The sequence below is a fragment of the Corynebacterium stationis genome (genome assembly GCF_001941345.1).
GTDB classification, from domain to species: Bacteria; Actinomycetota; Actinomycetes; order Mycobacteriales; family Mycobacteriaceae; genus Corynebacterium; species Corynebacterium stationis.
Map to the genome: position 1 here is coordinate 1 of NZ_CP009251.1, position 57671 is coordinate 57671.

The following is a 57671-nucleotide window of genomic DNA, read 5'->3' on the forward strand; positions in this document are numbered from 1 at the left end:
GTGTCTGACCAACAATCGTCCCTGAATTCCACGTGGCGTGCCATCGTCGAAGATCTGATTCGGCGCTCGGAACAACCCAACTCGGAAGTTCCGACTTTTACTGCGCAGCAGCGAATTTACCTGCAGCTTTTAAAGCCCATCATGATCAATGATGGCTATGCACTATTGGCGACCCCGGATCAAAATGGCCGAGACATCGTCGAAGCAGAGCTTTCTACCCATATCGCCGCCGGACTATCCCGCCAGATGGGACGCCCTTGTTCTATTGCGGTTACTGTGGCACCCCCACAAGAAGTTGCGCAGTCTCAGACACAGCCTGCGCCACAAATGGGACAGTTTGATGTAGAAGAACAACGCCCGCGTTTAAACCAGGTCGATGTCACCAACCAGAACTTTCAGGAAGTTCAGCCTTCTGCATACGAGCCAGCCCCCGATCAAAACCTCAACCAGAATTACAGTCAGCAAGAGCACAACTTCCGCTCTCCAGATTCTGCGGCGTGGCCCACCTCAACTAATTTGGGGCAACAACCACCGCAAACGCAGCAGACTCAGCAAACCCATCACGATCAGCGGGAGCAGAATCCCCGCTTTAATGACCTTGCGAGCAACCGTCATGACATGACTGAGGATCCATCGTCTGGCTCTTTTGGATCGCAACAGTCTTGGCAGACTAGTCATTCCGCAGCAAACCTGGATGATCTAGCTGATATTTATCAAAGTCAGCAGTCGCACCAGACTTCTTTCCAGGCGCCATCCTCAGCGCGTATTCCCCGTGAGCGCCCGGCACATGATCCCAATCGCGAACAATCGTTGAATCCGAAGCACACCTTCGATAACTTCGTTATTGGATCCTCGAATCGTTTTGCTAACGGTGCCGCGGTAGCCGTAGCAGAAAACCCAGCCCGTGCTTATAACCCTCTGTTTATTTGGGGCGGCTCCGGCCTGGGCAAAACCCACTTGTTGCATGCAGCGGGTAATTACGCGCAGCTGTTGCACAAGGGTCTGCGCGTGAAATATGTATCTTCGGAAGAATTTACTAATGACTACATCAACTCTTTGCGTGATGATAGGCAGGAATCTTTCAAGCGCCGTTACCGCAACCTCGATATTTTGATGGTTGATGATATTCAGTTCTTAGAAGGTAAAGAATCAACCCAGGAAGAGTTCTTCCATACCTTCAATGCTCTGCACCAAGCCAATAAGCAGATTATTTTGTCCTCGGACCGCCCGCCGAAGCAGTTGACCACTCTGGAAGACCGGTTGCGAACCCGCTTTGAAGGCGGACTGATTACAGATATTCAGCCGCCAGATCTGGAAACTCGTATTGCCATTTTGATGAAGAAGGCGTCTGCCGATGGCACCACCGTTGATCGAGCGGTCTTGGAACTCATCGCCTCGCGCTTTGAAACTTCTATTCGTGAGCTTGAAGGCGCGCTGATCCGTGTCTCCGCTTATTCCTCTTTGGTCAATGAACCGATCAACATTCAAATGGCAGAAGTTGCGCTGCGCGACCTGGCACCAGATTCTGCGGCTGAACAAATCACGCCAAATACGATTATTGAAGTCACCGCAGAGTACTTCGATATCGATGTCTCAACTTTGACCGGATCTGGTAAAAAGCGCGATATTGCTCATGCCCGACAGCTGGCGATGTATCTCTGCCGTGAACTGACAGATCTTTCGCTACCGAAACTTGGTGAGCAATTCGGCGGCAAAGACCACACCACTGTTATGTACGCCGAGCGCAAGATCCGAAAAGAAATGACAGAAAAGCGTGAGACCTACGACGAGATCCAGGTCCTTACTCAACGCATTAAGGGACGCGCCCGAAGCTAACCCCGATCTTCTGCCCGCTTAGCCAAGATTATTTCTCTTGGTTAGGCGGGTTTGGTGGTTTTAGTGCTCTTAGCAGGCAAAAAGTTATCCACAAGGTTATTCACACTTGTGTAATTCCATTGTTGTAATTTAATGAGCTTGCTCACAAGATCGATTTTCACAAGCTCAAAAAAACCTCCGACCTGCTGTGATCACCGCTGTGCGATCTCAGTGGATAACTTTGGCCCTCCTGTGGATAACTTCCGTGTAATTCGAGTTATCCACAATTGCCCCGATCTATCCACAGCTTGATCACATGTGATCACACACGATCGATCTACCCGCCGACCTCCGTTTTCTTGTGCTTACCCACAGGATTCACAACGGTTATTACTACTACTAACTTTATTTCTAGATCAGCTAGAAGAAAGGGGGCCTGTGTGGAAGTTCGAGCACCCGCCGCCAGGAAGCGTCGATTTCGCGAATTACAAAAACTTCAAGCGAGTAGCGCCAAAGCGCCGCGACCGGTTAAGTTAGAAGCAGTTGCAAGAAAGCAATTTTTGTAAGTTGCTAGATCCCAAGAATTTTTGAAACCGGGAAGATTCAGGTATTTCGCTGCGCTGTTGGTAACTACAACTTGTTGTTCATCACCAGGTAACTAGCAGAAATGACCAGAAACGACCTAGTCGGCGTGCGTTGAATGACAACAGTGTGAACACTGGGCACGACGCATCGAAAGTGAGTCAAGGAGAGTAAAGACGCACATGGAAACCCTAACGACCAACGCCGTGTCTTTTCGTGTGGCTAAAGATGACCTCAGCCATGCAGTTGGATGGGTTGCCCGAAACCTACCGACGAAGGCCGCGCAGCCAGTACTGCGAGCAATGATTTTCACCGCAGATGACAATGGCTTAGAGATCGCCGGATTCGACTACGAAGTTTCGACTCGTGTTCGAATCGCCGCTGAGATCGAAGAACCAGGACGTGTTGCTGTAGCAGGCAAACTTATGTCTGACATCGTTGCGGCTATGCCGAATAAGCCGGTTGATATCCGTCAAGAAGACACCAAGGTTTTGATCCAGTGTGGTTCTTCGCGTTTTGAGCTGCCGACTATTTCTTTGGAAGATTACCCACAGTTGCCGGTCTTGCCTGAGGTTACAGGTAAAGTTCAACCACAGCTTTTCTCAGAAGCTGTCTCCCAGGTTGCGGCTGCCGCTGGTAAAGATGACACGCTGCCGATGCTTACGGGTATCAGCATGGCTATCGAAGGCAAAGAAGTAACTTTGACGGCAACGGACCGTTTCCGTCTGGCAGTGCGTACTTTGGAATGGGAACCAACTGCTGAAGAAGTAAAAACTCAGTTGTTGGTACCAGCGAAAACGCTGCAGGAAACTGCGCGTTCTTTGGATTCGCACATCACTGATCCCATTGAAATCGCTGTTGGTACTGGTGACAGCATTGCAGCTGATGGTCTATTCGGTTTGCACGCAGATAACCGCGAGACCACAACGCGTATGCTCGATGCCGATTTCCCAACCGTTTCTCACCTTCTGCCTAAGTCGCACACCGCGATGGCATCGGTTGAGATCGGACCACTGCAAGAGGCTATTCGCCGTGTCTCCTTGCTAACTGATCGTAACGCCCAGATCCGCATGCTCTTTAGCGAAGGCGAAGTACAGCTAGCTGCAGGTGCCACCGATACCGGTAATGCCGAGGAAACCATTCCTTGTGCTTTTACTGGTCGCGATGAATTACTCATTGCTTTCAACCCGGGCTTCCTCAAAGACGGCCTCGCTGTAATTCCAACGGATCGCGTCGTTTTCGGATTTACTGAGCCATCACGTCCAGCAATTATGATCCCTGAGCCAGAAGAACTGCCAGAAGCAGATGAAGATGGTAATTTCCCAACTCCGGATACCTTCTTCACTTACCTTTTGATGCCAGTACGTTTACCTGGTTAAACTACGCACTAGATGTATATTCGTGAGCTTGACCTGCGTGATTTTAGATCGTGGTCGGAGTTAAACCTCGATCTGAATCCCGGCATAGTGTTATTTGTTGGCCGTAACGGTTTTGGAAAAACCAATATCGTTGAGGCCTTAGGCTATGTTGCGCACTTAAGCTCGCACCGCGTTAGCCAAGACGCACCGCTGGTAAGACAAGGCACTTCTAGTGCTCGCGTATCAGCTACCGCGGTCAACCAAGGCCGCGAGCTCACAGCGCATTTATTGATCAAACCGCATGCCGCTAACCAGGCGCAGATCAATCGCACCCGGTGCAAAACTCCGCGCGAATTATTAGGTGTTGTAAAAACTGTTCTTTTCTCGCCGGAAGATTTAGCGCTGGTGCGCGGGGAACCAGCAGAACGTCGCCGCTATCTCGATGACATTGTTGCTACGCGTACTCCGCGTTTAGCTGGGGTGAAGGCTGATTATGACAAGGTTTTGCGCCAGCGCAATGCATTGTTGAAATCAGCATCGTCAGCCATGCGTCGGGGGTATGGAGACACCGAAGGTGCTTCGGCCTTATCGACTCTCGATGTGTGGGATACCCAGCTAGCAAGCCTGGGCGCGCAGGTCATTGCAGCCCGCCTAGAGCTCATTGACCAGCTAACTGAGCTGATCCCTGCAGCATATGAGGGGTTAGCGCCAGAATCGCGGCCAGCGCACATTGCGTATAAATCCACCGTCGATTTCACTGATCGAGAAGTCTTAGAAGCAGTCATGCTCGCAGAGCTGGGAGCTAAACGTCACCGCGAGATCGAGCGCGGTATCTCTTTGGTCGGCCCGCATCGCGATGATGTGGAATTACACCTAGGCACGGCGCCGGCGAAAGGTTTTGCGAGCCACGGTGAGACCTGGTCCTATGCCATTTCTTTGCGCTTTGCAGAGTTTCAACTGCTGCGTTCCGAAGATTCTGATCCAGTTTTGATCTTGGATGATGTTTTTGCGGAGCTCGATGCCAAGCGCCGTGAAAAATTAGTCAAGCTTGCTGCCGATGTCGAGCAAGTCTTTATTACCGCTGCAGTAGATGAGGATCTACCGGAGAACTTAATCCCGATGCAGCGCTTCGAGATCGGTGTAGAAGATACAGATAGCGGCCGCATCTCGATTTTGCGTACTCCCGACAAAAGCCCTACTGAGGAAGATACTGTTGCGCCTAGAATAGAAGAAAAGGAGCACGGCGAATCGGATAAGGCTGGTGACGAAGATGTCTAATACAGACCCCGTTCAACAAGCCTTTGAGCATATTCGCAAGCGTTCGCCGAATCCGCCGAAGCTGCATCACGTATCTAAGTCCAAAGTCGCAAAAATGCCGGTGGACAAACCTCAGGAAATCCCTGTCCCCCAGGTGCCAGGTTTTGATATAGCGGAATTATCAAAGACTCCGCGCCCCCGTTATCGCGGCAAAGGTCGGGAAACCGGAGCAGATGGACGTCGGCGCCGGCGTAGTGTTGATATTCCAAAGCTTGGTTCGCATATTGCCCGTGAAGTGACTTCGCGTGGCTGGGAACATGATTTGGCTCATGGGTGGATTACTGGCCATTGGCACAAGCTGGTTGGTGAGAAAATCGCGCAACATACGCATCCTGATCGGATTGAAAATGGCATTATCTATGTTGCCTGCGATAACTCCAATTGGGGTACGCAACTGCGTTATTTACAACGGCAGATCTTGCAGCGGATTTCTGAGCAAGTGGGCCCCGATGTCATTTATCAACTGAGAATTTCCGGCCCCAAACAACATAAGAACTATGAAGGGCCAATGTGGGTAAAACCGCAGGGCTCGAAGGATACATACGGTTAAATTATCAATCTCGATCTAAAACCCTGTTAACCTGCTTGTTCTCAGCGGCTTTTATTTCGCTGAGGGCGTTGGACGCTCAGCAAAGGTAAAAATTAACGCATATTTTAGCGTTTGGGCGAAGTGGAGTCTGCCTAGGTAGGGGGACACAGTGTAGAATGGATAAAGTCTTAGAACTACATAGACGCTAAGTTCAGCTGCCTTGTTTAGTTCACCCTTAGTTTTAAGGGTTTATCGCATTATTGATTTCTATGATGGCGCCTTTGCCACCGTATAAATTTGGAATAAAGGAGTACACGGTTTCGTGGCTACCCAACCGGAATATAACGCTGGGTCTATTACGATCCTGGAGGGCTTAGAGGCCGTCCGTAAGCGTCCAGGTATGTATATCGGCTCCACCGGTCCTCGTGGTTTGCACCACCTGATCTGGGAGGTCGTTGACAACTCGGTCGATGAGGCCATGGCGGGCCATGCCTCCAAAGTCATTGTTCGCCTCATGGCAGACGGCGGAGTGGAAGTTACAGATGATGGCCGTGGTATCCCCGTCGGCATGCACGCCTCAGGTGCGCCGACGGTCCAGGTTGTAATGACGCAGCTACACGCTGGCGGTAAGTTCGACTCGGACTCTTATGCTATCTCTGGTGGTCTGCACGGTGTTGGTATTTCTGTGGTGAACGCGCTGTCTACGCGCGTGGAAGCAGAAATCAAGACTGATGGTAAGCACTGGTACCAGGAGTTCAACAACGCTGTTCCGGAAGAACTCAAAGAAGGCGGCAATGCCCGCGGTACTGGTACCAAGATTCGGTTCTGGGCAGATCCAGAGATCTTTGAAACCACCGAGTATGACTATGACACCATCGCGCGTCGTCTGCAGGAGATGGCCTTCCTTAATAAGGGTCTGACCATCCAGCTTATTGATGAGCGGGTGACCAAAGAACAGCTAGATCTTGAAGCTATCGCGGATGCAGAATCCGGCGAAAAGCAGCTCGACAGCACTTCTTTTGATGATGAAGACGTTGATGACTTTGAAGAAGAAGGCGCGGATACCCCTGCGCCAGCAAAGACTGAAGATTCATCAAAGAAGCTGCAAAAGAAGGTCACTTACCACTATCCAGATGGCCTGGTTGATTACGTTAAGTACCTCAACAAGACCAAGTCCGCGATCCACCCAACCGTGGTTGCCTTCGATGTTAAGGGCAATGACCATGAGGTAGAGGTCGCCATGCAGTGGAACCAGGGCTACAAGGAATCTACTCACACCTTCGCGAATACCATCAACACTTATGAAGGTGGTACGCACGAAGAAGGTTTCCGTTCCGCGCTGACGTCTTTGATGAACCGTTACGCCAAAGAGCACAAGCTCATGCGCGAAAAAGATGGCAGCTTGACTGGTGATGACTGCCGTGAGGGTCTTGCAGCAGTTGTTTCGCTAAAGGTTACTGATCCGCAGTTCGAAGGCCAGACCAAGACCAAGCTGGGCAACTCGGAGATCAAGGGCTTTGTGCAGCGCGCGGTCAATGAGCACCTTAATGACTGGTTTGATGCGAACCCGGCGGAAGCCAAGGCCATCGTCAACAAGGCGGTAGCGTCCTCGCAGGCGCGTGTGGCAGCGCGTAAGGCGCGTGAATTGGTACGCCGCAAGTCCGCGACGGACTTGGGTGGTCTGCCAGGTAAGCTCGCCGATTGCCGTACTAAGGATCCAAAGATCTCTGAGCTGTACATCGTGGAGGGTGACTCCGCGGGTGGTTCGGCAAAGGGTGGCCGTGACTCAATGTTCCAGGCTATTTTGCCGCTGCGCGGCAAGATCTTGAACGTGGAGAAGGCTCGTATGGATAAGGTGTTGAAAAACGCCGAGGTCCAGGCCATTATCACCGCGCTGGGCACTGGCATCCATGAAGAGTTTGATATCTCCAAGCTGCGCTACAACAAAATCGTGCTGATGGCTGATGCCGATGTCGATGGCCAGCACATCGCTACCTTGTTGCTGACCTTGCTCTTCCGCTTCATGCCGCAGCTGGTCGAAGAGGGCCACGTGTACCTTGCTAACCCACCGCTGTACAAGCTCAAGTGGGGCAAGGGTAAGCCAGGCTACGCCTACTCGGACGCAGAGCGTGACAAGTTGCTGGAAGAAGGCCTGAACGCTGGCCGCAAGATCAACAAGGATGACGGTATCCAGCGCTACAAGGGTCTGGGTGAGATGAACGCATCCGAGCTGTGGGAGACCACGCTGGATCCGACAAACCGCATTTTGCGCCGCGTGGATCTGGAGGATGCACAGCGCGCCGACGAGCTCTTCTCCATCTTGATGGGTGATGATGTCGCGGCACGTCGTTCCTTTATTACCCGTCGTGCGAAGGATGTCCGTTTCTTGGATATCTAAAATAAGCAGTTGCTTATCGATACACCGTTGAAGCGAAAATACGCTTCAACGGTGTTTTCTCTATTCTGGGGCGCATGACCGTTGAGATCCTGACCACCCGGTTCATCGCGAAGCCAGAATACCTTGACCACGCCTATGCGCTGTATGAGAAACGTATTGCCCAGGCGGAAGCCAAGATCTTGGCATATTCACTGAAACCTCTCCCGAGTGATGATGAATTCGAACTGTGGTCTCTTCGGACCCAGGCTGTCTATGACCAGCTGGATTCACCACTGCAGTGGCACTTATACGAGCTCAATGCTTTGGTCGAATTTGATGAAGAGAAAGTCGATGATGATGAGCTGCGGGAGAAGTTCTTCTTCGAAGATATCCGTGAACCAACGGCGTTTCCAGGCACATTAATAGGTAGCTTTGCAATGAATTTACGGCGCAAGCCGCGAACGAAGTCTGAGATCGCAGCTGGTCAGGAGGATTTGAAGCCTTTGACTTATGTCACCGTAGCGTTCTTCGCTGCCCCGGAGAAAGCAGGAATTATTCCGGAGTTATTCTCCGATTTTGTTGAGGCAACTGATCCGATTGTTCACAGTGGAGCCCCGACTGAGGCAGATGTGGCAGAGAAACCGAACTATGCCGGACCATTGTGGATGCAGGCAGCGCAGTCCGAGCTAGATATGGCTGGCGACCGCATCCCGTATGGCTCTAAGCGGTTGTGGCTGGGCTGCATCCTCATTGACTATGACGCAGAAAAGCTCCGCGAGCACCTGCCAGAATCATTAGATCCAAACAATTTCGTACTTGCAGAGCTGTACCCAGAACCCTTTTAGGAAACCTAAGGGATGTGAGGGATGAATTAACGGGATCTATTCTCGCTTAATTCATGTGTTTATGCAGGATGCTGCCTAGATCGGCGACTTTTCCTTCAACGATGGAAGCGCCTTTATTGCGCAGGGATTTATATGCTCTAGCAACCGGTGCAATGGTGATGCGCTCAGCGTGCTGATCGGCGGTGGACATGAGAGCATCGGCAACAGCCGCGGAATCTTTGTCTAAGAACGCGCCGAAGTCCTGGGAATCGGAGGACTCGAAGTCTGACCAGTATGGTTCCAAATCACCCAGCATATCGGGCAAGATTTTGTTGAGGCCCCGGGAGATAAAATCAGGGCTGACCTTGGTGGCAGCAGATACCGCGCCTTTAATAGCCATGCCGGAGATACCGGATTGCTCTGCAACGGTTTTGTCTACGAACTGGGATAAATCTTTGAGAACTAAAGAGCGAGTTTCTGGTTCCAGTAGCTGGGAGAGATTCGACATGCTGACCATAGTAGCTGGATATTAAGCCATCTCTTGGGAATCTAAGTAGATTTTGGCGCAGATCGCGGCGAATTCCTTATTGTTCCCGCTTAATGCTTCCACTTTGGTCAATACATCATTCAAGCTGGCGGCTGCTTGGTAGATATTGTCGTGGATGGCGATGCCATCGATACGCGCATGCGCTGCAGCGGAGGCTGCTACCAACGCTGAATAATTAACAATCCGCACGCGGTGAGTTTCGCAAAAGCGTTGGGCGACAATGAGGAGTTGTTCTGTTCTCATCGCAAAGCCTGCCCACGAGAACGGCGGATATCGGCTTCTAATTCACGGTGTCCTTTGATGTGCTCACGCGCTAATTCATCCACGGTGGCATCTTGGACAGTTCGCGTAGCGGCCAGGGCAATAGCGCGGACAACGGCCTCATGTTTGGACGTGCCGTGCGCGGATGCGAGCAGGGTTAATGCGTGATCTTGTTCGGGAGTTAAACGTAGGGTCATCGCCATAGCCAAAATGGTATCACCGTGATACCACGATCGGGCATTAAATGGCCGGAAAGGCTAGAATAGGGCGTTATGAGCGATGATAACGGCGATCTTTTTGACAAGATCCACCCCATTGACATCAATGAGGAAATGGAAACCAGCTATATCGACTATGCAATGTCTGTCATTGTTGGTCGTGCGCTACCAGAAGTACGCGACGGTCTAAAGCCAGTACACCGTCGCATTTTGTATGCGATGTACGACTCGGGCTACCGTCCTGAGCGCGGCTATGTGAAGTCTGCGCGTCCAGTTGCAGATGCCATGGGTCATTTCCACCCACACGGTGACTCGGCTATTTATGACGCGCTGGTGCGTCTGGCGCAGCCATGGAATATGCGTTACCCAATGATTGATGGCCAGGGTAACTTCGGCTCCCCAGGTAATGACGGCCCGGCAGCAATGCGTTATACCGAGTGCCGTATGACGCCTTTGGCGATGGAAATGGTCCGCGATATTCGCGAAAACACCGTGGACTTCTCACCAAACTACGATGGTAAGACCCAAGAGCCAGATATTCTGCCATCGCGTATTCCTAACCTGTTGATGAATGGTTCCGGCGGTATTGCCGTTGGTATGGCCACCAACATCCCGCCGCACAACCTCAACGAATTGGCTGATGCCATTTTCTGGTTGCTAGAAAACGCAGAAGCTTCCGAAGAAGAATCTCTGGAAGCGTGCATGAAGTTTGTGAAAGGTCCAGACTTCCCAACTTACGGCTTGATCGTCGGCGATAGCGGCATTAAGGATGCTTACACCACCGGCCGTGGTTCTATCCGCATGCGCGGTGTGACTTCCATTGAAGAGCAGGGCTCACGCCAGACCATCGTTATTACGGAGCTGCCTTACCAGGTCAACCCAGATAACTTGGTCACCAATATCGCGGAGTCCGTGGCCAACGGCAAGATCGCTGGTATTTCCAAGATTGAAGATGAATCTTCTGACCGCGTGGGCATGCGCATTGTTATTACGCTCAAGCGTGATGCCGTAGCGCGCGTGGTGCTCAACAACCTGTACAAGCACTCCCAGCTGCAAACTTCCTTCGGCGCGAATATGCTCTCCATCGTTGATGGCGTGCCACGCACCCTGCGTATCGATCAGATGCTGCGCTACTACGTGGCTCACCAGATCGAGGTCATTGTTCGCCGTACCCAGTACCGCCTGGATGAGGCTGAAAAGCGCGCACACGTCCTGCGTGGTCTGGTTAAGGCACTGGATATGCTCGATGAGGTCATCGCGCTGATCCGCCGCAGCCCAACCGTGGATGAAGCCCGCGAAGGTTTGATGTCCCTGTTGGACGTTGACACCATCCAGGCCGATGCCATCTTGGCCATGCAGCTGCGTCGCTTGGCTGCTCTGGAGCGTCAAAAGATCGTTGATGAGTTGGCAGAGATCGAGCTTGAGATCGCTGACTACAAGGACATTCTGGCCAAGCCTGAGCGTCAGCGTGCGATCGTGCATGATGAACTGCAGGAAATCGTCGAAAAGTATGGCGATGAACGCCGCACCCAGATTGTTGCTGCAACCGGCGACGTAACCGACGAAGACCTAATTGCCCGCGAAAACGTAGTTGTCACCATCACCGCTACCGGCTACGCCAAGCGCACCAAGGTTGATTCCTACAAGGCGCAAAAGCGCGGTGGCAAGGGCGTGCGTGGCGCGGAGTTGAAGCAAGACGATATCGTCAAGAACTTCTTCATCTGCTCCACCCACGATTGGATCTTGTTCTTTACCAACTTCGGTCGCGTCTACCGCCTCAAGGCCTATGAGTTGCCAGAGGCATCGCGCACCGCGCGTGGCCAGCACGTGGCGAACCTGCTGGAATTCCAGCCGGAAGAAAAGATCGCCCAGGTCATTCAGATTCAGTCCTATGAGGATGCGCCTTACCTTGTTCTAGCAACCAAGCAGGGGCGCGTGAAGAAGTCCCGTCTGACTGATTATGAATCCGCACGTTCTGCTGGTCTGATTGCGATCAACCTCAATGAGGGTGACTCTTTGATCGGTGCGCAGCTGGTTTCTGATGGTGACGATATCTTGCTGACCTCTGAGCAAGGCCAAGCCATTCGCTTTACTGCCGATGATGAGCAGCTGCGCCCAATGGGCCGTGCAACTGCCGGCGTTAAGGGCATGCGTTTCCGCGGCGATGACCAGCTGCTGAGCCTGTCTGTCGTCCAGGAAGGCGGCTACCTGTTGGTGGCTACCTCCGGCGGCTACGGTAAGCGCACCGCTATCGAGGAATACGCTCCACAAGGCCGCGGTGGCTTGGGCGTGATGACCTTTAAGTACACGCCAAAGCGCGGCAAGCTGATCGGTGCGATTACCGTGATGGAAGATGATGAAATCTTCGCTATTACCTCTGCTGGCGGCGTTATCCGCACTGAGGTCAATGAGATTCGTCCATCCTCGCGCGCAACCATGGGCGTGCGTTTGGTGAACCTGAGCGATGATGTTGAGTTGCTTGTCATCGACCGCAACGTGGAAGATGATGGGGAAGAAGAAGCACTGGCTGTAGCTAAGGGCGAAAAGACTGTGGAGGATGCTCGACAGGAACTTGACCCTAGTAAGCCAGGTGACCAGGACAACGATTCCGACAACAAGGAGTAATTCCTATGGCACGACGAAATGTTTCGCTGAAGCGAATCACACCGCTATCGGCGTTTCGCGTCGGTTTGGCCATGTCACTAGTGGGTCTAGTGGCCTGGTTGATAGCAGTAGTGCTGCTGTACTTTGGCATGAGCCAGTTCGGGATTTGGGAGTCAATGAATTCTCTCATCTTCGATGTCGGTGGATCGCAGAAGATTACTTTCGGCATGGTCTTCGCCATCTGCGCGCTGATCGGCGTGGTGGTGGCCATTTTCAACACCATTTTGGCGCCGCTGTTGGCAGTTATCTACAACTCCATCGTCGATCTTTTCGGTGGGCTAGATCTTGGCCTGCAGGACGCTAACAAGTCCACGAAGTCCAAATAGTTAAACCTGTTTAGACCTTGAAGCTCGAAGGCCCCACATCAGCATTTATGTGCGATGTGGGGCCTTCGAGCTTGTCGATGTCTCCTTGCATCCAATCTTTGAGCAACCAGCGAAAACTGCAATCTTAAATCGAGGTTAAAAACCTTGTTTAAGCTGGCGATTTGTTCTTCTTCGAACCCGCTTGTATAGTTACTACTCGTTCCGCTTAAGGGCCTATAGCTCAGTCGGTTAGAGCGCATCGCTGATAACGATGAGGTCGCAAGTTCGATTCTTGCTAGGCCCACCAACGGAACGATGGGGCATTAGCTCAATTGGTAGAGCACCTGCTTTGCAAGCAGGAGGTCAGGAGTTCGATTCTCCTATGCTCCACAGTTTAAAGGCTTGGTAGATTTTCTACCAAGCCTTTCGTGGTTTCTGCGACCTTTTTAGGCTAACGCCAGTTTTTAACTGATCAGGGTCTTGAGGGAGATGCCCTCAGCTTTGTCTCCAGCTACGGGCTTAGACACACCACGAAATGATCTTTCGCAGGAACGAGCCGTTGATAGGCACCGCTATGAGCTTGTCGATGACAACACCATCCGCGTATTCTTTCCGCAGGTTCGAAGAGCTGTTTTGGAACTCGCGCGGTGGCGGAAGAAACCGATGAAGCCGTTGAAATCGCGGTTATTGAAGGAAGGTTCCATGGCGCACCGGATGTGTGCACGCTCATCGCAAGGCAAGCATCAATTTTGGTGGAGACCTCGCAACCGGTCGAGGTTCGTGAGGTTATTCCTCTTGCCGATCCGGAACTGAACTAAGAAGAAGACTGTAAAGTCATCTTCTTTAGTAGCGTCACAGTAATGCGAGATTTAACTGCCAGAGCTATAGCCGGGTGCCTAGTGGAAACTGACATTGATCCAAGCTTTGATCGACAGCTATGGGACGTTGAGTGGCTTCAGTCTTATTCGAAGTTGAGCTCGCCTTTAATCTGACGCTTGATTTCAAAGAATTTCGGAACACCCACGCCAGTACCGGTTCCAGCAAGAGCCTGGTGAGTGGATTCGGTTGAATACGCCAAGGCTGGGGAAGGAGGATAGATTCGCGCTTTCTTATGACTCCTACCGCAGCGCTGCTTATCTGGACGAGCCTAAGCTGGAATGTGTCCGAATCAGCATTTGGGCATGGAGATTGCAGTAATCGGTACCGCGGCCGCGAGGTCTTGGAGCAGGGCTTAGCGGGGGCAGGAGGCATCGGGTACCTGTCGATTACTACCGTGCCGAGGTCTTGTAAGAAGAAGACCTGGTCGAAGGAAAAGTGCGATTCTTGATTGCGCGCTCGGCACAGTGGATGGAATTCGCATTGAATCCAGCTGCGGTGGAAGAACGTGAGGATGAATCGGTTGCCGCTGCCGAGCCAGCCAATCGCACGACTGCGGGACCGTAACCCCTCCGCTTGCCGGAACTTACACGTTTGGTGCGAACCGCGCGCGGCGATAACCTCAATTTATGGCACGCACGTTGTGGGCAGTAAGCGATCTGCACGTTACCTTCGAGGAGAATCAGGCGGCTGTTGATAGGCTGGCTCCCCGCGATCCCGGTGATTGGTTGATCGTGGCTGGCGATGTCGCCGAACGCATCCCGCAGGTTGTGCAGGCGTTAAAACCGTTGACCAAGCGTTTCGCCAAGGTGATTTGGGTGCCGGGCAATCATGAGCTGTTTAACCGTTCGACAGAACGCATCCGCGGCAAGGCGCGCTACCGCGCCCTGGTGGGGGAGCTACGCGCGATTGGCGTGGTGACCCCGGAAGATCCGTACCCGGTATTCGGGAATGTAACCATCTGCCCGCTGTTTACGCTCTATGACTACAGTTTTCGCCCGCTGGGGCTGACAGCAAAGCAGGCAGTGGCGAGAGCAAAGATAAAGCTTGACGATGAGCTTGCGATCGCGCCTTACGTAGACATCGAAAAGTGGTGCGCCGAGCGGGTTGAATACTCCGAAGACCGACTGAATACAGTGCGCGGGCAAACCATTTTGATCAACCACTGGCCGCTGGTGGTGGAACCGACGCATCGGTTGCGGGAGCCGGATATTGCTTTGTGGTGCGGGACCACGGCGACTAGGGATTGGGCGGTGAAATACCATGCGCAGTTGGCCATCCACGGTCACCTACACATTCCGGCGGAAACGCGCGTGGATGGAATAAGCCACATCGATGTTTCACTGGGTTATCCCTTTGAAAAGCATCCGCCGCATGCTCGTCGCCGCTGGCCACTGGAGGTTATGCGGGTGTCGTAGAAATTCCAGAAGGAGCGTAACCTCAAAGCCATGATTGAGCCTCTGATTCATGTCAGCGCGGTTGTTTTTCGCGACGTAAATGACAAAGTTTTAACCGTGCGCAAGCGCGGGACGGAGAAATTCATGTTTCCAGGTGGCAAACCAGAGCTGGGGGAGAGCGCTTTGGACACAGCGATTCGCGAAGTTAAGGAAGAAATTGGTATCGGTTTAGAAGCTAAGCAGCTAACCCAGATAGGGGTCTTTGAGGCCCCCGCTGCCAATGAAGCAAAACACACAGTGGTTGCCACGGTGTTTACTTACGACGGCGATACAATTGAACCGCAAATGGCTGCTGAGATTGCGGAACTATCCTGGGTATCGCCGGATCAGCCTGATGTTGTGCTTGCGCCTTTGCTCGCTGATTTTGTCTTTCCCGCCATTAATTCCAAGGTGTCTTGACGGCACTCTTATCTCCGAACACGCGAAGCCTAGTGTCTCCACAAAGGGGTTGGAGAGCTAGTGGTAGTTTTTCTATCAAATAGTAGGTACGTGCGAGAGCGCGCAGTGACGCTCTACCATTTAAGCTCCTACTTTCCCATTAGCAAGACAGGTAGATTATGGCATCTTATGATCCCGGGCATTCACAGGTTAAAAATACAGGAGTAGAACTCGACTCTCACGTGGAGTCAGACCATCTCCAACGCGGTCTTAGCAACCGACATATCCAGTTGATTGCCATTGGCGGTGCTATCGGCACCGGACTATTTATGGGATCGGGCAAAACCATCTCCCTTGCTGGTCCTTCCGTAATCTTGGTGTATGGCATCATCGGTTTTATGCTCTTCTTCGTCATGCGGGCGATGGGTGAGCTTTTGCTCTCGAACCTCAACTACAAGTCATTGCGTGATGCCGTCTCGGACATCCTCGGGCCTACCGCTGGTTTCGTATGCGGCTGGACCTACTGGTTCTGCTGGATTGTCACAGGTATGGCTGATGTCGTGGCTATTACCGGCTACACCCAATACTGGTGGCCAGGTATCGCGCTGTGGATACCTGGAGCATTGACGATTTTATTACTGCTCGGGTTAAATCTCGTGGCAGTCCGCCTCTTTGGTGAGTTGGAATTTTGGTTCGCAATCATCAAGCTGGTGGCTATTACCGCGCTCATCCTCGTCGGCGCGGTGATGGTTATTTCGCGCTTCCAGTCCCCAGATGGGGATATCGCCGCGGTTTCAAATCTGATCGACCATGGCGGCTTCTTCCCGAACGGAATCACGGGCTTCCTCGCCGGATTCCAGATTGCTATCTTCGCCTTCGTCGGCGTGGAGCTCGCCGGTACCGCTGCCGCAGAAACCAAAGACCCAGAAAAGAATCTTCCTCGCGCGATTAACTCGATTCCTATTCGTATCGTCGTGTTCTACATCCTGGCTCTTGCGGTCATCATGATGGTTACCCCATGGGACAAGGTCCACAGTGACTCCAGCCCATTTGTGCAGATGTTTGCCCTGGCTGGATTGCCGGCGGCAGCAGCCATCATTAACTTCGTGGTGCTTACCTCTGCCGCATCGTCGGCGAACAGTGGTATTTTCTCCACCTCACGCATGCTCTTTGGTCTGGCGCGCGAAGGCCAAGCACCTAAGCGTTGGGGCATCTTGTCCCGTAACCAAGTTCCAGCCCGCGGCCTGCTGTTCTCAGTAGCGTGCCTGGTCCCGAGCCTGGCAATCTTGTACGCCGGCGCCAGCGTCATTGACGCCTTTACGCTGATTACCACCGTGTCTTCTGTGCTGTTCATGGTGGTGTGGAGCCTGATCCTCGCAGCGTACCTTGTCTTCCGCCGCAAGTTCCCAGAACGCCATGCAGCATCCAACTTCAAGGTCCCAGGTGGGGCGTTTATGTGCTGGGTTGTTCTCGCTTTCTTCGCGTTTATGGTCGTTGTACTGACCTTTGAAAATGACACTCGGTCCGCTTTGATGGTCACCCCAATCTGGTTCGTGATCCTCTTGGCCGGCTGGTTCATCTCCGGCGGAGTCAAGCGCGCTAGGAGGTGAGCGCAACAAAGCCCCGCCACAGAAAAACGCGAGGACTTCGTGCATTAAGACGAAATATATTAGATGTCCATGTTGTCTATCAGACGGGTGTCACCGACGGAGATAGCGCCCAGTGCTAGAGCAGGAGCGGTTGGAGGCCACGCAATCGGTTTGAGCGTCTTAGGGCTGACAACTTCGAGATAGTCCAGCTCCACGCCAGGGGAGTTGGAAAGCTCGGCGCGAGCTTGCTCGAGATCTATGCGGCGTTCGCGCAGTGCGGTGAGTGCTGTGGGTAAAGCCAAGGCATTTTGCCGATCAGCGGCGCTGAGGTGCTGGTTGCGGCTGGATTCGGCAAGGCCATCCGCGCCACGAATAATGGGCACCGCGCGGATATCAACGCGCAGGTCCAGATCGTTGACCATGCGCCTAATGACTGCCAGTTGCTGGGCGTCCTTTTGCCCGAAGTAGGCGCGGTGCGGCCGGACGAGGCTAAACAGCTTTGCCACCACGGTGGCGACCCCATCAAAGTGCCCGGGGCGGCTGGCGCCTTCCAGCTGTGCACCCATCTCGCCCGTGCGTACCCATATTTCCGGTGTGCCCTGTGTATACATCTCCTCTACATCGGGTGCGAAGATGATGTCCACGCCGGCAGATTCCAAAAGCTTCGCATCGGCCTCGAGTGTCCGAGGGTAGTTGCGGTAATCATCGCAGTCTCCAAGGTCGGCAAATTGCAGCGGATTTACAAAAATACTCGCCACAACCACGTCATCATCCGATGTATTTTTCGAGTCCCTATTGGCTAGGTCGGTGCGTGCAGCACTGACCAGGCTTAGGTGGCCTTCGTGCAGTGCGCCCATCGTGGGCACCAAAGCGATGTTTTCGTGGACTGAAGAGAGGGCATCGATAAGCTCTGCTTTGGTCTTAATCAGTCTCATTCGTAGGATTCCTCCGCTGCGGGGAAGCTGCGGGCGGAAACGTCGTCGGCGTAGGTGCGGGCGGCATCGAGAAGTGATGTGCCTAAATCGGCATACTTGCGTACGAAACGGGCCGTCTTGCCGCGGTTAAGGCCGAAAGCATCCTGCCAGACCAGAATCTGGCCATCGGTGTCGGGACCTGCGCCAATTCCGATCGTGGCGATGGAAATTTCGCGGGTACCTCCGCTGCGATCTGGGCTGGTACCATCTCCAGCACGACGGCGAAAGCACCAGCGGCCTCCACGGCGCGGGCATCGCGGGTGAGCTTATCCGCACCCGAACCGCGGCCTTGAATAACCGGGCCGCCCAGAGCGTGCTCGGATTGTGGGGTGAACCCGATGTGGCCGCAGACGGGAACGCCGGCATCGACAATCGCGCGAATGGTGTCAGCGCGCTCCACGCCTCCTTCGATCTTGACCGCGTGCGCACCGGTTTCTTTCATGATCTGCACCGACGTTGCCACAGCCTGCTGCGGGGAAGCCTCGTAGCTGCCAAAGGGCAGGTCAACGACCACTAGAGCGCGCCGGGCTGCAAGGGTAACCGCCTTGGCCAGGACAATCATTTCATCCACGGTGATGGACAAAGTGGTGTCACGACCTAAGACCACGTTGGCGGCGGAGTCGCCGACGAGCAGCATATCGATGCCTGCCTCATCAAAAATGCTTGCTGACAAAGCATCGTAGCTGGTCAGCGCAGAGATCGGGGTGCTGGCGGCTTTTGCTTTAAAAAAGTGGCGGGTGCGTACCCGCTTTGCAGAAATTCCTGACATGGCCAAAGTATAACTGCGCTAGAAGGGGTTAGTTTCCAATATAGGGGGAGGAATTTGGGGGTATATCGCGCCAAGTTGGCGAAGTAGCAGCATGGGCGATGTGTCGGCTAGCGCAACTGCACTCCCAGCAGATTTATAGGCCTAAGTCCGCGGCGTTCGATTGCTGCAAAGTGTGTGAAATGTTCTTCGCAATCCCTGCTATCTTTTTGGCCAAAGTGTAGATACTGTGACGCAATCTCTAATACACTGTGATTTTGGTTAAACTCCCATGACTGACGAGAATGGAGTCTCACTGTGGACCTTTACGAGTACCAAGCTCGTGACTTGTTTGAAAAGCATGACGTACCTGTACTTCGTGGCATCACCGCTACCTCGCCTACGCAGGCAGAAGAGGCAGCACAGAAGCTGGGCGCAGGCGTCGTGGTCGTAAAAGCCCAAGTGAAAGTAGGTGGACGGGGTAAGGCCGGTGGCGTGAAATTAGCCAAGAGTCCGTCCGAAGCAGCAGAAGCTGCTGATGCGATCCTGGGCTTGAAGATCAAGGGTCACACAGTTCGTCGCGTGATGGTTGCCGAGGGTGCAGACATCGCGGAAGAGTACTATTTTTCCATTCTCTTAGACCGCACCAAGCGCCGCTACCTGGTGATGTTGTCCAAGGAAGGCGGCGTGGAAATTGAAACCCTCGCCGTGGAACGTCCAGAAGCACTGGTGCGCCGCAGCTTCTCCCCGCTGGATGGCATGACTACCACCTTGGCGCGTGACATTGCGACCGAAGCAGGTTTTAGCGAAGCAGAAACCGTCAGTCTGATTCCCGTCTTCAAGAAGCTTTATGACACCTACGTGGAAGAAGACGCAACCTTGGTAGAGGTCAATCCGTTGGTCAAGACCAGTTCAGGGGACATGGTCGCGCTTGACGGCAAGGTGTCTTTGGATGAAAACGCTGCCTTCCGCCACCCAGACCATGCCGAACTGCAAGACCACAGTGCGCAGGACCCTCTAGAGCTGAAGGCTCAGAAGATGGGTCTAAACTACGTCAAGCTTGACGGCTCCGTCGGTGTTATCGGCAATGGTGCAGGTCTTGTGATGTCCACGCTGGATGTTGTTGCTTATGCCGGTGAGGGTCTTGCGAGTCAGCCCAAGCCAGCAAACTTCCTCGACATCGGGGGCGGTGCAAATGCGGAAGTCATGGCCGATGGTCTTGAGGTGATCTTGGGCGACGCGCAGGTCAAGTCCGTCTTTGTCAACGTCTTCGGCGGCATCACCGCCTGCGATGAGGTTGCTAAGGGCATCGTTCAGGCATTCCGCATCCTGGAATCCGAAGGTATTGAGCCGAAGCCACTGGTTGTGCGCCTTGACGGCAACAATGCTGAACTGGGCCGTTCTATTTTGGAAGAGGCCAACCTGCCGAAGCTTCAGCAGGTTGGGACCATGGACGAAGCCGCCCGCACCGCAGCTGAACTTGCTGATTCCGCCATAACCGTCAACGCCTAAAGACTTAAAGGACGACAATTTCTCATGGCTATTTTTCTCGACTCTGATTCCAAGATTATCGTTCAGGGCATGACCGGTTCCGAGGGCATGAAGCACACCCAGCGCATGCTCGGTTCAGGTTCCAATATTGTTGGCGGCGTTAACCCCAAAAAGGCGGGGGAGACCATATCTTTTGAAACCCGTGAAAATATCCCGGTCTTCGGTACTGTGCGCGAAGCAATTCAGGCAACTGGCGCCAACGTCACCGTCATCTTTGTTCCTGCCAAGTTCACCAAGTCTGCTGTGGAAGAGGCTATCTACGCCCACATTCCACTTGCTGTTGTAATTACGGAAGGTGTTCCAGTGAAGGACACCGCCGAATTCTTTGCGCTGGCTAAGGAGTCCAACACCCGCATCATTGGCCCGAACTGCCCAGGGCTTATCACTCCAGGTCAGTCTAATGCGGGAATTATCCCGGCGGAGACTGCGCCAGAGCCAGGTTCCATCGGCCTGGTATCCAAATCCGGCACGTTGACCTATCAAATGATGTACGAGCTGTCTGACATCGGATTTTCCACCTGCGTTGGTATCGGCGGTGATCCAATCATTGGTACCACTCACATTGCTGCGATTGAACAATTCCAGCGGGATCCTGACACCAAGGCAATCATGATGATTGGCGAGATCGGCGGCGATGCTGAGGAGTACGCAGCCAACTACATCGCGGAGTATGTGACCAAGCCAGTCGTTGCGTACATCGCCGGATTTACCGCGCCAGAAGGAAAGACCATGGGCCATGCTGGCGCTATCGTCTCCGGCTCCTCCGGAACCGCGGAAGGTAAGAAGCGTGCACTCGAGGCCGCTGGCGTGCGTGTTGGGAAAACTCCATCGCAAGCTGCGCAATTGATGCGTGAGGCACTTGCGGCGGCAGAAGCAAAGCCGGCACGCGTATAGACGCACACGCTTTACGATGTCGAAGGGTGGATGCCGATCAAGAAAGACCGGTACCCACCCTTTGTTCTTTTATTCTTAGTAGACCTCGATAGAGCGAATGTGGTTGCCCAATCCCACGCGGTTAAAGACGGTGCGCGCGGTGGTGGGGTCATTAGCTGCACCCATGGTTAATAGCAGTGGTACGAAGTGGTCTGCAGTCGGGTGCGCGATACGCGCGCCCGGGCCCTTGTTAAGGTAATCGCGCAGTGAGTCGACATCGCCACGCGCGATAGTTTCACCTGCCCAGTCATCAAAGGCCTGCACGTGCGGTTGTAGCGAAGGATCGCGCATCACCGCGAAGCTGTGAGTCATATAGCCAGAGCCAATGACCAGGATGCCTTCTTCACGCAGGCTGCGCAGCTTATTGCCCAGCTCCTGTAGGTCGGATGGGTTCATTGAGGGCATGGATACTTGGATTACTGGCACGTCACCGGCAGGGTACATCGCCATCATTGGGATGAATGCGCCGTGGTCTAGGCCGCGGTCGGTGAATTGGTGAACAGGGGAGTAGCCCAACAGTCCGGCTACACGCTTGGCCAACTCGGTGGCATCGGGAGTTTCATATTTCAAGGTGTAGTAGCGCGGGTGGAAGCCACCAAAGTCGTAGTACAACGGGGTGCCGGCTTCCGATGCAGAAATTGCTACCGGAGCATTTTCCCAGTGTGCTGAAATGATGACGACAGCGTGGGGCTTTGGCAAAGACTGTGACCATTTGTAGAGGTATCCCAACCATTCGGCATCATCCAAGGTGGGTGGTGCGCCGTGGCTGACGAAAAGTGCCGGCAACGGTCCATCGCTGGGCTCCCAATGTCGATGCTCATGCGCACGAGGGATGGCAAAAGCGCGCAGGTCATCCAACGCACCAGCGGGACGGACTTGAGTACGAGGATCGGGAAGGACGGACATTATCTCTCCTAGCAATTACTTAAAGGTTTAACCAAAATTTAGCATGTATCGCTTTAGATGTAAAGCGATATTTAACAACTACCTGCAAATCTGGATTGTAAAGCGGCCTTTTTCTGCTAAACTCAGGTTCATGAATCGCATGGATGATCGAGCGGGGAAGGGTGCTGAACCGCAAACGCGTTGGCTAAATGATGAGCAAAAGGATGCTTTCTATACCCTCATGGCGTTGATCATTGAGGTAGATCGCTCGTTGGATCATCAACTGACTCAAAATGCTGGGCTGAGCCACTTTGGGTACACCGCGCTGGCACGTTTGTCAGAGGCGGAAAACCGCTCGCTGCGAATGAGTGATCTGGCGTCAACCGCGAACGGTTCACTTTCCCGGCTCTCGCAGGTTATTGCCAAGTTGGAGAAGAAAGGTTGGGTCACCCGCAGCGCAGATCCGGATGATGGGCGCTATACCGTCGCCACGCTTACCGATGCCGGCTACGGCAAAGTTGTCGCCACCGCCCCTGGCCATGTTGAGCAAGTCCAAAAAGTCCTTTTTGATCCGCTGACAAAGTCCCAAGTGCAACAAATTCATACTATTGGTCAGCGCATCTTAAAACGTATCAAGGAAGATGATTCCAAGTAATTTCTTCTACCTGCCACCTGCAGGTAAACGCCCGTTTGCGTCACTTGCGTGCGAAGAGTAACATACTTGGCTAGCGAAAGCTTGGGGCATTAGCTCAATTGGTAGAGCACCTGCTTTGCAAGCAGGAGGTCAGGAGTTCGATTCTCCTATGCTCCACAAGTAAAAGGCTTGGTAGAGAAAATCTACCAAGCCTTTCGCATTTCCTGCTGCTACGCTCTCGAAGCCCTGTGGTCGAGCCAGCTTTGGGCAATAGCCATGAGTGCAGTTGCGATAGCGATCATTCCGAAGATCCAGTTGAATACCGGGCTGCCGATGGCTACGACGGAAGCTGCAAATAGCGCTGCAAAGACCAGGGAAATTACAATGTAGGTTTTGACGCTGATATCAGGGTTGTACATAGACGAATCCTTTTTGAGATTTGAGGTACCCCGGCAGCTGCCAAGGCAGTGATTTTCCTTGGCCGCGAGCATACGGAAAAAAATATCAGTCTGTCCATGATTAAATGCGCACTTCATCGAGCGATCGTAGTTTCACGTGAAACCTATAAAAGTCTTTAGGCGTAATCACCTCGGACAAGTGTCAACCCAAGATTTCCCAAAACCCTTGTTAATCAAGGTGCTACCGGCCTAGGTTGGGAAGTGATCATCTACTGCCGTGGCGTGGCTAAAGAGCCTTTATGGTTAATGGCAATTTTGAACAAGTTTTTGAAACCGGCGGGAAGCTCGAAGAACTTGCCGAGTATTTTATCGGCCAAGCCTATAGAGCTCCGCTTGTCGATGGCACCGTCCCCGTCGCCAATATCACCTTCGAACCAGGCTGCCGCAATAATTGGCACATCCATCACGGTGAAAATGGCGCAGGCGATCAGGTTCTGCTATGTACCGCCGGCTCCGGGTGGTACCAAGCAGAAGGGGAGGAGCCCATCATTTTGGAGCCGGGCAGGGCCATCCGCATCCCGGCCGGCCTGAAACACTGGCATGGAGCGAAAGCAGATTCCTGGTTTAGTCACCTCGCATTCCTCACTCCAGGCGAAGGAGTGAGCAATGAATGGCTCGACCCAGTCACTGATGAAGAATATAGCCAGCTACCAAAACCCTAACCCTAAAGTTGAGTGAAATGTCTGAGAATCAAGATTTGAAGAAAACCCATCGTGCGCTTGGAAATGCGTCGGTTGCGGATGGTGAAGGAAAGTCGGTTCTGCTGCGCAGGAGCTATGAAGCATCGGTGACCGATGCATGGAAGGCGTGCACTGATAAGGAACAACTAGCGCAATGGTTTAGCGAAGTTGAGGGTGAATTCCACCAAGGCGGTAGTTTTCAAGTCAAAGACAATGTGGCCGGAGAGAAACTTCAGTTTGAAGCGCCAATTACGCTCAAGACGACGTGGGCATTAGGGCCAGGAATGACAACCGAACTGGAATTGCGACTTACCCCGGAGGATGAGCACACAACCATTGAATTGGAGCATTCCACTCCGGCGACGATTCTTGATGAGATGGTCGCGGCATACGGTCCAGGCGGCACCATTGGTGTGGCGGTGGGATGGGATCTCACCCTCCAAATGCTGGGGAAGTACCTCTCTGGCGAGGCGTTTGATCCAGTGGCTTGGGAAAGCACCGATGAAGCCAAGGAATACGCTAAGTGCGCATCCGAGGCTTGGGGTGAAGTTGTTCAGAAGGCGTGGGGTACGAGCGATGATGACATTGCTGCCGCGGTTGCCTTCGCTAACTCACATTTCGCACCCGAGGAAGAGTAGCTTCAAATTCCTTCGCCAGCCACCCAGCGCCCTAAGGCTTGGGTTTGGTGAACCTGCTTGATGTCGCTGGTGAAGATATCGCGGTCGAGAGCGATGAAGTCGGCAGACTTCCCAGGTTCGATGGTGCCTGTTACTGCAGCGATGCCCAGAGCTTTGGCGGATTCGCGGGTAAACGCAGCCATGGCTTGGGGCAGGGTGATGGCCTGATTGATGTTGACCGTGCGATGGCCGTAGTCAGCATCGGATTGGCTGGCAGCGGCCAGTCGGAACCGCCTGCGATGAGAGCGCCGGTGGAGAGAAGGTCTGTGAAAGGCCAGATATTCGCCATGGTTTCGTCGGCGACGAAATCGGAGATGCCATCGGTAAGCGGGCTAGGAAACCACATGAAGGGGCAGGCGTCAGCCGCGACGTTAAGCTCCGCGAAGCGTGGGAGATCCTGTTCAGAGATAAAAGACATGTGGGCAATCTGCATTGCGGGACCACCATCTGCGTCTTGGCGGACGATTTCGGCGGCATCAAGAGCCTGGCGCACCGACGCATCACCGGTGGCGTGCAGCTTGGCATCAAGACCCAGCTCCGCACAGCGTCGCAGCGCTGCGACGAGATCGTCCAAAGTCCAGTAGAGCTCACCGCGGAAGTTTGGATCGTGGCTGGAGTGATTACATTTGTACGGATTTAACAGCGCGGTTGTATGCGTGGTGGGAACGCCATCTAAAACGAACGTAACCGAGGCGTCGCCGGCGGGTGGAAAGCCGCAGATTTCCAGGCGTAGTACGAGGACCGGTTGATCCTCAGGACTTGGCACAACCGCTTGACCTGATAGAGGTCTCGGTGGTCATCAACGAATCGGAAGCGGCTCTACCTGGTCGTCTCTCCCGCGAAATATTTCGCGGCCTTGGCAGCAGGATATCGCGCTCGGTTGAGAGTTTCTGCGTCTCCGAGCGCAGGTGCTGGACTTCTTTGCGCAGGCGCAACAGCTCGTCGGTGGGGTCTTCGGCGGTGCGGCTGGGCTGGACGCCGCGGGCCTTGCGGGCGGCGTAGACCCAGTTCTTCAGCGTCGCCCGGCTGATCTCGAGGTCCACGGCGATCGAGGAGAACGAGGCGCCTGTGGTGTCCTCATAGAGTCGGACCGCGTCCGTCTTGAACTCATCGGTGTAGGTGTTCTTCGCCCATGGTGGTTTCTCGCATTCTCCGGCCCATTTTGGGCCGGGGTCAGCGTGTCCACCAAACAGGGGACGGACCCGTAGTCTTGCTGGTGGGACTGTTTGTTTGGTTTTTCTTCACACATTAATCGAAACAGGCAGTCCCCTTTTTTATGTCCCCGGGACACGCCCCAGAGCGGCGATCGGACTGCGAGCGCTAAACCCCTATGAATAAGCCTCAATCCCCACAGGGCGCTCATGATGTTTATCCGGTGGGCAGTCATGCCTCGTGTCTTGGCTTGGTGAGAATTAGCAGTTGTTCTCGTTGGCGTCTTGGCGTTGTTTGAATCGTTGTGCCAGGCGTTTGCCGTGGGTGAGTTCTCGAATGGTGTCTTCGCTATCGAAATTCGATCCGAGAGCACCCGCAACGGTGCCCATCGAGGCGCTGAGCCAGGCGATATCAACGTAGTTCCCGAGGGAGGCTTCCGCACCGATTTTCGATGACATGAATCCGGATTCGATGACACATATTCCCCCGATGAAGATCCCGATAAATAGTACCAGGTAGAGCAAGATGACCGACAGCAGGAGAGTGGCCACGGTGGAGGCGTTATACATGGCGGCTTCGGTCAGGTCGCCTAGTTTTCGTGAATGTTCCCACAACCTGTTGGCACCGATCAGCCAGAGCACCATGGTCACAATGACCATCGCGGTAATCAGACCCAGTCGCCAGCTGGGCAAAGCGTCCGCCATTTCCCAAATTGAGGAGTAGAAGATGCCGAACGCCCCAGTTCCCGCCGCGGCAGCGAGTACTCCCGACAACTTCGATACCGTCGACAGGGGCTCATTGGTACGTACCATGCCCAGGACCAGTCGGAGTCTGCCCGGTCGCCACCAGGGAGAGGTGATGTAGACGGACCGGCCGGAACGAGACTCCTGCTCGTAGACCACCCCGGAGTCGGATGTGCGCTGGTCGGTTCCGGGTGTCTGCTGGTCGGCTAGAGCGTCCAGGGAGTCGAACAGTACATGGCGAAGTCTCTGGGTCACGCCCTGCCATCCCAGTGCTGGTAGGGAAATGATGACCAGACCTTCCCCGTAGTGCAGCGCGGCGATCTTGGGTTTTCGCCCGGCACGGCGGGGGATTTCGGTGACGATGGCCAGTAGATCTACGTCATCATCTCGTGCCCATCCTCGAACGGTGTCGAGATCGAGCGTGCCATCTGGGCGCGCTGGGGTTCGACTTTTGTGGTGGGAGAAAAGATATCTGCCGACAGTTTTCTCTCCGTCATTGCCATCACCGAGGACACGTGAGACGGTGCGGGACGGTAGGCCAGGGTCGGCAAAAATATCAACGCGCAATGGTTGGTTCATGAGGGCCATTATAGGGCCATTATTCGGAGGAACCCACCGTTTCACAACCTGCCTGGGCCTACGCTGGTGCGCACTCACGGCGGTGCCGAAATCGAAGGATTCATCAGTCTCGAGCAAATGAGCGCCGAGCGCTTTATACGGATCAAGTCATCGATTGGTCATGATGCTCCAGAAAATCTATTACTGAAGGCCGGCCTGCAACTTCAAACTGGAATCATCGGGACGAGGGTAGCGTCGGTTCCTGGCGTGGTGATGAATTCAGAGCTACTCGGCATCATTCCTAGCGCAGTGGTTGAGAGCCTTGGTAGGTCCGACCGGATACAGATTTTGCCCAATCCGACCAGTGCTGAACCTATGGAAGTGTCGTTGATGTCAAGGGTGAAGCAACGCCGAACGAGGCCACAGAGGTGCTTTTGCAAACAGGAATTCCAGATAACTAACTATCTGTTAGTGTGCAGCGCAACGCTGGTACCGGATCCGCCGTTTTCGACGAGAACGCGAGTTTGCAACAGCACCATCAGAATACAGTTGTTCTATGTGAACAAAATTGCAGCGATAATTAACCTCACATAGAAAGGAATCGGTCCGTGATCAAATCATTCTTAAGGTGATATGGTTACGGCCTATTTTCCCTGAGTGAGGTAGTTATACAGGGTAGTTCTGCCAATGCCGAGCCTGCGGGCAGCTTCTGCCTTCGGAACACCAGCGCCCACCCACTCTTGCGCCTGGGCAAGCTGCTCATCAGACAGCGCTTTCGCGCGACCTTTATAAACCCCGCGGGCTTTTGCCCGCGCAATCCCCTCCGCCTGACGCTCACGAATAATCGCCCGCTCAAACTCCGCTACCGAGCCAAGCAACCCGAGCATGAGCTTGGCCATCGGAGTCGAATTCAACGAATACGTTTGCCCTTCTTTTAAAAACTTCACCGAAACATCCCGGGCAGTGAGGTCATCGACCAGGCGGTGCAAATCAATCAGCGATCGCGCCAACCGATCCATACTCATAACCACAAGCTGGTCACCAGGACGCACATAATTCAACGCACCATCCAACCCAGGACGGTCGGTGGACAAACCGCTAACGGTATCGTCGAAGATGCGAAAGCACTTCTCTTTTTTCAACGCCGCAGTTTGCCTCTCCAGATTCTGATCTTTAGAGCTAACCCTCACATAGCCGACTTTCTGCCCGGAAATAACCTCAGAATGTTCAGGAATATCTAGAGGTAGTGACGGTTCTGTTCCATTATCCATAACCCAACCCTAGTGAACATTAAGTTTGCGAGGGGGTTTGTAATTCAAAAACTGTTCTTTTGGGGTGTACCTCAAATCGACAGGTAGGGGTGGCAGGTCCTGCTGGCGAAATTCGTTGCCACCCGTCCGCCCATCGCCGAGGTCCTCGAACGCTGGGAACATGTATTGTTCCCCATCGTTCTGATCGGCCTGGGCATTTTCATCCTCGTCGGCGGCGGTGCTTTCGGTCTCTAGGGGATCGATCATGAATTTACGCAGCATGGTCAATTCTTGGTATCGAAGGCCGCGAATCGCCACGCCACCCCTCCCATTGCAGATGGTCATTGCCGGGGGCAAGCGCGCGGTGTGATGATGGAATCGAAGGGCAGACGGGATTGTCGGCCCCTCGGAAGTAGGCGACGATGATCGACCGTGTTGAGATAACAGAGGGATACTGGCGAGCCTGTGTCGAACTGGAGGACGTCCTCGCGCGGGCTGGGGATGCCGAGCTGCGCAGCCGTAGCGTGGGGACCCGGTGGACGAATGAGGAACTGCTGTTTCACATGGTCTTCGGCTATATGGTGGTCCGTCGACTGCTACCTCTGGTCAAGTTCTTCGGCCATCTGCCGCCCTCGCTGAGCGAGGTGTTCGCGCGTCTGCTCAATGCCAGCACCCGCCCCTTCGGCTGGGTCAACTACTGGGGATCTCGGGCTGCGGCCCGGGTCTACCACCGTCACCGCATGGCCCGGAAACTCCGGTGGCTCACCGCCGCCCTGGCCACCAGTCTGGAGAAGGAATCCGAGCACTCCCTGGCACGTGAGATGGCGTTTCCGACCCGGTGGGATCCGTTCTTTGCCCCGGCGATGACGGTGGCGGACGTCTACGCCTATCCGACTTGGCACTTTGATTTCCACGCCCGGCAACTGAGTCTGCCCTTCGAGCGGGGAAACGCGGAGAAATAGGAAATCCTCACTCCAAGGACCCTCGCCGCCAGTGGCCGGCCGGGGACTGTGAACAGCCCAGAAATATAGTGATAAGCAGGTCAAAAAGGGCGGACAAGCCGTCGCCGTGGGGTCCCACTCTGGCAGTGAGTGATCAACAGACCTCTTCGTGATGGACGTGGCCGTCCTGCTCGATCTGGATAGTCGAGTGCTCAATGCCGAAGTCTTGCAACCGAGTTTGAGCGGCGGCCAGAATCCCTCCGTCGGAGACGTTCATATCGTCGACGACCAGGTGGCAGGTGGCAAGCGGTTTCGTGCCGTCGGTGCTCCAGATGTGCAGGTCGTGCACGGCCGTGACCCCGGGCAGGCCGACCAGGGCGGCTTCCACCTCGCGGGTATCGACACCCCGGGGGGTGTGGTTCATCAGGACCGAGAGGGACTCGGCCAGCAGGCGCAGTGCTCGCGGCAGCACCAGGGCGGCAATGAACAGGGAGGCGATGGTGTCGGCAGCTAACCAACCGGTGAAGTGGATGATCAGGCCGGCGATGATCACGGCAACCGAACCGACCAGGTCGGAGAGCACATGCAGGTACGCCCCGCGCATATTGAGGCTCTCATGCTGACGGCGCATGAGAATCAGGGCGGAGATCAAGTTAGCCAGCAAACCGACCACCGCCACGACGAGCATCATGCCCGTGTCGATCGATTCGTGGCCGCCGATCCGGCCAACCGCGCGGATGACGATCCAGACCGAGACCGCGGAGACCACCGCGGCATTGACCAGTGCGGCGAGCACCTCGACGCGGCGGTAACCGTAGGTGGCCCGGGGGGTGGCCGCACGACGGCCGATGAGGAGGGCCACCAGGGCAATGAGCAGCCCCGTGGAATCCGAGAGCATATGCATCGCATCGGACAGCAAAGCCAACGAACCGGAAACGAGGCCGCCGATCGACTGGGCCAGGAAGATTGTGGCGGTCAGGGCGAAGGTGACCGCCAGGGCGGTGAGGGATCCGCTCGGGGCAGTACGGTGGCCGGGGTCATGGTCGTGTTGGTGCGCGCTCATGCCTGCAGTCTAGCCGGGAAAAACTCTTATTGAAAGCTTATTGAAAATGCTTGATGGATTTGGCCCCGTGCCGTCGTGAAAGGGCGCCAGTGGGCCGAAAGGCGCTGGGCAGAAGGCTGCGGTTAGAACCGCTCGCGCTGGGGATCGGTGAATTTCCGGGAGTGGTTCGGCTGGCTGTCGCCGTAACGGTCGTGCAACAGGCGCGCACGGGCACCCGAGGATGCGGAAAGAGTGGCTTGGGCATGGGCGAGACCCTGGGTGTCATTTTCCGGGTGAGTGGTGCGGAGGGCGCCCACCGTGTCGGAATCTGTCTCTTCGTCCTGAGAGTCCCCGGTCTGCTGCGAGGATGTCGATCCGTCGGCCAGCTCGGCCTCCTCGCGGCGCACACGGCGACGTTCCTTCATCTCCGCCCAAATAAAGTACCCCAGGCCGAGCGGGGCCATGATGCCGAAGGCAATCCACTGGAAGGCGTAGGACAAGTGCGAACCGCGGTCGAGCATGGGCACCGGGATAGCGGTGATCTCCCCGGCCTGCCCCTCGGCCAGCTGTACATAGTCCTCCGCCAGATCCCTGCCGGTCACCTCGGAAATCTGCGCGGTGTTAATGCCGTAGACCTGGCGGTAGCCCTGGTCCTCGATCGGGGGGGTGTTCCTATAGTCTTGTCAACCTCGCGGGTGGGGATTACAGGGGCAACTAGGGAGCCTTATTTTGCTTTCTTGGTGTTGTTTTCGGGCATAGGAAGTAGCCGATTGGGAAATCCCCATCGGCTTTGCGGGTGAAGGTGTCTTTAGGCGGCAGTGACCTCCGTCTGGGGCTCGCGGTAAAATTCGTTGTTTCTCATCATGGCGAATAAGACGTTGAGTCGTCGACGCGCTAGGGCGACGACAGCTGCGTTATGCCTTTTGCCTTCGCTGCGTTTTCGTTCGTAGAATTGTCGTGAACGCTCGTGGAATCTGATCGATGCAAAAGACGATTGCCATAGGGCGTTCTTTAATTTCTTGTTTCCAGCCCGATTTAACGAGTTGGACATAATTGATGTTCCGGACTGGTTCGTCTTAGGTGAAAGTCCCGCGTAGGACGCCAGATGACCCGCGGTAGGAAAATCGGACATATCTCCGACCGTCATCAGTATTTGCGCAGCTGACCTGGGGCCTATTCCTGGCATTGACAACAGGAGTTGTGTTTGGGGGATTTCTTCGATGAGTTCGATGACTTGGGCTTCGATTTCTTTACGATGCTCGAGTTTGAGTAAGGCATCTTTGGCAGACATTGCCACGCCTAGCTCTGCGTATTCAGCTCCTGCTATCTGGACTGACTGCCCGGCGATGGCTGTAAACATTGCGTCAGTAATAGGCTCCGGATTGCGTGCTCGGTGCTTGCGCGCGAACGTGTTGACTCGTGCCTTGCCTAGCCGCTTGATTTTGGTGGGACCGCCGTATTTGGCTAATAAGTGGAGTATCCATTTGCGGTGAATCATTTGTCCACGCAGTACGTGCTCAAATGCTGGATATGTGCCGACTAGTGCTGAACGGATCTGGTTGATAAGCCGTGTATAGGATCTGGCAAGGTCTTCGTCGATGCCGTTGAGTACCTTGAGCTGGATAAATGCTTCTTCGACTCGGTCGACGTTTCTTAGTGATTCTGGAAGATTCTTTCCGGCATAGGCAATGATGTAGGCATCACGGACGTCTGTCTTTGCATTACCGGCATGAATGCGTGATAGCTGGCGCATGGCTAGTCCGGGGAGATAGCGGACATCAATTCCGATGTCCTGAGCTACTGCCACGGTCAGACGACCGATATTATTCGGCTGATCCACGACGACCAGAGTCTTCGTTGCTTTTGTTGCATAGGCGCCAAAGAGTTTGCGAAGAGATTGCTCGTGTTGGTTGATGCGTTTGGATAGGGCCTGGTGGCCGCTGGAATCGAGGACGCAAGCGTGGTGGAAGTACTTGCCGACGTCCATGCCGATGACATAGTCGTATGTCATCTTTGAACCTCCTAGCGATAGAAAACGAATTTGGGTCATTTCATCGCTGGTGGTCGGACATACTTCACGCTGGCATCCACATTACTTTGAGACCTCACACCAGATTGTGCGGGTCAGGTTCCTATTAGCAGTTGGGAGTATGTCACTGCCTTTGGCGGCATCACCCCCCGGATCATTTTCAGACAGGGACAACAACAAGCCATACCAAAGCCAGCGACTAGTTCCATCTCCCCGAAAGGAAAGAAGGAACGGAACAAACACTACCTACCCCTGAAACAGGGACTAGGCTATGAATCTACGGTTCCCTCAAACGGAACTGCTAACAACGTAATGGGGGACATCGGTGTCTGCTCGGTGAATCGGGCGTGGCCGACGATGGACTGCTCACCGGCTGGCGCAGTATCCATCGGTGGGACACCGCCCTCAAGCGGCGGGTTGAAACCCCGGTTGACCAAGATGACCTCACCGGAGTTCAGCTGGAAGGGGGTCAAGGCATGGAAGGCAGGGGAGGAGTCGACCGGACGGTTGCGCATCAGCACCTCATCCTCGGGCAGGTAGTGGCCCTGAAGGATCGCCCGGGCCCATTCCTCCCCGGGCTCGATACTGCCCTGGGCGTCAAAGATCTCCTCGGCGGGGACGGGCTCGACCTCGAAGGCGGCTTCGATCTGCTCGTTGCGCTCGACGATAGTGCTATCCCTGCTCAGCTGCCACGGCGCCAGAAAGGTAAAGGCGACGTAGGAGAAAGCGATGATGGCAAGGACACCGAACGCCCAGCCGGGCCGGAGGAATGTCCGCCAGCCCTTCTTCTGCGGGGCCCGACCGTACCTGCGCTCACGTGTGCTGCTCACAGCCATGAAGTCTACTGCCCCGTCCGGTGAGAAAGTACATCCTGTCGCAGGGTGCTCATGGGGGAAAGCACTACGAGACCCGGGACCTTCCGTCCGCATCCTCGTCGGCGGTGACCGTGGCCGCCTCGACGGGCTTCAGGTCAGGATGCTGGGTGCGGGCGGCCCGCAGGCCGTTGGCGATGACGATGACCTCGGCCACCTCGTGGACCAGCACGACGGCAGCCAGTCCCAGCACACCGGTGATCGCCAGCGGCAACAGGACGATGATGATCGCCAGGGACAGGATGATGTTCTGGTTGATGATCGCCCGTCCCCGGCGGGCGTGGTGCAGGGCACGCGGGATCAGGCGCAGGTCATCGCCGGTAAACGCCACATCCGCGGACTCGATCGCCGCATCCGAGCCCTTGGCGCCCATGGCGATGCCGATATCGGCTGATGCCAGGGCAGGGGCGTCGTTGATGCCGTCACCGATCATCGCCACCGGGCCGCGGGTCCCCAGCCCGGCCACGGCGGTGGCCTTGTCCTCCGGGCGTAGCTCGGCCCGCACGTCCGTGATGCCGGCCTCCCGGGCCAGGGCGGTGGCGGTACGCGTGTTATCACCTGTGAGCATGGTGATCCCGAAACCCTCGTCCGCGAGCGATTTGATGACCTGAGGTGTTTCCGGGCGGAGTTCATCGCGCACCCCGACCGCCCCCACGGGCCGGTCGTCGCGGTGGACGATGACCACGGTCATGCCCTGTTCTTCCAGGGTTTCGACCTGGCCGGCCAGGGGGCCGGGGCTCAGCCAACGGGGGCTGCCCACGGCGATCCGGGACCCGTCGAGGAGCCCGGTGATCCCCTGGCCGGCGGCCTCGGAAACCTGCTGGGCGGTCGGGGCCTGCGGGGTGGCGGCGGTAATGGCGGCGGCCAACGGGTGGGTGGAGTGGGCCTCCAGCGCCGCGGCCCAGCCGAGGACATCCGCGCGGCTGACGCCGTCGGTGGTGAGCACATCTACGACGGTGGGATGGTTGCGGGTCAGGGTACCGGTCTTATCGAGTGCCAGATGCCGGATGCCACCGAGGCGCTCAAAGGCGGCGCCGGACTTGATGACCACGCCGAACTTACTGGCCGCCCCGATGGCCGAGACCACCGTGACCGGCACCGAAATCGCCAGCGCACACGGCGACGCGGCGACCAGGACAACCAAGGCACGTTCGATCCACACACCTGGATCCCCGAACAGGGACCCGATCACGGCGACCAGGACGGCGAGGATGAGGACACCGGGCACCAAGGGGCGGGCGAGGCGATCGGCGATACGGGCGCGTTGGCCCTTATCGTTTTGGGCCTGCTCCACCAGCTCGACGACGGTGGTCAGGGAGTTATCCGTGCCGGCGGCGGTGGCCTCAACCTCCAGTGCCCCGGTGGTGTTGATCGACCCGGCCAGCACTGCATCGCCGGGGCCGACCTCGACGGGGATAGATTCGCCGGTGATCGCCGAAGTGTCCAGGCTGCTGTGCCCGGAGCGGATAACCCCGTCGGTGGCCAGGCGTTCCCCCGCGGCCAGGCGCAACACGTCACCCGGGATGAGGTCTTCGACCGGCACGGTGCGGGTCGCCCCATGGGCGGCGATGATCGTCGCGGTCGAGGGGATCAGGGCCAGCAGGGCACGCAGGCCCGAGCGGGCCTTGTCCATCGCCTTATCCTCCAGCGCCTCGGCGATGGAGTAGAGGAAGGCCAGGGCGGCGGCCTCCTCGATGAAGCCCAACAGGACGGCACCGATGGCGCTGATCGTCATCAACAGCCCGATGCCCAGCTTGCCCCGGGTGACCAGTCTCGTGAGGGCTCCGGGGACGAACTGGGAGGCACCCAGCAGCAGGGAGGCCCAGAACAATACGGTGGCCACCAGCCCGGCCCCGGGGATAAACCACTCGAGGATCAGGCCGATGAGCAGGAACATTCCGGAAGCCACCGGGAGGAGGATGGCGCGGTCACGCCACCACGGGGTGTGCTCATCTTCTTCGGTCATCGGTGCGGACGGTTCACAACCACAGGCAGACGTCATGACTGCTGGCCTCCGTCCGTATCGCAGCAACCGGCGACCGGGCACTGCGGGTCCAGACACGCGGCGTTCTCGTCAACCGACAGGGTGGTCTCCACCAGGACGGCAAGCGCCCGGGCCAGGTGAGCGTCGACGATCTCATAGCGGGTGCGCCGGCCCTCCGGTTCGGAGACCACGATCCCACAATCGCGCAAACACGTCAGGTGGTTGGAGACATTCGAGCGCGTCAACTCCAGGTCCCGGGCCAACTGCGCTGGATAACCTGGAGCCTCCAGCAGGGATAACAGGATCCGGGACCGGGTGGGATCGGCCATGGCACGTCCCAGCCGGTTCATCACATCAAGACGAGAAGCAATAGTCAGCATGCACTGACCATACAGTGGGGGCTGATTAGTCTGCAATTGTCCCTCGGGTGGTCGCCCCTGGATGTCCGACGAACGTCAGGTGGGAGGTGGGGTCCTGAAACCGCGTCAGCCTGGAGGGAGATTGACCCGCGGCATGGCACACCGGCGCTCAGGATGTAGCGGGAGTCTTCTGCTTCCTAACGCCTGTCACGGCTCCGGACAACCAGCACGATGGCCCCGGCGATGACGCCGAAGAGGGCCAACCCCGCGAGGGTCAGGACTATCGGATTACTGACTACGGAGGTGGCCCCCTCGGCGGTGTTCTCGGCGGCTGTGGTCTCCTCCACAGGCTTGGCGTCGGTGCCCGTGGTGGTGGCGGTCGTTTGGGCGTCACCGACGACGGTGAAGGTGGTCTCGCTGCGGGTGGCGTGGCCGTCGGAGGAGAGGATCTGGAAGCCGATGGTGTAGTCACCTGGCCCGCCGCTGACATCCGCAGGTAGATCAAGGGTCACCAGTCGGCCGTCGATGGTCGGCTCACCACTGAACAGGAGATCACCGGAGTTCTGGTCGGTGATGGCTACGGTGCTGAAACCTTCCTGGGGAAGCCCGGAGAACTCCAGCTCGATGCTGCGCGGAAATTCTTCGACCACGTCACCGTCCGCGGGATTGCCGCCGATCACGGAGTCATGCGCGAGGGCAACCGGGGTGGCTACGACGGTCAGGGCCCCGACCGCCACAACAGTAGCCAGCACACGACGAGGGAGCGTGGGGGAGATGATCACGAAAGTCCTCCTGGGTTGGGCCGGTTCTTCAACCGGATGTGAGCGACTAAGACACCTGCCTGCGGGAGGTACCAAGACACTAGTCGGAACAGGCGGGAGGAAAGTTCCCGGCCACGGCGCCTTCACCGGGTGTTGTTCTTCCCAGGTCGGTGCCCCCTGCAGGGGGTGAACCGGGGGAAGATACCGGTCCCTGGGCAATTTACAAGAACACCCGCAGGCCCTATTAGGGTGAACCTCACGCCCGCTTCCGAGCACACCATGAGAGTGGAGGCGGCATGGACGGCGAAATGGACACAGATGACCCACCCGGTAAATAACACCCCCACTGCCACGGATACGACCGCAGGGACGACCCCCGCCATCGGGCGCCGGCCTCAGGAGCGGGTACGCCCCACGTGGCCGTTGTACCTGCTCTTTTTCGCCGTCGCAGGTGCCGTCGGCGGGACGGTTGCCTACAGCTTCCTCGGCGAATCCCTCGCGGCCCTGGGGATCCCCAACCCGGGCATCGCGACCACCTTCGGGTTGCCGTTTTTCCGTGCGGTCGGTTGGATGCTCGCTGCCCTGTCGGCCGGTTCTTTCTTGTTCGCTGCTTTCCTCATCTCCCCACGGTTGCCCGGCGGTGATCACGACCGCCTGCATCAGGCCTCGTTGAGTGTGGACGGGCACCTGGCCTCGCGTACCGGTGCGGTCGCGGCCATCTGCTTCGGACTGATCGCGTTGTTGATGATCCCGCTGGTGCTCTCAGATGTCTCCGGCACCCCCCTGGCCCAGACACTCGGCCTGGAGACCCTGACGGTGGCCGTCGAGCAGGTGGCCATGGCCCGGGTGTGGCTGATCGTCGCGCTTATTGCCCTGGTCACCGGTGGTACGGGCCTGATGAGCCGGGCGTGGATCACCCAACCACTGTTGCTCCTCGGGTCAATCCTCATGATCATCCCCCTGGGCCTGACAGGGCACTCCTCCTCGGGCGGCAACCACGACCACGGCACCAACTCCTACCTGTGGCACCTGGTCTTCTTAGTCCTGTGGGTCGGCGGACTCATGGCCCTGCTCGCCCACGGGCGTCGCCTGGGACCTGACCTGGATATTGCGCTGCGCCGCTACTCGACAATCGCCCTGGTCTCCATCATCGTCATGGCCGTGTCCGGGTTAGTCAACGCCGCCATCCGCATCGAGCTGACGGATCTGTTGACCACCCGGTACGGGTTAATCATCGTGGCCAAGACCATCGGCGTGATCATCCTCGGTGTCTTCGGGTGGATCCACCGGGCGTGGGTCATTCCGCAGGTGCAGGCCAACCCCGCTGATCGCCGCCTGTTCCGCCAGGTCGCCATCGTCGAGGTGCTTGTCATGGCGGCGGTCACCGGTATCGCCATCACCATGGGGCGCACCCCGCCGCCCTCACCGCGCATCCCGAACCTCTCGCAGATGGCCACCAAGCTCGGCTACGAGCTGTCCGAGAAGCCCACCATCCTCAACGTGTGGGGCATGTGGCGCTTTGACCTGCTGTTTGGTGCCCTCGCCCTGCTTCTGGCCGTCGGCTATCTCTCCGCTGTGTGGCGCACCCGCCAGACAGGTCACACCTGGTCAAGCACCCCCACCGCCTGGTGGTTGGCCGGATGTGTGACCCTGCTGGTGACGATGAGTTCCGGGATCGGGCTGAATATGCCCGCGGTCTTCTCGGTGCACATGGTCGGTCACATCATCTTGTCGCTGGTCATCCCCATCTTCCTGGTGATGGGTGCCCCGCTGACCCTGCTGATGACCGCCTTCGCCCCGGGGGCCCCGGGTAGGCCGAATATCCACGACTGGGTGCGCGCCTTCACCCGCAGCCGGTTGGTGGGGGTGATCACCCATCCGGTGGTCAACACCCTGCAGTTCCTGGTGTTCTTCTACGTCATGTACCTGTTCATCCCGCTCTATGAGCTGCTGATCTCCAAGTACGCGGGGCAGCTGATCATGAACACCGTGCTCCTGGTCTCCGGGTGCTTCTACGTCTGGGGGATGCTCGGCCCCGACCTGATCCCGCGCCGTCGCCCGGCCGCCGTCCGCCTGGGGTGGCTGGTCGCCTCCCTGCCCGTCCACCTGCTTGTCGGGGTCTATCTCCTGCGCCTGGACACGATCCTGGGCGAGGAGTTCTACCGCTCCCTGCTTTTGCCCTGGGAGCTCGATCTGCTCGCTGACCAACGCGCCGCCGTCCTGGCCTGGGCCACAGGTGTGGTTCCGCTGGCCTTTGTCACCTTTGCGCTCCTCCGGCAGGTGCGGGGGAGCGGCGAAAACGCCCGGGTTTCCGGGGAGTAGGCCACCACCGACCCCGGCGAGGGATCGCTGGCCTGCCAGCGATACCCGGGGCACTGGTACACCCTCACCGTCCCCGCCGACCCGGTACTTCTGGTGGGAGGTCGCCGGGAGTGGCCAGGAAGTCGGCGATAGCCGGAGTTCTGACAGGGCCACCCCGGTCGTGCCCGATTTCTCTTGAGGTCACCTACTGGCAGGGAACAGCCCTCCGGCACGTTGGGGCCACCTCCCCCGCCCCCTGTCAACCCTGGGTGAGTCGCCTGTGAGAAGGGTGGAAGAGTCGCCGACCCCGCCTGGCGGCTGGAACTTTGGGGGAAGGGGAGGTTAGTATTACGTCCGTAAATAACGGAACGGTCACAATCTAGTCTCCACCGTGCATAGCGGTGGGCTTGAGTGGGGCGGACCAACGGACAACGACGGAAGAAGATTCATGCGACTGAAGGCTCAGCGACCAGCCGGAGGAAAACACCGCAAGATCCCCACCCCGCAAACCAAGAGCCGCGTAGCCCTGGTGGCCGTGGCCACGGGCGTGGTCTCGTCTGCGGGTCTCAGTGGTGCCGCCGCCGCCACGCTGCAGACCCAGGCTGAGGCCCCGATCTCCCCGCAGGACATTGTCGGTGGCGTGCAGTTGGCCACCAATAACACCGCGCTGCCCCCGGACACGACGGAGACGGCCCCGCAGATCCTGACGATCTCGGAGTATAAGCCGGTAACCAATATCAACGAGCAGTTGGACAAGGCGGTTGAGTACGCCGCCGAGCGCACCGAGGCCGCCCGCGCTGAGGCTGCACGTCTGGAAGCAGAACGGATTGAGGCAGAACGCCTGGCCAACGCCTCATCCGTGGTCAAACCCACTGAAGGCACCTTCACCTCCGGTTTCGGTATGCGCTGGGGCAGCCTCCACGCAGGACTAGACATCGCCAACGTCGTGGGCACCCCAATTCTTGCGGCCATGGGCGGCACCGTCATCGACTCCGGCCCGGCTTCCGGTTTCGGCCAGTGGATCCGCATCCAGCACGATGACGGCTCCATTGCCGTCTACGGCCACATGGAAACCCTCGATGTCAGCGTGGGTGAGCAGGTCACCGCCGGCCAGAAGATCGCCGGCATGGGTAACCAAGGTTTCTCCACCGGTTCCCACCTGCATTTTGAGCTCTACCCGACCGGCAGCGGCGCCGTCGACCCCGCCCCCTGGTTCGCCCAGCACGGCATCACCTTCTAACCTTCCCCCACCCGGGAGAAAACCCGGTCCTGACCCTCAGGCCAGCGTCTGTGGTCCGGGTGTCAACATGCTCCAGGTCATCTCGCACTCCTCCGCCGAGGGCACCGAGGAGTAGTACAGGGGATTGTGTACTGTCTACGATTATGAGCACGGTGACCGTCACTCACACCTCGGCGTTGTCCCGGGTGGGCCATGCCCTGTCTGATGACACCCGGACCGGGATCCTGTTGGCCTTGCGCCACGGGCCCGCCCGACCCTCGGACCTGGCCCGGCAGTTGGATGTCTCCAAACAGGTGATGTCGAATCAGTTGGCCTGTCTGCGCGGATGCGGGCTGGTGGCCGCCACCCCGGAGGGGCGCAACGTCTGGTATTCTCTGGCTGATCCCCAGCTGGGTCACGCCCTTGGCGAGTTACTGGAGTTGGTGGTCACCATCGATCCGGCCTGTTGTTCGCCGGACGGATGCACCTGCTGATGACCGTCTCGGTCCTGGAGGACTTCGTCGCCACCTTGCCGGGTCCCCCGGGGCCCACGGCCTCGACACCCCTTAATTTCCACCAGAGATAGAACGGAACCCTCGTGAGCACCCCCACCACCCGCACCACCTCCACCCGGCCCTCCGGGAATTGGAGAAAAGCCCGGATCATTGTCTGGGCGTTATTGGCAATCGTCGTCATCGCCGGGATCGTCGCCTTTTTCCTCGGCCGATCCGACTCCGCTTCTGCGCCCGCCCCGGAAACCGTGACCAGTGATGCGGGGCAGGTGGTCCGGGACAACAGTCGGGTGCTGTCCCAGGCGCCGAACGAGAAGGCCGTGCTGGTGGAGTTCCTCGACTTCGAGTGCGAGGCCTGCCGGGCGGCTTACCCCTTCGTGGAGGAACTTCGTGCGGAGTACTCCGACACCGTCACCTTCGTCAACCGTTACTTCCCGCTGCCGGGTCACCGCAACTCCATGCCCGCTGCCGTGGCTGTGGAGGCTGCCGCCCAGCAGGACCAGTACGAAGCGATGTACCACCGGATGTTTGAGACCCAGTCTGAGTGGGGTGAGTCCGCCGAGGACAAAAGCGCGGTCTTCCGCGGCTTCGCCGAGGACCTGGGTCTGGACATGGCCGCCTTTGACGCCGCTGTGGCCGATCCGGCCACCGAGGAACGGGTCCGACTCGATGTGGCTGACGGCACGGCCCTGGGTGTGCGCGGCACCCCGACCTTCTTCCTCGACGGTCAGCTCCTGACCCCGGACTCCCTGGAGCAGTTCCGGGCCGAGGTCGACGCGGCTGCCGCCGACTAACCCGAATCCATGACGCACTCACCCACCGCCGACGACAATGAGGTTCTTGTGACCGAGACGAACACTGACCCCTCTTTGCCGGCCGTCGCCCGGAACCGTCCTTTCGCCCTCATCCTGTTGATCACCGGTGTGATCGGATGGGTGGCCTCGGGCATCCTGGTGCTCGAACGCCTGGCCCTCTACGAGGACGCCGAGCATGTCACCACCTGTGACATCAACGCGTTGGTTTCCTGTGGAAAGGTGATGGGCACCTGGCAGTCCGAACTCTTCGGCTTCCCCAACCCGTTGATCGGCATCGTCGCCTTCGCCGTGGTCATCACCACCGCGATGGCCATGCTGTCGGGGGCACGCTTCGCCGACTGGTACTGGGGAGGTTTGCAGGCGGGTGTGACCGTGGGCCTGCTGTTCATCATCTGGCTGTGGTACCAGGCGCTGTTCGTCATCCATATTTTGTGCCTGTACTGCATGGTGGTGTGGGCGATGATGGTCCCGCTGTTTATCCTGCTCACAGTACGCAACCTCGCCCACGGCCTCTTCCCCGCCTCGCCTGCTGTGGTGCGGTTTGCCTCCCAGTGGGCAGGCACCCTGATCGCCGTGGTCTACGTCGCCGTGGCCGCCTCGGTGTTTGTCAGCTTCTACTCCGATTTCACCAGCCTCTGACCTTGGCGAGCGGCCACTTCCCAGCGCCGGTGATTCCGGGGCCATGTGTGACGCAGGCCCAGACCTGGGGTGACCTGCATCAACTCGAATGGGCTTCGGGTGGAGACCTTCGTCACGTTCTCGGAACTTTCCGTTCAGCCGGACCGACAACTTGGGTATACCTGAATTTAGATCGGGTGTCGGCAGGAATCGCGAGCCGGGAGTGTGTGAGGCCAGTTCGCCACGCCTGCCGGAAAAGAAGCTGTCGCGGTGGCGATGAGTTACTGTGCCGGTTTTTCAACTGCGAAAGGCATACGCTGTGGATCTTGTCGATGTCTCACGCTGGCAATTTGGCATCACGACTGTCTATCACTTCATTTTCGTCCCCCTGACCATCGGACTCGCTCCGCTGGTGGCAATCATGCAGACGGCCTGGCATCGCACCGGTAAAGATATGTGGTACCGCGCCACCCGGTTTTTCGGCACGCTGTTCCTGGTCAACTTCGCCATGGGCGTGGTCACCGGCCTTGTCCAGGAGTTCCAGTTCGGCATGAACTGGAGTGAGTACTCTCGCTTTGTCGGCGATGTTTTTGGTGGTCCGCTCGCCCTGGAGGGGCTGGCAGCTTTCTTCTTTGAGTCCATCTTCTTGGGCATTTGGATCTTTGGTTGGGGAAGAGTCCCCCGCTGGATACACCTGGCGTCCATCTGGATCGTCGCAGCCGCGACTAATGTCTCGGCCTACTTCATCATCGTGGCGAACTCCTTTATGCAGCACCCGGTGGGGGCGGCGATGAACTACGAGAACGGTCGCGCGGAACTGATCAACGTCTGGGAACTGCTGAGCAATCCGGTGGCCCTGGTGGCCTTCCCGCACGCGGTGGCCGGTTCCGTGCTTGTGGCCGGCACCTTCGTCGCCGGCATTAGTGCGTGGTGGATGGTGCGCGATCGTCGTCACGCCGCAAAGACGGGCGAAAACGCCGAGGATGCCGGGCAGTTGTGGCGGCCCCTGCTGCGCATGGGACTGTGGGTCACATTATTGGGGATCGTCTCCGTTTCCATCACCGGTGATCTGCAGGCCAAGGTGATGTTCGAGGTCCAGCCGATGAAGATGGCCTCCGCGGAGGCCCTTTGCTATACGGAGGAGGACCCGTGGTTTTCCATCTTGGCTATCAGCACGTTCAACGACTGCAACTCCGTCTCCGAGATTTTCAGTGTGCCCTGGGTTCTGTCATTCCTGGCCGGCGGCCAATTCAGCGGTGTAACGCTGCAGGGTGTCACGGACCTGCAGGCCCAGGCCGAGCAGCTCTACGGTCCGGGCAACTACTCTCCGAACCTGTTCGTGACCTACTGGTCCTTCCGTCTGATGATCGGCTTCATGGCCGCCTCCATCCTGGTGGTTATCGTCGGTTTCTGGTTGACCCGTAAGAAACGCACCACCGACAGGCGGTGGTTCGCCTGGCTGGGTCTCATCGCGATTCCGTTCCCCTTCCTGTCTAACTCCGCCGGCTGGATCTTCACCGAGATGGGGCGCCAGCCCTGGGTGGTGTACCCGAATCCTGACTTCGGTCCGGAGAATAGCCCGAACGGGGAGAACGACATCCACCTGATCGTGGACTTCGGGGTGTCCAACCACTCGGTGGCCACCGTCTGGATTTCCCTGATCGCCTTCACCCTGATCTACGGCATCCTCGCCGTGGTCTGGTTCTGGCTCATGCGCCGCTTCGTGGTTGCCGGGGCACTGGCATCTGGCGCTTCCGAGAACATCGTCGAGGACACCTACGGGCCGGACGCCGAGGAGCTAGAACCGCTGAGCTTCAACGCCGACAGCTCCGACGACTTCCCCAGCGCCGAAGAGTCCGAACCCGCCGACCGGGGTTCCGCAGCTGTCACCACGAAACCACGCCGACAGCGTGATGAGCGCACCGTTGATGAGAAGGGGAATTGATCATGGATCTGCAGACCTTGTGGTTCATCGTGATCGCTTTCCTGTTCGTCGGTTATTTCGTCCTGGAGGGTTTCGACTTCGGTGTCGGTATGCTTCTGCCCTTCCTGGGCGGTGACGGTGAGGAGCGTGCGCGGCGTCGCGACGCGGTGGCCACTAGCATCGGACCGGTGTGGAACGGCAACGAGGTGTGGCTTATCGTGGCGGTGGGTGGCATGTTCGCAGCCTTCCCTGAGTGGTACGCCACGATGTTTTCCGGTTTCTATCTCCCGTTGCTGCTCATTTTGCTCTCCCTAATCCTGCGGGGCGTCGCCCTGGAGTGGCGCGTCAAAGTCGACACCCAGGCCTGGCGGGACCGCTGCGATATCGGGTTGGCTATCGGCAGTTGGGTGCCAGCGATTTTTTGGGGTGTAGCCTTCGCCAATATCGTCCAGGGCGTGGCGATCGACGCCAACCGGCAGATCGATTCCAGTCTGACCGCGATGTTTGGCCTGTTCAATCCCTACGGTCTGCTGGGAGCGGGGACCTTCGTTCTGGTGTTCATGGTGCACGGCGCGACCTTTTTGGGGCTCAAGGTGCACGAACCGTTGCGCAGCCGGGCCCATCGCCTAGCCCAACGGCTGACTATCCCGACAGCCGTGGTGGCCGTCGGGTTCGCGGTATGGACTCAGCTGGCACATGGTGATCCCGTCATCTGGATCGCGGTGGGTGTGCTCGCACTGTGCGTGCTCATCGGTTCGGTGGCCATCATGCGGGGCCACGACGGCCTCGCGTTCGCGGCCACTGCCGTGGCTGTGGCCACCCTGGTGGTGCAGATTTTCGTCACCTTGTTCCCGAACGTGATGCCTACCTCCCTGCCGGGCGGGGTGTCTCTGGACATCTATAACGCCTCTAGTTCGGACTACACGCTGGTCTTTTTGTCCTGGGGTGTGCTGATCCTGGTGCCGTTCATCCTGGCCGCTCAGGGCTGGACCTTCTGGTCCTTCGCCAAGCGGATCACGGTGTGAGCCGCGTGCAGGGACCCATTGACCCCAGACTCCTTGCTCTGGTTCCGCCGGTGTGGGGCCTGATCCTGCGTACCGGCGTTCTGCAGGCGCTCACCACCGTGTTAGTGCTCGCCCGCGGGGTGCTCATCGGCTGGATCGCAGCCCGCGTCATCTTGGACCGCGGCGCCGACTGGGACGTGCTGACCTGGCCAGTGGTGGCACTTTTCGTGGTCATTGCTGTCCACGGCGTCGTGTCCGGTCATGCGCAACGCGCCTCCTCGGAGAGCGTCGGACGGGTCGTGGATACGCTGCGGGCCAAGGCTCTGACCGCGTTGCGACGCCGCGATCCCCGCCGCGTGCAGGAGGAATCGGCCCACTGGCGTGAGGTACTCACCGACGGTATCGAGGACTTCCGGCCCTACTTGAGCGAATTTCTGCCCTCGCTGGTCGCCGTCGTGCTGGCTACTCCGGCCGCTTTGGTGGTGGTGCTGGTGGCGGACCCGGTCTCCGGAATCTTGGCGCTGGTGACGGTGCCGCTGATCCCGGCCTTCATGGTGTTGATCGGCAAGCTGACCGCCGCGCATACCCGACGCCGCCTGGAGGTGACCGCTGCTTTGGGCGGGCAGCTGGCGGATCTACTCTCCGGCTCGCTAACGCTGCGGGCGCTGGGAGCCATCCGTCATCCGAGTAGGCAGCTGCGGTCCACGGGGCGTCGCCATGAAAAGGCCACCATGTCGGTGCTGCGCCTGGCATTCCTCTCTTCCTTCGCCCTGGAGTTCCTGGCCACCCTCGCGGTGGCGCTAGTTGCTGTGAGCATCGGGCTGCGCCTGGTGGACGGGAACATGGAGTTGACCGCCGGGCTGATCGCGCTGATCGTGGTCCCGGAGGTGTACAACCCGATCCGGCAGGTGGGTACGAACTTCCACGCCGCAGCCGATGGGCTGGCCGCCGTCGAGGAGATCTTGGAGCTGCTGGATGAGGATGCCAAAGCAACCGACACATCCGGGGCCGGAGCGGACCACCGCGGCCGGACCTATCTGACCCACCGCGAATCACCTGGAGACGCCCAACTGACGGTCACCGGCCTCAGCGTGAGAGGCCGCGACGGCATGAAGCCGGAGAACTTGAGCTTCACCGCCGAACCTGGGACGATCACCGTGTTGTACGGCGACAACGGTTCCGGAAAATCCACTGTGTTCCTCGCCGTCCTGGGCGCGCTGCCGGATGATCTGGTCACCGGACGGGTCGTCGCTGCGCCGTTGGTGCGCACGGCCTATCTGCCGGCCCGGCCGGTACTGGTGCAGGGCAGCGTAGAGGACAACCTCGTGCTGCTGGGTGCGGAGCGTGGGCCGGCCACCGAAACCGCTCGGAACCTGGGCTTCGACGTGTCGCTGGAACGCCGCCTCGGACCGGCGGGGGAAGGCATCTCGGCGGGCCAGGGCCAACGCCTGGCCCTGGCGCGCACCCTGGCGGGCGGCACCGGCCCCACGCTGTATCTGCTGGATGAACCTAGCGCGCACTTGAGTCCGGAGCTGGTGGAGGCCCTCTCCGCTGAGCTGCGGCGGCGTGCAACGGCCGGACACACGGTGGTGGTGGCCAGTCATGACGTCCGGCTGGCCGCGATCGCGGATGAGGTGGTGTACCTGTGAAGTCCGAATTTCGCGCCCTGAGCGCCATGCTGCGCCTGGCCGGCGTGCGCTACCGCGAGGTCGTCGCGGGTATCGCTGCCGGTTCCATCACGCTGATCTCTGCGTTGACCCTGACGATCGTTTCCGGTTGGTTAATCACCAAGGCTTGGCAGATGCCACCGGTGCTGGACCTCTCGGTCGCGGTCACCGCGGTGCGCGGCCTGGGCATCTCCCGGGCAGTATTCCGCTACGTGGACCGGCTGCTCAGCCACCGCATCGCGCTGCGGGCCCTGACCACATTGCGGTCACGGGTCTTCGACGCGCTGGCTTTTGACCACACCGGCACCGGCCGAGGACACCTCTTCACCCGCGGTGACGGGCTGGTGCGCCTGGTCGCCGACACCGAACGCATCACTGACGTCATCGTCCGTTCTGTCGTCCCCGGTGGGGTGGCATTGGTGCTCACCGTGTTCGCGGTGGCCGGCGCTACCTGGCTGCACCCGGCAGCGGGCCTGGTCCTGACTCTCGGCTTCATGGTCACCGGCCTTATCACCCCGTGGCTGGCGGTGCGGGCGGCCAGACGTTCACGCCGAGTGTTCGCCGAGGACAACCTCGACGTGGCCCTGGATGAACTGCTGGACCACCGCGTCGAGTTCGCCGCCGCCGGCCTGGGGGCGAAACGCGAGGAGTGGGCCCTCACGGCGTCGCGACGCAGCAGCGACGCCACCGTCGCCGCCGAGAAACCGCTGGCCACCTCACAGGTCTTGATCACCTGGTCCACCGGTCTGGCGGCGGCGCTGACCGTGGTCGTTGGCGCGCTGACCTACACCGGGGACCCCACCTGGCTGGGCATGATGGTGCTGCTGCCGCTGGCCGCCTTCGAGTCTCACGCCCAGCTCTCAGAAGCTGCGATCCACGCCGACGAGGCCTCCCGCAGCGCCCACCGACTCACCGACCTGGTCAAAGAATCCGACACCACTTCGGCGACGGACGGCGGGGAGGCGACGGCGTGGGAGCTCGATGGCTGTCACCTTAAAGCCACCGACCTACGTTGCCGCTTCGGCGATACCACCTGGCAGGTGGATCTGCCACCCGGTGAGCGCATGGTCATTCGCGGCCCCAGCGGTTGCGGCAAGACCACACTGCTGCAGACCCTGGGTGGCCTGGTGCCACCACGCAGCGGTTCTGTCACGCTGGGAGGGCAACGTGTGCCGGAGATCGACCCGGCCGCGTTGCGGAAGACCGTCCGCGTGCACGCGGAGGACGAATGGCTCTTCTCCACCACTATCCGACAGAACCTCCTCGTGGCCAACCCGGCCGCCAGTGACGGGGAACTATGGGAGGTCCTGCATGCGGTGGGGTTAGATGACTGGCTGCGGGAGACTGTGGGACCGGTCACCGACCCGCTGGACCTGCTGCTTGCCGACGGCGCGGGTTCCCTGTCGAGCGGGCAGCGCCGCCGTCTGCTGCTGGCCAGGGCGCTATGTTCCACCGCGCCGGTGCTGCTGTTAGATGAGCCGACCGAACACATTGACGCGGCAGATGCCGACGACCTGCTGGACACCCTCCTGGCCAAGCCGCTACCCGGACCGCGGACCCGACGCAGCGTCATCGTGGTCACCCACCGGTCGGATAAGCAGGACGGCGGGAACACTGAAGTCGGAGAAGTAGACATCCGCCGCTACGCCGACCCGGTGACGGAGCACCCCTAAGTGCTTATCTGCTTGTCGACGCCTCCTGAGCCCGGAGGCAAGTCGGGGTGAGCCGGTCACCGCAGGGTGATGCCGATGTGCTCGACACCCACCAAACCGGCATCGAGCTGCCCCTCACAAGGCAAGAGAACACCGCAATATAAGTACCCAGGTCCCCTGACCGTGTGGTCGGGGACCTGGGTGCTGCCCTCTTCGGTTTCTGCCCTAGTGCGAGTTGATCCTCGTTGACGGTGAGCATCTGCCTCACCATCCGGTAGGCGTGCTCGTCCCACCCTTGGCGTACAGCATCGCGGACGAGTCGGGAGCGTTCCCACCGGTGACCGCAGCCAATGACAGGGGTATTGTCGCGGCGGCGGCCGATCTCCCCGGCAGATGCTCTCGGCCTGGGTCGCCGACCGCAAGTGGTCCCTCATCGACGGGGACGGTCGATGATCGATCGTTCCGGGGGGGGGCTGGGGCATTTACCCTGATGAGTTGACCTACGTTTCACTCCATTTCCCCTGATCATATACCCCCTAGGGTACTTCTTGTTCAATACCCCTGGGGGTATTATGGTGGTGTCGTAGGACCGGGGAAGACGTCCCCGGCTGTCCCCGATTTCCTGCGAAGGAGAAACCATGCTCATCGAACGCATCTAGGACGAGGACCTGGCCCAGGCGAGCTACTTCATCGGCTGCCAGGCCAAGAACACGGCCGTGGTGGTCGATCCCCGCCGAGACATCGAGGTCTACCGGGCGATGGCCGAAAAAACGACATGACGATCGTCGCGGTGACCGAGACCCACATCCACGCCGACTACCTGTCGGGTACCCGTGAGCTGGCCGAGGCAATTATCAACGGCGCGGAAAACAAGGGCCTGACCGTGGAGATGGTCGACCACGCCACCCCGATCACCGGCAAGGGCATCCGCGCCCAGGTCGACGGTCAGACTGTCGCCGTCGGCTCCGCAGACCTGCTTGATGTCACCCCGGACAACACCCGCATCCTCGAGCTCAACGACCAGGGCAAGACCGCCATGTACGTCGGCGTCGACGGACGCGCCATCGGCATCGTCGCCGTCGCCGACACCATCCGCGATGACGCGTACGCCGCAGTCCAGGCCCTGCACGAGAAGGGCGCCAGAGTCATCATGGCCACCGGTGACGCCGAGCGGGTGGCCCGCAACGTCGCCGCCGAACTCGGGGTCGACGAGGTTCACGCCGAGCTGATGCCTGAGGACAAGCTCACCATCGTGCGTGAGCTGCAGGAAAAGGGCCACACCGTGGCCATGGTCGGTGACGGCGTCAACGACACCCCCGCACTCGCCCAGGCCGACATCGGCGTGGCCATGGGAGCCGCCGGCTCCCCGGCTGCCATCGAAACTGCCGACATCGCCCTGATGGCCGATAAGCTGCCTCGCCTGCCCTACGCCCTGGGTCTGGCTCAGCGCACGGTACGCACCATGCGTGTCAACATCGCCATCGCCCTGGCCACGGTGGCCATCCTCCTGGTCGACGCGGCTGCCGCCGACTAACCCGAACCCATGACGCACTCACCCACCGCCGAAGACGAAACTGAGGTTCTCGTGACCGAGACGAACACTGACCCCTCTTTGCCGGCCGTCGCCCGGAACCGTCCTTTCGCCCTCATCCTGTTGATCACCGGTGTGATCGGATGGGTGGCCTCGGGCATCCTGGTGCTCGAACGCCTGGCCCTCTACGAGGACGCCGAACATGTCACCACCTGCGACATCAACGCGTTGGTTTCCTGTGGAAAGGTGATGGGCACCTGGCAGTCCGAACTGCTCGGCTTCCCCAACCCCCTGATCGGCATCGTCGCTTTCGCCGTGGTCATCACCACGGCGATGGCCATGCTATCCGGGGCCCGCTTCGCCGACTGGTACTGGGGGGCTCTGCAGGCAGGGGTGACCGTGGGCCTGCTGTTCATCGTCTGGTTGTGGTACCAGGCCCTGTTCGTCATCCATATTCTCTGCCTGTACTGCATGGTGGTGTGGGCCATGATGGTTCCGCTGTTCATCCTGCTTACCGTGCGCAACCTCGCTCATGGACTCTTCCCCGCTTCCCCTGCTGTGGTGCGGTTTTCCTCCCAATGGGCGGGCACCCTGATCGCCGTGATCTACGTCGCCGTCGCAGCCTCGGTGTTTTTCAGTTTCTACTCGGATTTCATCACTCTTTGATCCTGGTGATCGGCCGGTGCTGTTGTCGCGACCACCCCGGGAGGAAGGGGGTCGTAACCAGCAGACGGAGACAAAATATCTGCCTCTGAGCTGTGGTCAGGTGTGATGCCCTCGGGGAGAAGGTTTCCGATAGTGACCACGGTGGTAGCAGTTTTCGGGATACCAGACGGTGGGTTGAGGCTTAGGATGATCCTCAGAACGGACCTACCCGCGACGATGATCACCGGCAGAGAGAACCTACTGGATGTCTGCTCCCATTCGACACCGTGACGAACCCCATGGAACAGGCCATCATGCCCGGTTGAACTGGCTGCGTGCCGGTGTTCTCGGCGCCAATGACGGCATAGTCTCCATTGCGGCCTTATTGCTCGGTGTTATCGCCACAGGCATGGGGGAGGGGTCATTGCCATAGGAATTGGACTCACGGAATTTGCCGTCACGTCCCTGGATTCGATGCTCCAACCCCTCCCTCATTGCAGTGCTCCGAGCGTCTGCGATGGCTTCTGCCTGTGTGTCATATCGCTTCGAGACCCGCTCTGCGCCATCTCGGCGATTAGCCCACCCATCTCCTGAGCGCACTGTGTTGATATTCCTCTTTGCCATATTTCCTCCACACGTCACTGATCGCACTCATATTCGAGCATTGACCTGATTATAGAGGAAAGAGGATCTTAGTTTCCTTGTATAGTTCCCTCCCTGAGGTTCTGAATTGGGACCGAGTGTTCAATCAGGCAGCTCGGCCCTGACCCCGCCACGCTTTCGGCGAGCGTCTACAGAGTAGCGGGCCCAGGCACCCCGTTTCTCAGACGCTGTAATACGCCCACCTATAGAGGCGGTTACCGATACTGGTCCCACCGGCAAACGCGAGGCCCTGTATCTGCACTATGGAAAATGACCGAGAAATCCGACATATCTCCCACTGCCTTGCTGATGATTCTGTTCAACTTCCATCCCTACATGGCAGTCATGTGCCACATGGGTACACCCCAATAGGGCAGTTTTAGAATTTCTGTCGCCCTAGCGTGGTCGACCCCCTGCGGCAGCGGTCTTTCACAACTTCATAGGCGGTTCAGTTGATGCCGGTGAGGAAACCTAGAGAGGCCCTAGGAGCACGGGGGATGAGCTTATTAAAGGCCGAAGGCGCCGCCGCTGACGAGGATGAAGAGGTGCTGTTGCAAAGTTGGGGCAGTAGGAAAAGCGACGTGAAATAATCACAGCCATGGGTATCTTCTCCGGTCGTCGTTTCCCCGTGACATCATTCTGTGGGCAGTGCGCAGGTCACTGCCGCTACGGGGTGAGCTACCGAGACTTGGAGGAAATGATGACTTCAGCGGGGCGTGCCGGTTGATCACACCACGATTCTCACCGCTGGGTCCAGAAATACGCCCCTGAGCTGGACAAGCAAACACGGTGGTACCGGCAGGTACCTGACTGGCAGGCCAGTTCCTGGCGGGTGGATGAGACCTATATCCGGGTCGGCGGCAGGTGGTGCTACCTCTGATCTGGCGATCACCGCCGGTGGCCAGACCCTGGACTTTTACCTCTCTCCGAAGCAGAACGTGGCCGCAGCGAAGCGTTTCCTGGCCAAGGCCCTCAGATCCAATGCGTCAGCCGGGTATCCCAGAGTGATCAACACCGATAAAGCACCCTCTCTAGCCAGGGCAATCGCCGAGTTGAAGGCGGAGGGAATCTGCCCGCCAACAGTGGAACACCGGCACGTGAAATACCTCAACAACATCCTGGAAGGCGACCATGGTCGGCTGAAGCGGATCCTCGGGCCGAAAGGCGCGTTTAAGAACCGGACATCTGCATATCGGACGTTGAAAGGGATGGAGGCGATGCACTCATTGCGGAAAGGGCAAGGCACGATGTTTGACCTCACGGGCAACCGAACCCGGACGCGGTGATCGTCAACCGGGTCTTCGAGACGGCCTAACAACGCCCACACGCAGCGGCCATCAGAGAATGAGAAACTGAGTCTTCGCTGCTCTCCCCCAACTTTGCAACAGCACCCTGAGAAGGAACCGGCAGATCGTCACGGCTAGAGGCTGGTGAAATCGGAGTAGAAGCTGAGAAACACCGAGGCAGCGACGGCGACGTAGACCACGGCGATCAGGGTTCCGGCCCACTGGGAGGCAAACCGCACCACAGCAGGGGAGGCGGGGAAAAGCCCGTGGGCGAGATTGCGCACGGTCAGCAGGATGAACAGCGGAATCATCATCGCCCACACCACCATGCAGTACAGGCACAGGATGTGGATGACAAACAGGGCCTGGTACCACAGCCAGATGATCAACAGCATGCCAACGGTCACCCCGGCTTGCAGACCAGCCCAGTACCAGTCGCCGAGCCGGGACCCGGACAGCATGGCCATCGCGGTGGTGATGACCACGGCGAAGGCGACAATCCCGATCAACGGGTTGGGGAAGCCGAACAGCTCGGACTGCCAGGTGCCCATCACCTTTCCACAGGAGACCAGGGCGTTGAGGTCGCAGGTGGTGACGTGCTCGGCGTCCTCGTAGAGGGCCAGGCGCTCGAGCACCAGGATCCCTGAGGCGACCCAGCCGACCATCCCGGTGACCAGCAGGATGAGGGCGAAAGGTCGATGGCGGGTGAAACCCGGCAGGGTCGGGTGGTCGTTCGTCTCGGTCATGAGGACCTCATTTTCATCTTCAGCGGTGGCTGGGTGCGTCATATGCTCGGGCTAGTCGGCGGCGGCCGCATCGACTGCGGCCCGGAACTGCTCAAGGGAGTCCGGGGTCAGGGGCTGGCCGTCGAGGAAGAAGGTCGGGGTACCGCGCACACCCAGGGCCGTGCCGTCGGCCACGTCGAGTCGGACCCGGGCCTCGGTGACCGGGTCGGCGACAGCGGCGTCATAGGCGGCCATGTCCAGGCCCAGGTCCTCGGCGAAACCACGGAAGACCGCGCTTTTGTCCTCGGCCGATTCGCCCCACTCGGGCTGGGTCTCATACATCCGGTGGTACATCGCCTCGTACTGGCCCTGCTGGGCAGCGGCCTCGACGGCCACGGCAGCGGGCATGGAGCAGACCGTGTACCTGCGGGACGGGAATACGGATTCCGACACGATGGGAATCTCACACCCGGAAAACGACACCGACGGCTCCGCCCATGCCGAAGCCACTACTTCCGCCTCCTCCAGTGCCCGTGAGCGCATGTTGCGCGATCTATACGGCGACAGCCGGCCGAACCACTCCCGAAAGTTCACCACCCGCCATCGTGAACGGTTCTAACCGCGACCTACTGAACGGAGCTTACGTCCGATACACCCACTCGGGGCCGGACTGCACCTGTGCGCCATCCACCCCCGGTAAACGCTCGACAACAAGGAATGAGGGAGAGTAACGCTGCGATCAGCCTTGGTCGACGTGGCTGTCTGGTTCGACGTGGATGAAGGTCTCGGCCCCGGGGAACAGACCGGCAACGGTTGCCTCTAGCTGATCAGCGACGTCATGGGCGACGGTGACGGTCCAATGACCGGGCACGCCCATGACCAGGTAGATGTGGCGCTGGCGACCGGACTCCACGGTCCGGGGCGGGGCGAAGATCACGCCGTGATCCCTGCGGAACCCGGCCAGGGCGGTGGTGAGTGTCTCCAGCTCCTCAACGGGTAGGGCGGCACTGAGCAGGCCGCTCAGGGACTGCTTCAGCAGACGATAGCCGGTCCAGAGAATATTGGCCCCCACGACCAGGGCAATCACAGGATCGAGCCAGTACCATCCGGTCACAGCAACGGCGGCGATACCAACCAAGACACCTGCCGAGGTCCATACGTCGGTGAGCAGGTGATGCCCGTCCGCGGATAAAGTCGCCGAGCGGTATCGTTTGCCCGCCCGAAGCAAGACGAGCCCGACGATCAGGTTGAGGCCAGAGGCCAGGGTGGTCAGCACCAGGCCCAGGCCGAGCTGCTCGAGTGGTTGTGGGGACAGCAAGCGCTGCACAGACGTGAAGATGATCAACGTGGCGGCAACAAAGATCATCGCACCTTCGACCAAGGCAGAGACGTATTCCGCCTTGCCGTGGCCGAAAGGATGGTTAGCATCGGCAGGGCGGGCAGCGATACGCAGGGCTACCAGCCCCACGACAGCGGCCACAAGATTCACCCCGGATTCCAGGGCATCCGAGAGAAAACCGACAGAGCCGGTGAGCACGGCCGCGACGACCTTGAGCCCAATGGTGACAATCGCCATAACGATCGCCAGCAGCATGAACCGTTCCAGCAGGCGCTGTTCGCTGCGGCGAGGTGATGGGTGAGATGACATGGCGACACCTTCTAGTTCAGGCACCGACGAGCATCAGGCACCGACGAGCATCAGGAAAGTAAAAGGGGCGTGACCCCTGAAAAGTAGACAGGTTGGGGGCAGTTATGCTGCCTTAGATAGTGTAGCGGATTGTGCTTCGAAGGCATCCGGTGATATCTGTCCGCACCATGAATGTCGGCGTCGGGTGTTGTATCTGATACACCAGCGGAATACCTCCTGACGGCATTGCAGCGGATTGGCGAAGACTTTGTTATCGCGGAGGACTTCTCTTTTCATCGTGGAATTAAATGATTCCGCCAGTGCATTATCAGCGCTGGTACCAACCGCGCCCATGGACTGGGTCACGCCCAACTCGCTACAGCATGCACCAAACGCCGACGAGGTATACACACTGCCGTGATCTGAATGAAAGATGGCACCGTCAAGCCCACCACGTACCGTATTGGCGTGTTCTAAAGCTTCAATCACGAGGCTGGTGCGCATGTGATCAGCAATCGCGAAGCCAGCAAGCTTGCGCGAGTACAGGTCGATGACCGTAGCCAGATACATATTTGTACCGTTCTTACAGGGCAAATATGTAATATCGCCGACATATACCTGGTTCACTGCGTTGGCATGAAACCGGCGTTTCACCAGGTCTGCGAAAACCGGATTTTTCGTGTTTCGCCTGGTTGTCACGCACCGACGGCGTTTAGTAAAGCCACGTAGCTTCATGTTTTTCATGATCCGGGCAACCTTTTTATGATTAACTCTGGCAAAGTCTTTGTCTTCGTTTAGCGAGGCAGTGACGCGTTTAGCGCCATACAATCCCTTTTCTTCTTCAAAGACTGCGGCAATACGGGCCCCAAGCAGACCGTCAGCACAGGTACACCCCAATAGGGCAGTTTTAGAATTTCTGTCGCGCTAACGTGGTCGAGTCCCTGCGGCAGCGGCTTTTCACAACTTCATGGGCGGTTCAGTTGATGCCGGTAAGGAAATCTAGAGAGGCCCTAGGAGCACGGGGGATGAGTTTATTAAAGGCCGAAGGCGCCGCCGCTGACGAGGATGAAGATACCCAGGCCGATCAAGACGATAGGGAACAACACATGCTCCCAGCGTTCGAGAATCTCCGCGATGGGCGGACGGGTGGCCACGAACTTCGCCAACAGGACCAGGCCCGCCACCAGAATCAGAAAGACAACGCAGTAGATGATAACGGTGGCGGTATCCACGTTGAGAAAAAACGGGACATAGACGCCGATATTGTCGCCACCGTTGGCAAAGGTCACCCCGGCGACGGTCAAGACGCTTACGTTCTTTCCGCTGACTTTCGCGTCATCGTCGTCGTCATCGTCTCCCCGCCAGGCTTGCCAGGCCGCCCACAGCCCCAGGGCCAGGGGGATCAGCCCGAAGTAGGGGATCGCCTCGGTGGGCAGGAAAGCATCCGCCCCTAGGGTGACCAGAATCGCGGCTGCGAGGATGCCCGCGAAACCAAGGTACTGCCCGGCCAGGATCCGAAGTGTGGTCCCTGCTTGGCCGGCCCCACGGGCGAAGAATAGCGAGAGCACGATGATGTCGTCGATATTGGTGGCGATAAACAGACCAACCGCCCCTAGGAGACCAGTTACCACTTCCTGTTCCCCTCTCCGGTGGCACACCCGGGCACGTCACATGCCGAGTCAATACACGGGGCATTCTCGTCGGCAGCCAGAGTGGTATCCAGCAGTGAGTTCAACGCCTGGACAAGATGGGCGTCGACGATCTCGTAGCGGGTCTTCCGCCCCTGCGGTTCGGCGACCACAATTCCGCAGTCCCGTAGGCAAGTGAGGTGGTTTGACACATTTGACCGCGTCAGTTCCAGCTCCCGGGCGAGATCGGCCGGGTAGGCCGGGCCGTCCAGCAGGGCCAGGAGAATACGGGATCGGGAGGGATCGGACATCGCCCGGCCCAATCGATTCATCACGTCCAAGCGTGTAGCAATAGTCAGCATGCACTGAACTATACAGCTGTTGCTGAACTGTCGCAACGAGGGTCGAACGTCGGCCCGACGGTGACGTGTGGGACACCAGTACCCTTCGGTACTGTCTGTGTCGAAATCGTTCGTTTCTGACACAAAAACCCGGTTTCCGAAATAACCCCATACGTAAAGGTGGGTGCGCTACGCTTTTGTATCACAACACAGTGCCGTATTCTATGTGCCCATTCACTGACCTCCGCACGGGTTCTGATACGTTTTTGAGTATGGGACATGATTTCGGCTACGCCCGGGTCTCCACCGGCGACCAGGACGCCCGACTCCAACACGACGCTCTCACTGCGGCCGGCTGCTACCGGATTTTCACCGACACCGCCTCCGGATCGTTGGAGTCGCGTCCTGAATTCGACAAGTTGCTCGATCAACTTCGCCCCGGTGACACGTTGGTGGTCTGGCGCCTGGATAGATTGGGCCGGTCAATTAGGCATCTGATTGATCAACTCGCCGGCCTCCAGGAGCGGGGAGTGGAGTTTCGGTCGCTGCAGGAAAACATCGACACTTCCTTCTCCGGCGGGCGACTTATCTTCCACATCTTCGCCTCACTGGCAGAGTTTGAGCGTGACCTGATCCGGGAGCGGACCAAGGCCGGGCTTGAGGCTGCCCGGGCCCGCGGCCGTACCGGCGGCAGGCCGCCCTCCTTGTCCGGGGATAAGTTGCGCACCGCACGGAAACTCTACGAACAAAAAGACATGACTGTCGCTCAGATCGGTGAAGTTCTGGGAGTTAGCCGCACCACCGTCTACCGGGCGCTGCGCAAAGAAACTGGGGTATTACCTACGCGGCAGAAGGACCCCTCGAAGTCCACATAACCGCGCATTGCGACAGGATGACTCTCGGAATCTGCGCCAACGACTTTTGACTCTGACAACACCCCAAAAGAACAGTTTTTAAATTACAACCCCCCTCGCAAACTTAATGTTCACTAGGGTTGTGTTATGGATAATGGAACAGAACCGTCACTACCTCTAGACATTCCTGAACATTCCGAGGTTATTTCCGGGAAAAAGGTCGGCTATGCGCGGGTTAGCTCTAAAGATCAGAATCTGGAGCGGCAAACCGCAGCGTTGAAGAAAGAAAAGTGCTTTCGCATCTTCGACGATACTGTCAGCGGTTCGTCCACCGACCGTCCTGGGTTGGATGGGG

General features: G+C 58.1%; 52 protein-coding genes, 3 tRNA genes and 9 pseudogenes (1 of these 64 running past the window's edge). 38 read left to right on the forward strand and 26 right to left on the reverse strand.

All coding sequences use genetic code 11. The annotated features are described in order from the left end of the window. The 6 genes from dnaA (at window position 1) to CSTAT_RS00030 (ending at window position 8823) form a co-directional block, all read left to right on the forward strand. Window positions 1-1836: a chromosomal replication initiator protein DnaA gene (dnaA, locus tag CSTAT_RS00005; RefSeq protein WP_075722050.1), complete on the forward strand. Its 1836-nt coding sequence runs from the start codon at window positions 1-3 to the stop codon at window positions 1834-1836. Between the two features lie 743 nt (window positions 1837-2579). Beyond that, complete coding sequence (gene dnaN / locus CSTAT_RS00010) at window positions 2580-3776, forward strand: DNA polymerase III subunit beta (protein ID WP_066791926.1); 1197 nt, start codon at window positions 2580-2582, stop codon at window positions 3774-3776. Between the two features lie 12 nt (window positions 3777-3788). After that, a complete protein-coding gene (recF, locus tag CSTAT_RS00015; protein ID WP_075722051.1) occupies window positions 3789-5033 on the forward strand; it encodes a DNA replication/repair protein RecF in 1245 nt (414 codons plus the stop codon). After that, on the forward strand, window positions 5026-5622 hold the full coding sequence (locus CSTAT_RS00020) for a DciA family protein (protein ID WP_075722052.1): 597 nt from the start codon (window positions 5026-5028) through the stop codon (window positions 5620-5622). Before recF ends, CSTAT_RS00020 begins: the two co-directional genes overlap by 8 nt. A 301-nt stretch (window positions 5623-5923) precedes the next feature. Next, window positions 5924-7999, forward strand: a complete 2076-nt coding sequence (gene gyrB, locus CSTAT_RS00025; protein WP_066791932.1) for a DNA topoisomerase (ATP-hydrolyzing) subunit B — start codon at window positions 5924-5926, stop codon at window positions 7997-7999. Window positions 8000-8073: 74 nt separating this feature from the next. Then, a complete protein-coding gene (locus CSTAT_RS00030; protein ID WP_075722053.1) occupies window positions 8074-8823 on the forward strand; it encodes a hypothetical protein in 750 nt (249 codons plus the stop codon). Window positions 8824-8869: 46 nt separating this feature from the next. Here CSTAT_RS00030 and CSTAT_RS00035 read toward each other — a convergent pair whose 3' ends face one another. The 3 genes from CSTAT_RS00035 to CSTAT_RS00045 are packed head-to-tail and all read right to left on the reverse strand — an operon-like array spanning window position 8870 to window position 9813. Next, window positions 8870-9310 carry a DUF6918 family protein gene (locus tag CSTAT_RS00035; RefSeq protein ID WP_075723740.1) on the reverse strand — a complete coding sequence of 147 codons (441 nt, stop codon included), beginning with the start codon at window positions 9308-9310 and terminating at the stop codon, window positions 8870-8872. A 21-nt stretch (window positions 9311-9331) separates the two neighbouring features. Further along, window positions 9332-9538, reverse strand: a complete 207-nt coding sequence (locus CSTAT_RS00040) for a cell filamentation protein Fic (RefSeq protein ID WP_244892856.1) — start codon at window positions 9536-9538, stop codon at window positions 9332-9334. A 50-nt stretch (window positions 9539-9588) separates the two neighbouring features. Continuing rightward, window positions 9589-9813, reverse strand: a complete 225-nt coding sequence (locus tag CSTAT_RS00045; RefSeq protein ID WP_066791940.1) for a CopG family transcriptional regulator — start codon at window positions 9811-9813, stop codon at window positions 9589-9591. A gap of 69 nt (window positions 9814-9882) precedes the next feature. Between CSTAT_RS00045 and gyrA the strand changes: the two genes are divergently transcribed. The 8 genes from gyrA (at window position 9883) to cycA (ending at window position 17118) form a co-directional block, all read left to right on the forward strand. Further along, window positions 9883-12453 carry a DNA gyrase subunit A gene (gene gyrA / locus CSTAT_RS00050; RefSeq protein WP_075722055.1) on the forward strand — a complete coding sequence of 857 codons (2571 nt, stop codon included), beginning with the start codon at window positions 9883-9885 and terminating at the stop codon, window positions 12451-12453. A 5-nt stretch (window positions 12454-12458) separates the two neighbouring features. Then, window positions 12459-12818, forward strand: coding sequence for a DUF3566 domain-containing protein (locus tag CSTAT_RS00055; protein WP_066791943.1), 360 nt, complete (start codon window positions 12459-12461; stop codon window positions 12816-12818). A 209-nt stretch (window positions 12819-13027) separates the two neighbouring features. Further along, window positions 13028-13104, forward strand: a tRNA-Ile gene (locus CSTAT_RS00060). 10 nt (window positions 13105-13114) lie between these two features. Continuing rightward, a tRNA-Ala gene (locus CSTAT_RS00065) sits at window positions 13115-13187 on the forward strand. Window positions 13188-13444: 257 nt separating this feature from the next. Beyond that, window positions 13445-13615 (forward strand): hypothetical protein, encoded by a 171-nt coding sequence (locus tag CSTAT_RS13690; RefSeq protein WP_231869235.1) that lies wholly within the window; start codon window positions 13445-13447, stop codon window positions 13613-13615. A 687-nt stretch (window positions 13616-14302) separates the two neighbouring features. After that, a complete protein-coding gene (locus CSTAT_RS00075) occupies window positions 14303-15091 on the forward strand; it encodes a metallophosphoesterase family protein (protein ID WP_075722057.1) in 789 nt (262 codons plus the stop codon). A gap of 30 nt (window positions 15092-15121) precedes the next feature. After that, on the forward strand, window positions 15122-15529 hold the full coding sequence (locus tag CSTAT_RS00080; RefSeq protein ID WP_211273018.1) for an NUDIX hydrolase: 408 nt from the start codon (window positions 15122-15124) through the stop codon (window positions 15527-15529). A 158-nt stretch (window positions 15530-15687) separates the two neighbouring features. After that, window positions 15688-17118, forward strand: coding sequence for a D-serine/D-alanine/glycine transporter (gene cycA / locus CSTAT_RS00085; RefSeq protein ID WP_075722058.1), 1431 nt, complete (start codon window positions 15688-15690; stop codon window positions 17116-17118). Between the two features lie 59 nt (window positions 17119-17177). Here cycA and panC read toward each other — a convergent pair whose 3' ends face one another. Both panC and panB read right to left on the reverse strand, forming a co-directional pair. Continuing rightward, complete coding sequence (gene panC / locus CSTAT_RS00090) at window positions 17178-18032, reverse strand: pantoate--beta-alanine ligase (RefSeq protein ID WP_075722059.1); 855 nt, start codon at window positions 18030-18032, stop codon at window positions 17178-17180. Further along, window positions 18029-18840, reverse strand: a pseudogene (panB, locus tag CSTAT_RS00095) (3-methyl-2-oxobutanoate hydroxymethyltransferase). Before panB ends, panC begins: the two are co-directional and overlap by 4 nt. A gap of 294 nt (window positions 18841-19134) precedes the next feature. On the opposite strand from panB, the gene sucC reads away from it, so the two are divergent. Next, window positions 19135-20328, forward strand: a complete 1194-nt coding sequence (gene sucC, locus CSTAT_RS00100; protein ID WP_075722060.1) for an ADP-forming succinate--CoA ligase subunit beta — start codon at window positions 19135-19137, stop codon at window positions 20326-20328. A 24-nt stretch (window positions 20329-20352) separates the two neighbouring features. Continuing rightward, a complete protein-coding gene (gene sucD / locus CSTAT_RS00105) occupies window positions 20353-21261 on the forward strand; it encodes a succinate--CoA ligase subunit alpha (RefSeq protein WP_075722061.1) in 909 nt (302 codons plus the stop codon). A 75-nt stretch (window positions 21262-21336) separates the two neighbouring features. Here the strand turns inward: sucD and CSTAT_RS00110 are convergent, their stop codons facing one another. Next, the gene (locus CSTAT_RS00110; RefSeq protein WP_075722062.1) at window positions 21337-22206 is read right to left on the reverse strand and encodes a DODA-type extradiol aromatic ring-opening family dioxygenase; all 870 of its coding nucleotides are present in this window, start codon (window positions 22204-22206) and stop codon (window positions 21337-21339) included. Between the two features lie 130 nt (window positions 22207-22336). On the opposite strand from CSTAT_RS00110, the gene CSTAT_RS00115 reads away from it, so the two are divergent. Continuing rightward, on the forward strand, window positions 22337-22840 hold the full coding sequence (locus CSTAT_RS00115; RefSeq protein ID WP_075722063.1) for a MarR family winged helix-turn-helix transcriptional regulator: 504 nt from the start codon (window positions 22337-22339) through the stop codon (window positions 22838-22840). An 83-nt stretch (window positions 22841-22923) separates the two neighbouring features. Further along, window positions 22924-22996: transfer RNA gene (locus CSTAT_RS00120), tRNA-Ala, on the forward strand. 53 nt (window positions 22997-23049) lie between these two features. Here the strand turns inward: CSTAT_RS00120 and CSTAT_RS00125 are convergent. Then, entirely contained in the window at window positions 23050-23238 is a 189-nt protein-coding gene (locus tag CSTAT_RS00125) for a hypothetical protein (RefSeq protein WP_075722064.1), read from the reverse strand. Window positions 23239-23516: 278 nt separating this feature from the next. Between CSTAT_RS00125 and CSTAT_RS00130 the strand changes: the two genes are divergently transcribed. Both CSTAT_RS00130 and CSTAT_RS00135 read left to right on the forward strand, forming a co-directional pair. After that, entirely contained in the window at window positions 23517-23939 is a 423-nt protein-coding gene (locus CSTAT_RS00130; RefSeq protein ID WP_075722065.1) for a cupin domain-containing protein, read from the forward strand. A 17-nt stretch (window positions 23940-23956) separates the two neighbouring features. Next, complete coding sequence (locus tag CSTAT_RS00135; RefSeq protein WP_075722066.1) at window positions 23957-24595, forward strand: SRPBCC domain-containing protein; 639 nt, start codon at window positions 23957-23959, stop codon at window positions 24593-24595. 2 nt (window positions 24596-24597) lie between these two features. Here CSTAT_RS00135 and CSTAT_RS13885 read toward each other — a convergent pair whose 3' ends face one another. The 5 genes from CSTAT_RS13885 to CSTAT_RS00165 form a co-directional block, all read right to left on the reverse strand. Continuing rightward, on the reverse strand, window positions 24598-24807 hold the full coding sequence (locus CSTAT_RS13885) for an amidohydrolase family protein (RefSeq protein ID WP_336469902.1): 210 nt from the start codon (window positions 24805-24807) through the stop codon (window positions 24598-24600). After that, window positions 24726-25400 carry an amidohydrolase family protein gene (locus CSTAT_RS00145; RefSeq protein WP_075722068.1) on the reverse strand — a complete coding sequence of 225 codons (675 nt, stop codon included), beginning with the start codon at window positions 25398-25400 and terminating at the stop codon, window positions 24726-24728. The genes CSTAT_RS13885 and CSTAT_RS00145 overlap by 82 nt, the downstream gene beginning before the upstream one ends. Further along, on the reverse strand, window positions 25387-25827 hold the full coding sequence (locus CSTAT_RS13960; RefSeq protein WP_079005621.1) for a transposase: 441 nt from the start codon (window positions 25825-25827) through the stop codon (window positions 25387-25389). Before CSTAT_RS13960 ends, CSTAT_RS00145 begins: the two co-directional genes overlap by 14 nt. Window positions 25828-26046: 219 nt before the next feature. After that, on the reverse strand, window positions 26047-27108 hold the full coding sequence (locus CSTAT_RS00155; protein WP_244892857.1) for a hypothetical protein: 1062 nt from the start codon (window positions 27106-27108) through the stop codon (window positions 26047-26049). Window positions 27109-27731: 623 nt separating this feature from the next. Next, window positions 27732-28358: a recombinase family protein gene (locus CSTAT_RS00165; RefSeq protein WP_075722071.1), complete on the reverse strand. Its 627-nt coding sequence runs from the start codon at window positions 28356-28358 to the stop codon at window positions 27732-27734. Window positions 28359-28454: 96 nt separating this feature from the next. On the opposite strand from CSTAT_RS00165, the pseudogene CSTAT_RS00170 reads away from it, so the two are divergent. Next, window positions 28455-28592, forward strand: a pseudogene (locus CSTAT_RS00170) (cadmium resistance transporter); the annotation flags it as partial. 167 nt (window positions 28593-28759) lie between these two features. Beyond that, a complete protein-coding gene (locus tag CSTAT_RS00175; RefSeq protein ID WP_049168305.1) occupies window positions 28760-29299 on the forward strand; it encodes a DinB family protein in 540 nt (179 codons plus the stop codon). A 133-nt stretch (window positions 29300-29432) separates the two neighbouring features. On the opposite strand, the gene CSTAT_RS00180 is transcribed toward CSTAT_RS00175, so the two are convergent. The 7 genes from CSTAT_RS00180 to CSTAT_RS00215 form a co-directional block, all read right to left on the reverse strand. Then, window positions 29433-30341 carry a cation diffusion facilitator family transporter gene (locus CSTAT_RS00180; RefSeq protein ID WP_075722072.1) on the reverse strand — a complete coding sequence of 303 codons (909 nt, stop codon included), beginning with the start codon at window positions 30339-30341 and terminating at the stop codon, window positions 29433-29435. Between the two features lie 122 nt (window positions 30342-30463). Beyond that, on the reverse strand, window positions 30464-30922 hold the full coding sequence (locus CSTAT_RS00185; protein ID WP_021352504.1) for an SURF1 family protein: 459 nt from the start codon (window positions 30920-30922) through the stop codon (window positions 30464-30466). 206 nt (window positions 30923-31128) lie between these two features. After that, complete coding sequence (locus CSTAT_RS00190; RefSeq protein WP_075722073.1) at window positions 31129-32331, reverse strand: IS110 family RNA-guided transposase; 1203 nt, start codon at window positions 32329-32331, stop codon at window positions 31129-31131. Between the two features lie 287 nt (window positions 32332-32618). Continuing rightward, window positions 32619-33179: an SURF1 family protein gene (locus CSTAT_RS00200; protein WP_244892858.1), complete on the reverse strand. Its 561-nt coding sequence runs from the start codon at window positions 33177-33179 to the stop codon at window positions 32619-32621. Window positions 33180-33249: 70 nt separating this feature from the next. After that, window positions 33250-35223 carry a heavy metal translocating P-type ATPase gene (locus CSTAT_RS00205; RefSeq protein WP_211273019.1) on the reverse strand — a complete coding sequence of 658 codons (1974 nt, stop codon included), beginning with the start codon at window positions 35221-35223 and terminating at the stop codon, window positions 33250-33252. Further along, on the reverse strand, window positions 35220-35585 hold the full coding sequence (gene cmtR, locus CSTAT_RS00210; RefSeq protein WP_075722074.1) for a Cd(II)/Pb(II)-sensing metalloregulatory transcriptional regulator CmtR: 366 nt from the start codon (window positions 35583-35585) through the stop codon (window positions 35220-35222). Before cmtR (CSTAT_RS00210) ends, CSTAT_RS00205 begins: the two co-directional genes overlap by 4 nt. A 176-nt stretch (window positions 35586-35761) precedes the next feature. Next, window positions 35762-36346: a copper resistance CopC family protein gene (locus CSTAT_RS00215; protein ID WP_075722075.1), complete on the reverse strand. Its 585-nt coding sequence runs from the start codon at window positions 36344-36346 to the stop codon at window positions 35762-35764. A gap of 258 nt (window positions 36347-36604) precedes the next feature. On the opposite strand from CSTAT_RS00215, the gene CSTAT_RS00220 reads away from it, so the two are divergent. The 13 genes and pseudogenes from CSTAT_RS00220 to CSTAT_RS13700 all read left to right on the forward strand — a co-directional run. Then, on the forward strand, window positions 36605-38647 hold the full coding sequence (locus CSTAT_RS00220) for a bifunctional copper resistance protein CopD/cytochrome c oxidase assembly protein (protein ID WP_003847987.1): 2043 nt from the start codon (window positions 36605-36607) through the stop codon (window positions 38645-38647). Window positions 38648-39074: 427 nt separating this feature from the next. Next, window positions 39075-39866 carry a M23 family metallopeptidase gene (locus CSTAT_RS00225; RefSeq protein ID WP_075722076.1) on the forward strand — a complete coding sequence of 264 codons (792 nt, stop codon included), beginning with the start codon at window positions 39075-39077 and terminating at the stop codon, window positions 39864-39866. A 143-nt stretch (window positions 39867-40009) separates the two neighbouring features. Then, window positions 40010-40339, forward strand: a complete 330-nt coding sequence (locus CSTAT_RS00230; protein WP_021352510.1) for an ArsR/SmtB family transcription factor — start codon at window positions 40010-40012, stop codon at window positions 40337-40339. Between the two features lie 104 nt (window positions 40340-40443). Continuing rightward, window positions 40444-41151, forward strand: coding sequence for a DsbA family protein (locus tag CSTAT_RS00235; protein ID WP_040355756.1), 708 nt, complete (start codon window positions 40444-40446; stop codon window positions 41149-41151). A 9-nt stretch (window positions 41152-41160) separates the two neighbouring features. Beyond that, on the forward strand, window positions 41161-41811 hold the full coding sequence (locus tag CSTAT_RS00240; RefSeq protein WP_066791996.1) for a vitamin K epoxide reductase family protein: 651 nt from the start codon (window positions 41161-41163) through the stop codon (window positions 41809-41811). A gap of 298 nt (window positions 41812-42109) precedes the next feature. Then, window positions 42110-43735, forward strand: a complete 1626-nt coding sequence (locus CSTAT_RS00245; RefSeq protein ID WP_040355493.1) for a cytochrome ubiquinol oxidase subunit I — start codon at window positions 42110-42112, stop codon at window positions 43733-43735. Window positions 43736-43737: 2 nt separating this feature from the next. Continuing rightward, window positions 43738-44739: a cytochrome d ubiquinol oxidase subunit II gene (cydB, locus tag CSTAT_RS00250; RefSeq protein WP_003847484.1), complete on the forward strand. Its 1002-nt coding sequence runs from the start codon at window positions 43738-43740 to the stop codon at window positions 44737-44739. Window positions 44740-44744: 5 nt separating this feature from the next. Beyond that, window positions 44745-46367, forward strand: coding sequence for an ABC transporter ATP-binding protein/permease (locus CSTAT_RS00255; protein WP_040355498.1), 1623 nt, complete (start codon window positions 44745-44747; stop codon window positions 46365-46367). Between the two features lie 26 nt (window positions 46368-46393). Next, a complete protein-coding gene (cydC, locus tag CSTAT_RS00260) occupies window positions 46394-48058 on the forward strand; it encodes a thiol reductant ABC exporter subunit CydC (protein ID WP_040355500.1) in 1665 nt (554 codons plus the stop codon). Between the two features lie 647 nt (window positions 48059-48705). After that, window positions 48706-48887: pseudogene (locus CSTAT_RS13630) on the forward strand (MBL fold metallo-hydrolase); the annotation flags it as partial. Continuing rightward, window positions 48876-49547: pseudogene (locus CSTAT_RS00265) on the forward strand (HAD-IC family P-type ATPase); the annotation flags it as partial. The pseudogenes CSTAT_RS13630 and CSTAT_RS00265, both read left to right, overlap by 12 nt. 33 nt (window positions 49548-49580) lie before the next feature. Next, window positions 49581-50234 carry a vitamin K epoxide reductase family protein gene (locus tag CSTAT_RS00270; protein WP_066791994.1) on the forward strand — a complete coding sequence of 218 codons (654 nt, stop codon included), beginning with the start codon at window positions 49581-49583 and terminating at the stop codon, window positions 50232-50234. Window positions 50235-50478: 244 nt separating this feature from the next. Further along, window positions 50479-50631: pseudogene (locus CSTAT_RS13700) on the forward strand (VIT1/CCC1 transporter family protein); the annotation flags it as partial. A gap of 71 nt (window positions 50632-50702) precedes the next feature. Here the strand turns inward: CSTAT_RS13700 and CSTAT_RS13705 are convergent. Next, window positions 50703-50837: pseudogene (locus CSTAT_RS13705) on the reverse strand (DUF2188 domain-containing protein); the annotation flags it as partial. 616 nt (window positions 50838-51453) lie between these two features. Here CSTAT_RS13705 and CSTAT_RS00280 point away from each other — a divergent pair. After that, window positions 51454-52170, forward strand: a pseudogene (locus tag CSTAT_RS00280) (IS6 family transposase). Between the two features lie 105 nt (window positions 52171-52275). On the opposite strand, the gene CSTAT_RS00285 reads toward CSTAT_RS00280, so the two are convergent. The 6 genes and pseudogenes from CSTAT_RS00285 to cmtR (CSTAT_RS00310) all read right to left on the reverse strand — a co-directional run bounded on the left by CSTAT_RS00285 (window position 52276) and on the right by cmtR (CSTAT_RS00310) (window position 56483). Continuing rightward, window positions 52276-52929, reverse strand: coding sequence for a vitamin K epoxide reductase family protein (locus CSTAT_RS00285; protein ID WP_075722077.1), 654 nt, complete (start codon window positions 52927-52929; stop codon window positions 52276-52278). A 9-nt stretch (window positions 52930-52938) separates the two neighbouring features. Continuing rightward, window positions 52939-53277 (reverse strand): annotated as a pseudogene (locus CSTAT_RS00290) (DsbA family protein); the annotation flags it as partial. 328 nt (window positions 53278-53605) lie between these two features. Further along, window positions 53606-54514, reverse strand: a complete 909-nt coding sequence (locus tag CSTAT_RS00295) for a cation diffusion facilitator family transporter (protein ID WP_075722078.1) — start codon at window positions 54512-54514, stop codon at window positions 53606-53608. Between the two features lie 102 nt (window positions 54515-54616). Next, window positions 54617-55372 (reverse strand): annotated as a pseudogene (locus CSTAT_RS00300) (IS3 family transposase); the annotation flags it as partial. Window positions 55373-55527: 155 nt separating this feature from the next. Beyond that, on the reverse strand, window positions 55528-56124 hold the full coding sequence (locus CSTAT_RS00305; RefSeq protein WP_075722079.1) for a cadmium resistance transporter: 597 nt from the start codon (window positions 56122-56124) through the stop codon (window positions 55528-55530). Beyond that, entirely contained in the window at window positions 56118-56483 is a 366-nt protein-coding gene (gene cmtR / locus CSTAT_RS00310; RefSeq protein WP_035114920.1) for a Cd(II)/Pb(II)-sensing metalloregulatory transcriptional regulator CmtR, read from the reverse strand. The genes CSTAT_RS00305 and cmtR (CSTAT_RS00310) overlap by 7 nt, the downstream gene beginning before the upstream one ends. Window positions 56484-56734: 251 nt before the next feature. On the opposite strand from cmtR (CSTAT_RS00310), the gene CSTAT_RS00315 reads away from it, so the two are divergent. Both CSTAT_RS00315 and CSTAT_RS00320 read left to right on the forward strand, forming a co-directional pair. After that, window positions 56735-57337: a recombinase family protein gene (locus CSTAT_RS00315; protein ID WP_075723744.1), complete on the forward strand. Its 603-nt coding sequence runs from the start codon at window positions 56735-56737 to the stop codon at window positions 57335-57337. Window positions 57338-57463: 126 nt separating this feature from the next. Then, window positions 57464-57671: the 5' portion of a recombinase family protein gene (locus CSTAT_RS00320; protein WP_075722080.1), read on the forward strand. The gene runs 29 nt beyond the window's last position; the window shows 208 of its 237 coding nt (coding positions 1-208); the start codon lies at window positions 57464-57466; the stop codon falls past the right edge of the window.

Bases quoted from the DNA above. Each gene is read 5' to 3' on its own strand.
- dnaN (WP_066791926.1), top strand. From the start codon at position 2,580: ATGGAAACCCTAACGACCAACGCCGTGTCTTTTCGTGTGGCTAAAGAT.
- recF (WP_075722051.1), top strand. From the start codon at position 3,789: ATGTATATTCGTGAGCTTGACCTGCGTGATTTTAGATCGTGGTCGGAG.
- CSTAT_RS00020 (WP_075722052.1), top strand. From the start codon at position 5,026: ATGTCTAATACAGACCCCGTTCAACAAGCCTTTGAGCATATTCGCAAG.
- CSTAT_RS00030 (WP_075722053.1), top strand. From the start codon at position 8,074: ATGACCGTTGAGATCCTGACCACCCGGTTCATCGCGAAGCCAGAATAC.
- CSTAT_RS00035 (WP_075723740.1), bottom strand. From the start codon at position 9,310: ATGTCGAATCTCTCCCAGCTACTGGAACCAGAAACTCGCTCTTTAGTT.
- CSTAT_RS00045 (WP_066791940.1), bottom strand. From the start codon at position 9,813: ATGGCGATGACCCTACGTTTAACTCCCGAACAAGATCACGCATTAACC.
- gyrA (WP_075722055.1), top strand. From the start codon at position 9,883: ATGAGCGATGATAACGGCGATCTTTTTGACAAGATCCACCCCATTGAC.
- CSTAT_RS00055 (WP_066791943.1), top strand. From the start codon at position 12,459: ATGGCACGACGAAATGTTTCGCTGAAGCGAATCACACCGCTATCGGCG.
- CSTAT_RS00075 (WP_075722057.1), top strand. From the start codon at position 14,303: ATGGCACGCACGTTGTGGGCAGTAAGCGATCTGCACGTTACCTTCGAG.
- CSTAT_RS00080 (WP_211273018.1), top strand. From the start codon at position 15,122: ATGATTGAGCCTCTGATTCATGTCAGCGCGGTTGTTTTTCGCGACGTA.
- cycA (WP_075722058.1), top strand. From the start codon at position 15,688: ATGGCATCTTATGATCCCGGGCATTCACAGGTTAAAAATACAGGAGTA.
- panC (WP_075722059.1), bottom strand. From the start codon at position 18,032: ATGAGACTGATTAAGACCAAAGCAGAGCTTATCGATGCCCTCTCTTCA.
- sucD (WP_075722061.1), top strand. From the start codon at position 20,353: ATGGCTATTTTTCTCGACTCTGATTCCAAGATTATCGTTCAGGGCATG.
- CSTAT_RS00110 (WP_075722062.1), bottom strand. From the start codon at position 22,206: ATGTCCGTCCTTCCCGATCCTCGTACTCAAGTCCGTCCCGCTGGTGCG.
- CSTAT_RS00115 (WP_075722063.1), top strand. From the start codon at position 22,337: ATGAATCGCATGGATGATCGAGCGGGGAAGGGTGCTGAACCGCAAACG.
- CSTAT_RS00125 (WP_075722064.1), bottom strand. From the start codon at position 23,238: ATGTACAACCCTGATATCAGCGTCAAAACCTACATTGTAATTTCCCTG.
- CSTAT_RS00130 (WP_075722065.1), top strand. From the start codon at position 23,517: ATGGTTAATGGCAATTTTGAACAAGTTTTTGAAACCGGCGGGAAGCTC.
- CSTAT_RS00135 (WP_075722066.1), top strand. From the start codon at position 23,957: ATGTCTGAGAATCAAGATTTGAAGAAAACCCATCGTGCGCTTGGAAAT.
- CSTAT_RS00155 (WP_244892857.1), bottom strand. From the start codon at position 27,108: ATGAACCAACCATTGCGCGTTGATATTTTTGCCGACCCTGGCCTACCG.
- CSTAT_RS00165 (WP_075722071.1), bottom strand. From the start codon at position 28,358: ATGGATAATGGAACAGAACCGTCACTACCTCTAGATATTCCTGAACAT.
- CSTAT_RS00175 (WP_049168305.1), top strand. From the start codon at position 28,760: ATGATCGACCGTGTTGAGATAACAGAGGGATACTGGCGAGCCTGTGTC.
- CSTAT_RS00180 (WP_075722072.1), bottom strand. From the start codon at position 30,341: ATGAGCGCGCACCAACACGACCATGACCCCGGCCACCGTACTGCCCCG.
- CSTAT_RS00190 (WP_075722073.1), bottom strand. From the start codon at position 32,331: ATGACATACGACTATGTCATCGGCATGGACGTCGGCAAGTACTTCCAC.
- CSTAT_RS00205 (WP_211273019.1), bottom strand. From the start codon at position 35,223: ATGACGTCTGCCTGTGGTTGTGAACCGTCCGCACCGATGACCGAAGAA.
- cmtR (WP_075722074.1), bottom strand. From the start codon at position 35,585: ATGCTGACTATTGCTTCTCGTCTTGATGTGATGAACCGGCTGGGACGT.
- CSTAT_RS00220 (WP_003847987.1), top strand. From the start codon at position 36,605: ATGAGAGTGGAGGCGGCATGGACGGCGAAATGGACACAGATGACCCAC.
- CSTAT_RS00225 (WP_075722076.1), top strand. From the start codon at position 39,075: ATGCGACTGAAGGCTCAGCGACCAGCCGGAGGAAAACACCGCAAGATC.
- CSTAT_RS00230 (WP_021352510.1), top strand. From the start codon at position 40,010: ATGAGCACGGTGACCGTCACTCACACCTCGGCGTTGTCCCGGGTGGGC.
- CSTAT_RS00240 (WP_066791996.1), top strand. From the start codon at position 41,161: ATGACGCACTCACCCACCGCCGACGACAATGAGGTTCTTGTGACCGAG.
- cydB (WP_003847484.1), top strand. From the start codon at position 43,738: ATGGATCTGCAGACCTTGTGGTTCATCGTGATCGCTTTCCTGTTCGTC.
- cydC (WP_040355500.1), top strand. From the start codon at position 46,394: ATGCTGCGCCTGGCCGGCGTGCGCTACCGCGAGGTCGTCGCGGGTATC.
- CSTAT_RS00270 (WP_066791994.1), top strand. From the start codon at position 49,581: ATGACGCACTCACCCACCGCCGAAGACGAAACTGAGGTTCTCGTGACC.
- CSTAT_RS00285 (WP_075722077.1), bottom strand. From the start codon at position 52,929: ATGACGCACCCAGCCACCGCTGAAGATGAAAATGAGGTCCTCATGACC.
- CSTAT_RS00295 (WP_075722078.1), bottom strand. From the start codon at position 54,514: ATGTCATCTCACCCATCACCTCGCCGCAGCGAACAGCGCCTGCTGGAA.
- cmtR (WP_035114920.1), bottom strand. From the start codon at position 56,483: ATGCTGACTATTGCTACACGCTTGGACGTGATGAATCGATTGGGCCGG.
- CSTAT_RS00315 (WP_075723744.1), top strand. From the start codon at position 56,735: ATGGGACATGATTTCGGCTACGCCCGGGTCTCCACCGGCGACCAGGAC.